The organism is Aquitalea sp. FJL05, from assembly GCF_003852595.1.
GTDB classification, from domain to species: domain Bacteria; phylum Pseudomonadota; class Gammaproteobacteria; order Burkholderiales; family Chromobacteriaceae; genus Aquitalea; species Aquitalea aquatilis.
The window spans coordinates 211,960-269,630 of the sequence record NZ_QAJS01000005.1 but is presented as its reverse complement, the minus strand read 5'-3'; the positions used below and the strand labels follow the sequence as shown (position 1 = coordinate 269,630).

Annotated in this window: 53 protein-coding genes and 1 pseudogene; 21 read left to right on the top strand and 33 right to left on the bottom strand. The window is 60.6% G+C overall.

The genetic code is table 11. From position 1 onward, the window contains the following. Window positions 1-82 precede the first annotated feature (82 nt). The 10 genes from DBR44_RS04680 to DBR44_RS04640 all read left to right on the top strand — a co-directional run bounded on the left by DBR44_RS04680 (window position 83) and on the right by DBR44_RS04640 (window position 9,662). Complete coding sequence (locus tag DBR44_RS04680) at window positions 83-727, top strand: glutathione S-transferase family protein (RefSeq protein ID WP_124642512.1); 645 nt, start codon at window positions 83-85, stop codon at window positions 725-727. A gap of 86 nt (window positions 728-813) precedes the next feature. Further along, entirely contained in the window at window positions 814-1,431 is a 618-nt protein-coding gene (udk, locus tag DBR44_RS04675) for a uridine kinase (RefSeq protein WP_124642510.1), read from the top strand. 481 nt (window positions 1,432-1,912) lie between these two features. After that, a complete protein-coding gene (locus DBR44_RS04670) occupies window positions 1,913-3,187 on the top strand; it encodes an amino acid deaminase (RefSeq protein WP_124642508.1) in 1,275 nt (424 codons plus the stop codon). A 75-nt stretch (window positions 3,188-3,262) separates the two neighbouring features. Continuing rightward, complete coding sequence (locus DBR44_RS04665) at window positions 3,263-4,615, top strand: gluconate:H+ symporter (RefSeq protein ID WP_124642506.1); 1,353 nt, start codon at window positions 3,263-3,265, stop codon at window positions 4,613-4,615. Between the two features lie 31 nt (window positions 4,616-4,646). After that, window positions 4,647-5,510, top strand: a complete 864-nt coding sequence (locus DBR44_RS04660) for a MurR/RpiR family transcriptional regulator (RefSeq protein WP_124642504.1) — start codon at window positions 4,647-4,649, stop codon at window positions 5,508-5,510. A gap of 3 nt (window positions 5,511-5,513) precedes the next feature. Continuing rightward, window positions 5,514-7,013 carry an amidohydrolase family protein gene (locus DBR44_RS04655; protein WP_124642502.1) on the top strand — a complete coding sequence of 500 codons (1,500 nt, stop codon included), beginning with the start codon at window positions 5,514-5,516 and terminating at the stop codon, window positions 7,011-7,013. After that, window positions 7,010-7,396 (top strand): RidA family protein, encoded by a 387-nt coding sequence (locus DBR44_RS04650; RefSeq protein ID WP_199730974.1) that lies wholly within the window; start codon window positions 7,010-7,012, stop codon window positions 7,394-7,396. The genes DBR44_RS04655 and DBR44_RS04650 overlap by 4 nt, the downstream gene beginning before the upstream one ends. A 60-nt stretch (window positions 7,397-7,456) precedes the next feature. Beyond that, window positions 7,457-8,365: a sugar kinase gene (locus tag DBR44_RS04645; RefSeq protein ID WP_199730973.1), complete on the top strand. Its 909-nt coding sequence runs from the start codon at window positions 7,457-7,459 to the stop codon at window positions 8,363-8,365. A gap of 141 nt (window positions 8,366-8,506) precedes the next feature. Continuing rightward, window positions 8,507-8,779, top strand: coding sequence for a hypothetical protein (locus tag DBR44_RS19465; RefSeq protein WP_158613557.1), 273 nt, complete (start codon window positions 8,507-8,509; stop codon window positions 8,777-8,779). Window positions 8,780-8,885: 106 nt separating this feature from the next. Then, window positions 8,886-9,662 (top strand): fimbrial protein, encoded by a 777-nt coding sequence (locus tag DBR44_RS04640; RefSeq protein ID WP_158613556.1) that lies wholly within the window; start codon window positions 8,886-8,888, stop codon window positions 9,660-9,662. Between the two features lie 102 nt (window positions 9,663-9,764). Here the strand turns inward: DBR44_RS04640 and DBR44_RS04635 are convergent, their stop codons facing one another. From DBR44_RS04635 to DBR44_RS04625, 3 genes and pseudogenes are all read right to left on the bottom strand, one after another. Beyond that, window positions 9,765-10,661: an ABC transporter substrate-binding protein gene (locus DBR44_RS04635; protein WP_124642498.1), complete on the bottom strand. Its 897-nt coding sequence runs from the start codon at window positions 10,659-10,661 to the stop codon at window positions 9,765-9,767. A 223-nt stretch (window positions 10,662-10,884) separates the two neighbouring features. Beyond that, the gene (locus DBR44_RS04630) at window positions 10,885-11,115 is read right to left on the bottom strand and encodes a formate dehydrogenase subunit delta (protein ID WP_124642496.1); all 231 of its coding nucleotides are present in this window, start codon (window positions 11,113-11,115) and stop codon (window positions 10,885-10,887) included. After that, a pseudogene (locus tag DBR44_RS04625) lies at window positions 11,112-11,504 on the bottom strand (molybdopterin dinucleotide binding domain-containing protein); the annotation flags it as partial. The pseudogene DBR44_RS04625 and the gene DBR44_RS04630, both read right to left, overlap by 4 nt. Before the next feature lie 168 nt (window positions 11,505-11,672). On the opposite strand from DBR44_RS04625, the gene DBR44_RS04620 reads away from it, so the two are divergent. Continuing rightward, window positions 11,673-12,788 (top strand): fimbrial protein, encoded by a 1,116-nt coding sequence (locus tag DBR44_RS04620; RefSeq protein WP_124642494.1) that lies wholly within the window; start codon window positions 11,673-11,675, stop codon window positions 12,786-12,788. 105 nt (window positions 12,789-12,893) lie between these two features. Here DBR44_RS04620 and DBR44_RS04615 read toward each other — a convergent pair whose 3' ends face one another. From DBR44_RS04615 to DBR44_RS04510, 22 genes are all read right to left on the bottom strand, one after another. After that, the gene (locus DBR44_RS04615; RefSeq protein WP_124642492.1) at window positions 12,894-13,121 is read right to left on the bottom strand and encodes a formate dehydrogenase subunit delta; all 228 of its coding nucleotides are present in this window, start codon (window positions 13,119-13,121) and stop codon (window positions 12,894-12,896) included. Beyond that, window positions 13,118-15,988 (bottom strand): formate dehydrogenase subunit alpha, encoded by a 2,871-nt coding sequence (gene fdhF, locus DBR44_RS04610; RefSeq protein ID WP_124642490.1) that lies wholly within the window; start codon window positions 15,986-15,988, stop codon window positions 13,118-13,120. Before fdhF ends, DBR44_RS04615 begins: the two co-directional genes overlap by 4 nt. Next, a complete protein-coding gene (locus DBR44_RS04605; RefSeq protein WP_124642488.1) occupies window positions 15,985-17,544 on the bottom strand; it encodes an NADH-quinone oxidoreductase subunit NuoF in 1,560 nt (519 codons plus the stop codon). The genes fdhF and DBR44_RS04605 overlap by 4 nt, the downstream gene beginning before the upstream one ends. Then, complete coding sequence (locus tag DBR44_RS04600) at window positions 17,538-18,014, bottom strand: formate dehydrogenase subunit gamma (RefSeq protein WP_124642486.1); 477 nt, start codon at window positions 18,012-18,014, stop codon at window positions 17,538-17,540. The genes DBR44_RS04605 and DBR44_RS04600 overlap by 7 nt, the downstream gene beginning before the upstream one ends. Window positions 18,015-18,160: 146 nt before the next feature. Then, window positions 18,161-19,363, bottom strand: coding sequence for a formaldehyde dehydrogenase, glutathione-independent (gene fdhA / locus DBR44_RS04595; RefSeq protein ID WP_124642484.1), 1,203 nt, complete (start codon window positions 19,361-19,363; stop codon window positions 18,161-18,163). An 837-nt stretch (window positions 19,364-20,200) separates the two neighbouring features. Then, window positions 20,201-20,515, bottom strand: coding sequence for a hypothetical protein (locus DBR44_RS04590; protein WP_199730972.1), 315 nt, complete (start codon window positions 20,513-20,515; stop codon window positions 20,201-20,203). Continuing rightward, entirely contained in the window at window positions 20,500-21,009 is a 510-nt protein-coding gene (locus DBR44_RS19595; RefSeq protein ID WP_199730971.1) for a hypothetical protein, read from the bottom strand. The genes DBR44_RS04590 and DBR44_RS19595 overlap by 16 nt, the downstream gene beginning before the upstream one ends. Further along, complete coding sequence (locus DBR44_RS04580) at window positions 21,009-21,668, bottom strand: hypothetical protein (RefSeq protein ID WP_124642482.1); 660 nt, start codon at window positions 21,666-21,668, stop codon at window positions 21,009-21,011. Before DBR44_RS04580 ends, DBR44_RS19595 begins: the two co-directional genes overlap by 1 nt. Window positions 21,669-22,530: 862 nt before the next feature. Further along, entirely contained in the window at window positions 22,531-22,782 is a 252-nt protein-coding gene (locus DBR44_RS04575) for a hypothetical protein (protein WP_124642480.1), read from the bottom strand. A 275-nt stretch (window positions 22,783-23,057) separates the two neighbouring features. Beyond that, window positions 23,058-23,330, bottom strand: coding sequence for a hypothetical protein (locus DBR44_RS04570; RefSeq protein ID WP_124642478.1), 273 nt, complete (start codon window positions 23,328-23,330; stop codon window positions 23,058-23,060). A 259-nt stretch (window positions 23,331-23,589) separates the two neighbouring features. Then, window positions 23,590-24,528: a choline ABC transporter substrate-binding protein gene (locus DBR44_RS04565; protein WP_124642476.1), complete on the bottom strand. Its 939-nt coding sequence runs from the start codon at window positions 24,526-24,528 to the stop codon at window positions 23,590-23,592. 246 nt (window positions 24,529-24,774) lie between these two features. Beyond that, entirely contained in the window at window positions 24,775-25,761 is a 987-nt protein-coding gene (locus tag DBR44_RS04560) for a GlxA family transcriptional regulator (protein ID WP_124642474.1), read from the bottom strand. A 96-nt stretch (window positions 25,762-25,857) separates the two neighbouring features. Beyond that, window positions 25,858-26,724, bottom strand: a complete 867-nt coding sequence (locus DBR44_RS04555; RefSeq protein ID WP_199730970.1) for a proline/glycine betaine ABC transporter permease — start codon at window positions 26,722-26,724, stop codon at window positions 25,858-25,860. Between the two features lie 82 nt (window positions 26,725-26,806). Further along, the gene (locus DBR44_RS04550; RefSeq protein WP_124642472.1) at window positions 26,807-27,856 is read right to left on the bottom strand and encodes a glycine betaine/L-proline ABC transporter ATP-binding protein; all 1,050 of its coding nucleotides are present in this window, start codon (window positions 27,854-27,856) and stop codon (window positions 26,807-26,809) included. A 455-nt stretch (window positions 27,857-28,311) separates the two neighbouring features. Then, a complete protein-coding gene (locus DBR44_RS04545) occupies window positions 28,312-28,647 on the bottom strand; it encodes a hypothetical protein (protein WP_124642470.1) in 336 nt (111 codons plus the stop codon). 89 nt (window positions 28,648-28,736) lie between these two features. After that, window positions 28,737-29,852, bottom strand: coding sequence for a hybrid-cluster NAD(P)-dependent oxidoreductase (locus DBR44_RS04540; RefSeq protein WP_124642468.1), 1,116 nt, complete (start codon window positions 29,850-29,852; stop codon window positions 28,737-28,739). 154 nt (window positions 29,853-30,006) lie between these two features. After that, on the bottom strand, window positions 30,007-31,281 hold the full coding sequence (locus DBR44_RS04535; protein WP_233578361.1) for an SRPBCC family protein: 1,275 nt from the start codon (window positions 31,279-31,281) through the stop codon (window positions 30,007-30,009). Between the two features lie 72 nt (window positions 31,282-31,353). Beyond that, window positions 31,354-32,100 (bottom strand): electron transfer flavoprotein subunit beta, encoded by a 747-nt coding sequence (locus tag DBR44_RS04530; RefSeq protein WP_124642463.1) that lies wholly within the window; start codon window positions 32,098-32,100, stop codon window positions 31,354-31,356. A 143-nt stretch (window positions 32,101-32,243) separates the two neighbouring features. Next, window positions 32,244-33,344, bottom strand: coding sequence for an FAD-binding protein (locus tag DBR44_RS04525; protein WP_124642461.1), 1,101 nt, complete (start codon window positions 33,342-33,344; stop codon window positions 32,244-32,246). A gap of 62 nt (window positions 33,345-33,406) precedes the next feature. Continuing rightward, a complete protein-coding gene (locus DBR44_RS04520; protein ID WP_124642459.1) occupies window positions 33,407-35,296 on the bottom strand; it encodes a DUF3483 domain-containing protein in 1,890 nt (629 codons plus the stop codon). A gap of 1 nt (window position 35,297) precedes the next feature. Next, the gene (locus DBR44_RS04515; protein WP_124642457.1) at window positions 35,298-37,358 is read right to left on the bottom strand and encodes an NADH:flavin oxidoreductase; all 2,061 of its coding nucleotides are present in this window, start codon (window positions 37,356-37,358) and stop codon (window positions 35,298-35,300) included. Window positions 37,359-37,373: 15 nt separating this feature from the next. After that, complete coding sequence (locus DBR44_RS04510; protein ID WP_124642455.1) at window positions 37,374-37,907, bottom strand: DUF5943 domain-containing protein; 534 nt, start codon at window positions 37,905-37,907, stop codon at window positions 37,374-37,376. Between the two features lie 178 nt (window positions 37,908-38,085). Here DBR44_RS04510 and DBR44_RS04505 point away from each other — a divergent pair, with 178 nt between their 5' ends. Continuing rightward, window positions 38,086-39,225: an alpha/beta fold hydrolase gene (locus tag DBR44_RS04505; protein ID WP_124642453.1), complete on the top strand. Its 1,140-nt coding sequence runs from the start codon at window positions 38,086-38,088 to the stop codon at window positions 39,223-39,225. Window positions 39,226-39,259: 34 nt separating this feature from the next. Here the strand turns inward: DBR44_RS04505 and DBR44_RS04500 are convergent, their stop codons facing one another. From DBR44_RS04500 to DBR44_RS04475, 6 genes are all read right to left on the bottom strand, one after another. After that, window positions 39,260-40,105 (bottom strand): glycine betaine ABC transporter substrate-binding protein, encoded by an 846-nt coding sequence (locus DBR44_RS04500; protein WP_124642450.1) that lies wholly within the window; start codon window positions 40,103-40,105, stop codon window positions 39,260-39,262. A gap of 205 nt (window positions 40,106-40,310) precedes the next feature. After that, window positions 40,311-41,288 (bottom strand): dipeptidase, encoded by a 978-nt coding sequence (locus tag DBR44_RS04495; protein WP_370449624.1) that lies wholly within the window; start codon window positions 41,286-41,288, stop codon window positions 40,311-40,313. Between the two features lie 106 nt (window positions 41,289-41,394). After that, window positions 41,395-42,051: a sarcosine oxidase subunit gamma gene (locus DBR44_RS04490; protein WP_233578360.1), complete on the bottom strand. Its 657-nt coding sequence runs from the start codon at window positions 42,049-42,051 to the stop codon at window positions 41,395-41,397. A 19-nt stretch (window positions 42,052-42,070) separates the two neighbouring features. Then, window positions 42,071-45,088, bottom strand: coding sequence for a sarcosine oxidase subunit alpha family protein (locus DBR44_RS04485; RefSeq protein ID WP_124642444.1), 3,018 nt, complete (start codon window positions 45,086-45,088; stop codon window positions 42,071-42,073). Beyond that, a complete protein-coding gene (locus DBR44_RS04480) occupies window positions 45,085-45,378 on the bottom strand; it encodes a sarcosine oxidase subunit delta (protein WP_103525425.1) in 294 nt (97 codons plus the stop codon). The genes DBR44_RS04485 and DBR44_RS04480 overlap by 4 nt, the downstream gene beginning before the upstream one ends. Window positions 45,379-45,388: 10 nt before the next feature. Further along, a complete protein-coding gene (locus DBR44_RS04475) occupies window positions 45,389-46,642 on the bottom strand; it encodes a sarcosine oxidase subunit beta family protein (protein WP_124642442.1) in 1,254 nt (417 codons plus the stop codon). Between the two features lie 227 nt (window positions 46,643-46,869). Here DBR44_RS04475 and purU point away from each other — a divergent pair, with 227 nt between their 5' ends. From purU to DBR44_RS04455, 4 genes are all read left to right on the top strand, one after another. Beyond that, a complete protein-coding gene (gene purU, locus DBR44_RS04470; RefSeq protein ID WP_124642440.1) occupies window positions 46,870-47,736 on the top strand; it encodes a formyltetrahydrofolate deformylase in 867 nt (288 codons plus the stop codon). Between the two features lie 126 nt (window positions 47,737-47,862). Then, window positions 47,863-48,339, top strand: a complete 477-nt coding sequence (locus tag DBR44_RS04465) for a peptidylprolyl isomerase (RefSeq protein ID WP_124642438.1) — start codon at window positions 47,863-47,865, stop codon at window positions 48,337-48,339. 715 nt (window positions 48,340-49,054) lie between these two features. Beyond that, window positions 49,055-49,369, top strand: a complete 315-nt coding sequence (locus DBR44_RS04460; RefSeq protein WP_124642436.1) for a hypothetical protein — start codon at window positions 49,055-49,057, stop codon at window positions 49,367-49,369. Further along, window positions 49,369-49,866, top strand: a complete 498-nt coding sequence (locus DBR44_RS04455) for a hypothetical protein (RefSeq protein WP_124642434.1) — start codon at window positions 49,369-49,371, stop codon at window positions 49,864-49,866. The genes DBR44_RS04460 and DBR44_RS04455 overlap by 1 nt, the downstream gene beginning before the upstream one ends. Before the next feature lie 128 nt (window positions 49,867-49,994). Here DBR44_RS04455 and DBR44_RS04450 read toward each other — a convergent pair whose 3' ends face one another. After that, on the bottom strand, window positions 49,995-50,327 hold the full coding sequence (locus DBR44_RS04450; protein WP_124642432.1) for a hypothetical protein: 333 nt from the start codon (window positions 50,325-50,327) through the stop codon (window positions 49,995-49,997). A 905-nt stretch (window positions 50,328-51,232) separates the two neighbouring features. Here DBR44_RS04450 and DBR44_RS04445 point away from each other — a divergent pair. From DBR44_RS04445 to DBR44_RS04430, 4 genes are all read left to right on the top strand, one after another. Next, window positions 51,233-51,592 (top strand): hypothetical protein, encoded by a 360-nt coding sequence (locus DBR44_RS04445; RefSeq protein ID WP_124642430.1) that lies wholly within the window; start codon window positions 51,233-51,235, stop codon window positions 51,590-51,592. A gap of 32 nt (window positions 51,593-51,624) precedes the next feature. Next, window positions 51,625-53,133, top strand: a complete 1,509-nt coding sequence (gene betB / locus DBR44_RS04440; RefSeq protein ID WP_233578358.1) for a betaine-aldehyde dehydrogenase — start codon at window positions 51,625-51,627, stop codon at window positions 53,131-53,133. Window positions 53,134-53,334: 201 nt separating this feature from the next. Then, a complete protein-coding gene (gene betA / locus DBR44_RS04435; RefSeq protein WP_124642428.1) occupies window positions 53,335-55,050 on the top strand; it encodes a choline dehydrogenase in 1,716 nt (571 codons plus the stop codon). Between the two features lie 139 nt (window positions 55,051-55,189). Further along, window positions 55,190-55,459, top strand: a complete 270-nt coding sequence (locus DBR44_RS04430; protein ID WP_124642426.1) for a hypothetical protein — start codon at window positions 55,190-55,192, stop codon at window positions 55,457-55,459. Here DBR44_RS04430 and DBR44_RS04425 read toward each other — a convergent pair whose 3' ends face one another. Further along, window positions 55,460-57,418 (bottom strand): methyl-accepting chemotaxis protein, encoded by a 1,959-nt coding sequence (locus DBR44_RS04425; RefSeq protein ID WP_124642423.1) that lies wholly within the window; start codon window positions 57,416-57,418, stop codon window positions 55,460-55,462. It abuts the gene before it with no gap. On the opposite strand from DBR44_RS04425, the gene DBR44_RS19710 reads away from it, so the two are divergent. Continuing rightward, window positions 57,417-57,671: hypothetical protein (locus DBR44_RS19710; protein ID WP_233578356.1), on the top strand; the 255-nt coding region annotated here is incomplete at its 3' end. The two genes, DBR44_RS04425 and DBR44_RS19710, sit on opposite strands and share 2 nt — an antisense overlap.

Below are 57,671 nucleotides of genomic sequence, written 5' to 3'. Positions count from 1 at the left end.
CTGCCCATGACAGCCTGCTATAAGATGATTCATCCCCTACCCTGCCGCCGCCTCATCGCGGTGACATCATGGAGCCTACCCCATGTTTACCCTGATCATCGGCAACAAGAATCTGTCTTCCTGGTCGCTGCGCCCCTGGCTGGTGCTGAAAATGCTGAACGAGCCTTTCGAGGAAAAGCATATCGACCTCACCAGCAGCGACTGCAAGGAACGCCTCCTCGCCTGCAACCCGGCCGGCAAGGTGCCCTTGCTGATCGACCAGCAGCTGCGCATCGGCGACAGCCTGGCCATCTGCGAGTACCTGGCCGAATGCTTCCCCGCTGCCGGCCTGTGGCCGGACGATGCCGCCACCCGTGCCATCGCCCGGGCCGTCGTGGCAGAAATGCACGCCGGCTTTACCGCCCTGCGCAGCGAGTTGCCGATGAATGTCTGTGGCGACTACCCAGCCAGCACGCCAGGTGCCGCCGCCCAGGCCGACATTGCCCGCATCAGCAGCCTGTGGGAAAGCCTGCGTCAGCAACATCAGGGCAGCGGCCCCTTCCTGTTTGGCCAGTTCAGCATTGCCGACGCTTTTTTCGCGCCGGTGGTATGGCGCTTTCACAGCTACCACGTGGCACTCAGCGACCTTGCTGCAGCCTACGCCACCCACATGCGCCAACTCCCCGCCATGCAGGAATGGCTGGCCGCAGCGCAACAGGAAGAACAGGCGTCCGCCTCCAGCAAATAAATACCGCAATCCTGATGGAACAACGCGCCATAACTCATTAAAATGGCGCGTTTTTTTATGCGTTATTGCGTCAAGAGGCTTACAGCATGACTACCCCGTTCATTATCGGCGTTGCCGGCGGCAGCGGCAGCGGCAAGACCACGGTAACCGCCAAGGTGCTGGAAACCATCGGTCCCGACATGGCGGCCGTCATCGTGCAGGACTATTACTACCGGGATCAGGCCCACCTGACCTTCGAACAGCGCCTCGCCACCAATTACGACCACCCGCACGCCTTCGACTGGCCCTTGCTGATCGAGCATATCGAAGAGCTGCTGGCCGGCCGGCCTATCGACATGCCGGTCTACGACTTCACCAACCACACTCGCGCAACAGAAACCATTACGGTAAAGCCCGCCCCGGTCATCGTCATCGAAGGGCTGTTTCCGCTGTACGATGCCGCCCTGCGCGACATGATGTCGCTGAAGATCTTCGTGGATACCGACCCGGACGTGCGCTTCATCCGCCGCCTGCAACGCGATATCCGTGAACGCGGCCGCAGTGCCGACCATGTGATCGAACACTATCTGGCCACCGTGCGCCCCATGCACAACCAGTTCATCGAGCCGACCAAACGCTTTGCCGATGTGATACTGCCCCATGGTGCCAACGACCCGGCGGTGGACATCATCACCACTAAGGTCGCCAGCCTGATCAGCCACTAAGGCGACTCAGCCTCCAGACGGGCTGCCACCACAGCCCGTCGCCATACTTCCCCCTCCGCCTGACTGCAACGCCCAGCCGACACCCCACGGACAAATGCGTCATTTCCGCGGCTACCGCAGACTGACGGCCAAGCACAGCGGGCCTTCCTCCCCTGCCACCACGCTTGCCTGCCGCCTCTTGACAGGAAAATAGCCTCGTCTTTCCGCTGACTTAGCACATCCCGTCACTCCCCCTGCCTCACCCACTGTCCACAAGCAGCTGCCACCCCTGCCGTGAAGGGCGACACGGTACATCCTTTAGGCCAGATGCCAGCAGAACAGACTTGCCGGAAAGTCCGCCCTGATCGTGTCGCAATAATGCCGCACTCAACCTGACCTAAAGACAGGTGTTTCCTGACTTCTGTGAAATAAATTTTCAAAAATGATGAATTTATTTACGTTTTTTGATAATTTTTTTCAAAACAATCATGAGGAGATGGCCATGGCGAAACAGGAAGGCTCAGCGCAGACGCTGAACCGGGCGACCAAGGGACTGGGTAGCAGCCCCGCATCCTGCACCCTGCAGCAGGTAGCGGAACAGGGCTGGAACATCCTGCGCGAGGATGTCAGCCTGCCGGTGGCATTGCTGCGCCAGAGTCGTATCGAACACAATCTGCAATGGATGCAGCAGTTCATGCAGCGCTACGGTGTAGAACTGGCCCCTCATGGCAAAACCACCATGAGCCCGGCGCTGTTCCACATGCAGCTGGCGCATGGGGCCTGGGGCATCACCCTGGCCACTGCTCCGCAAGTGCATGCGGCCTATCTGCACGGTATCCGCCGCTTCCTGCTGGCCAACCAGCTGGTAGGCAAGGCCAATATGGCCATCATCTCCCGCCTGCAACAGCAAGACCCCGACTTCAGCTTCTGCTGCATTGTCGACTCTGCCGCCAATATTGATGCACTGGGCCAGTTCTTTGCCCAGAGCGGGCAGACATTGCGCATCCTGCTGGAATACGGCGTGGAAGGCGGCCGTACCGGTGTGCGTTCGCCCCAGCAGGAAAATGAAGTGCTGGCGGCCATTGCGCGCTGGCCACAATCGCTCAGCCTGATCGGGGTGGAAATCTACGAGGGGGTATTGCAGCAGGAAGAAGACATCCGCGCTTTCCTGCGCAGCGTGGTGGCCCGTACTCGCGAGCACGCCGCGCGCGGGCTGTTCCGCGAAGAGAAAATCCTGCTCAGCGGTGCCGGCTCCGCCTGGTACGACGTGGTGGCCGATGAATTCTCCGGCCTCGAACTGGGCCAGCCATTGCAGGTGCTGCTGCGCCCCGGCTGCTATCTCACCCACGATGTCGGCATCTATCTGCATGCCGAACAGCGCATCCAGAGCAATAACCCGGTGGCCCGCGAAATGGGCCGCAGCCTGCAGCCGGCCCTGCAATTGTGGGCGTATGTGCAATCCATCCCGGAAAGTGGCCGCGCCATCATCGCCCTGGGCAAGCGCGATGCCGCTTTCGATGCCGGCCTGCCGCAGGTGTCACTGCATTTCCGTCCCGGCAGCAGCACGACACCGCAGCCGGCTCCGGCTGACTGGATCGTCAGCACCATGATGGACCAGCACGCCTTCATGCGTACTCCGGCCGATGCCGACCTGCAAGTGGGCGACATGCTGGCCTTCGAAATATCCCATCCCTGCCTCACCTTCGACAAATGGCGTCAGCTGCTGCTGGTGGACGATGCCCTCAATGTCACCGGCGCGGTGGAAACCCTGTTTTAGACCAGAAGCACCACCAAGACCGCCCCTGCAACGTACGGGGGCGGCACCCTCCCCCCTACTACAAGGAGAACCCACATGACCCCAGTTCTGGGCAGCCAGCTGTTGCTGTATGCCGCCATCGCCATTATCGCGCTGGTGGTACTGATCGCCCGTTATCGCATCAACCCCTTTATCGTCCTGACGGTGGTTTCCATCGGCCTGGCCCTGGCCGCACAGATGCCGGCCAAGGACATCATGGCCGCCTATGAAACCGGGGTGGGCAAAACACTGGGCCATATCGCGCTGGTGGTGGCATTGGGCACCATGCTGGGCAAGATGATGGCCGAATCCGGTGGTGCCGAGCGCATTGCCCTGACGCTGATCGACAAGTTCGGCGAGAAGAACGCCCACTGGGCCATGGTGTGCATCGCCTTTGTCTGTGGCCTGCCGCTGTTTTTCGAAGTGGGCTTCGTACTGCTGATTCCGATTGCCTTTACCGTGGCCAAGCGCGCTGGCGTGTCCATGCTGCTGGTCGGCCTGCCCATGGTGGCCGGCCTGTCGGTGGTGCATGGGCTGGTGCCGCCGCATCCGGCTGCCATGCTGGCCGTGAACGAATATGGCGCCCAGGTGGGCAAGACCGTGTTCTACGCCATTATTGTCGGCGTGCCCACCGCCATCATCGCCGGTCCGCTTTTTGCCAAATTCATCGCACCGCGTATTGATCTGCCGGCGGAAAACCCGATTGCCAGCCAGTTTACCGAGCGTGAAACCGGCAAACGCGATTTGCCTAGTTTCGGCATCACCATCGCCACCATCCTGCTGCCGGTATTCCTGATGCTGCTGGGTGGCTGGGCCAATGTGCTGACCGACAAGGGCAGCGCCATGAACGGTCTGCTGCTGTTCATCGGCAACTCGGTGATCGCCCTGTTGATCGCCACCCTGGTCAGCTTCTGGACGCTGGGCCTGGCCCGTGGTTTCAGCCGCGACAATATCCTCAAGTTCACCAATGAGTGCCTGGCCCCCACCGCCGCCATTACCTTGCTGGTAGGCGCTGGCGGCGGTCTTAACCGCATCCTGATCGAAACCGGCGTCACCAAGGAAATCATTGCCCTGTCGGCAGAATTCCAGCTGTCGCCCCTGCTGCTGGGCTGGCTGCTGGCGGTGCTGATGCGGGTGGCCACCGGTTCGGCCACCGTCGCCATGACCACGGCCGCCGGCATTGTCGCGCCCATTGCCCTGGCCAGTGGCTATCCGCACCCGGAATTGCTGGTGCTGGCCACCGGTGCCGGTTCGCTGATTCTGTCGCACGTCAACGATGGCGGTTTCTGGCTGGTCAAGGAATACTTCAACATGACCGTTATCCAGACCCTGAAAACCTGGACTGTTCTGGAAACCCTGATCTCCGTCGTCGCCTTCCTGCTGACCCTGGGCCTGGCCCAACTGCTGTAAGTGCACGACCGCACCGAAAGAAAGCCCTAGCGTGGACATCCTGTATCTGATTCGCAGTCGTCTGGACCAGCTCAGCCCGACCCAGCTGAAAGTCGCCGAAGCCATTCTGGACGACGTCCGTTTTGCCGCCTCTGCCGGCATCGAGCAACTGGCGGCCAAGGCCGGAGTCAGCCCGGCGGCGATGTCGCGCTTTGCCAAGGCAATGGACTGCGATGACATCCGCACCCTGCGCATGCGGCTGGCACAGGCAGCCACGGTAGGGCAGCGCTTTCTGGACGGCAGCCCCGCACCGGCAGAGCCGGCCAGCTTTTTCGGCAACATCGTCGGCGATATCGAAAAGACCCTGCGTCGCCACCTGGCCGGTTTTGACGAGCAGCAGTTCAGCGCGGCCGTCGACCTGATCTGCCAGGCCGATCGCCTGATTGCTTTTGGCATGGGCGGTGGCTCCACCGTGTTCTCCGACGAACTGCAATTCCGCCTGGTCAGGCTGGGCCATGTGCTGACGGCCTATCACGACCCGGTGCTGATGCGCATTACCGCTGCCACGCTGGGGCCGCATGATCTGCTGATCGTGCTGTCTACCACCGGCATCACACCCGAACTGCTGGCAGCAGTGGACATCGCCCGTGGTTACGGTACCCGTCTGCTGGCGCTGACCCGGCCGGACAGCCCGCTGGCGCGCCGGGCCGATGTGGTGCTGCCGGTATTCCTGGACGAAACCGACTTCATCTACAAACCCACGGCAGCCCGTTACGGCATGCTGCTGGCGGTAGACATCCTCGCCACCGAACTGGCGCTGCGCCAGCCGGAGCACAGCCAGGAGCTGCTGCGCCGCGTCAAGCTGGCACTGGACGACTATCGCCATGGCGAAGACCGCCTGCCGCTTGGAGACTGAACCATGCACACCTACGACACCCTGATCCGCCGCGTCACTATTGTCGACGGCAGTGGCGCTGCGGCCTATGTGGCCGATGTCGGCATCCGCCAGCAGCGCATTGCCCTGCTCGGCGATGCAGGCGCGGCAACGGCCGAGCACACCATTGATGGCCAGGGTCTGACGCTGGCCCCCGGCTTTATCGATGTCCACACCCACGACGACACCATGGTGATCCGCCAGCCACAGATGCTGCCCAAGCTCAGCCAGGGTGTCACCACGGTGATTGTCGGCAATTGCGGTATCAGTGCCTCCCCAGTCAGCCTGCAAGGCGAACCGCCAGACCCGATGAACCTGCTGGGGCCAAAAGACGCCTTCCGCTACCCGCGCTTTGCCGACTACCGCACAGCCGTGGAACAGGCCGAACCGGCTGTCAATGTGGCCGCACTAGTGGGGCATACCGCATTGCGCAGCAATCATCTGGACCGGCTGGATCGTACTGCCACGCCCACTGAAATCAGCGCCATGCGCGCGCAACTGGCCGACAGCCTGCGCCATGGTGCGCTGGGCTTGAGCAGCGGACTGGCCTATGCCTCGGCCTTCAGTGCCGACAGCAGCGAAGTGGAACAACTGGCGGCCGAACTGAACAGCTGCGGCGGGATATACACCACGCATCTGCGCAGCGAATTCGAACCGGTGCTGGAAGCCATGGACGAAGCCTGGCGCGTGGGCCGTCATGCCAACAGCCCGGTCATCGTGTCGCACATGAAATGTGCCGGCAAAGGCAACTGGGGTCGTAGCCAACAGTTGCTGGCTTCGCTGGAACAGGCTGCCAGCCGGCAGCAGGTAGGCTGCGACTGCTACCCCTATTCGGCCAGCTCATCCACGCTCGACCTGAAACAGGTCACCGGAGATTTTGAAATCTTCATTACCTGGTCCACCCCGCACCCCGACATGGCCGGCCAGACGCTGCAGGCCATTGCCGAGCAATGGCAGCTGCCCCTGATGGATGCCGCCCGCAAGCTGCAACCTGCCGGCGCGGTGTACCACGGCATGGACCCGGCGGATGTGGAAAACATCCTGCGCCATCCGCTGACCATGGTCGGTTCGGACGGCCTGCCGGAAGACCCGCTGCCCCATCCACGGCTGTGGGGTGCTTTTCCCCGCGTACTGGGCTACTACTGCCGCGAACGCCAGCTGTTCAGCCTGGAAACCGCCGTGCACAAGATGACTGGCCTGTCCGCCAGCCGTTTTGCCCTGGATGAGCGCGGCCTGGTCCGCCCCGGCTACTGGGCCGATCTGGTGCTGTTCGACGCCGCCACCATTCATGACACCGCCAGCTTCCATGCCCCCATCCAGGCCGCAGCCGGCATTGCCGCGGTCTGGGTCAATGGCGTGCTCAGCTGGCAGGACAAGGCGGCCACCGGCGCACGTGCCGGCCGCTTTCTGCCGCGTACCCGCGACATCCGCAGCAGCTTTCCCGCCTTTACCCCTCTGACTTCTGACAAGGAAACCCGCTCATGAGCGATTTGAAACGATTTGGCATTGCCGGTGGTACCGGCGGCCAGCAAATGCCGTTTGCCCGTGCCGTACAGGCTGCCGATGGCTGGCTGTATGTCTCCGGCCAGACGCCGCTGGTCAATGGTGAAGTCATCGAAGGTGGCATCGTCACCCAGTCGCACCAGTGCATTCAAAACGTGATGGCCATTCTGGAAGAAGCCGGCTACGGCCCGGAACACGTGGTGCGCTGCGGCGTATGGCTGGACGACACCCGCGACTTTGCCTCGTTCAACCGCGTCTTCCTGCAATATTTTGGCGATCACCCCCCTGCCCGCGCCTGCGTGCAGTCCAGCATGGTGATCGACTGCAAGGTTGAAGTGGACTGCATCGCCTACAAAAAGCCCTAGCACCCTAACACCCTGGCCCCTCCCACGAGGGGCACTCCCCCCAAGTAGAAAGACCCAACCATGCATATAGCCTGCCTTGGTGAGGGCATGATCGAACTGAGCGGTCAGCCCCTGCAGCGCCGTTTTGGCGGAGACACGCTGAATACCGCCATCTACCTGGCCCGGCTGCTGGCCGCCAGCCCGCACGATGTCCGCTATCTGAGCGGCATGGGCAAGGACAACCTGAGTCGCCAGTTGCTGGCCGACTGGCAGGCAGAAGGCGTGGATGTCAGCCACATTGTCATCCAGCCCGGGAAACTGCCGGGTTTGTACATGGTGGAAACCGATGCCCAGGGCGAGCGCAGCTTTCTCTACTGGCGTAGCGATAGCGCCGCGCGGCATTACTTTGCCTCCGGCATCGATTTTGCCAGCCTGCTCAACCCCGCCCATCTGCATGCGCTATACCTTTCCGGCATCTCACTGGCCCTGTTCAACGAAGCCGAACGGCAACGGCTACTGGACGCGTTGCAGGTATTCAAACAGGCGGGCGGCAAGATTTGGTTTGACAACAACTTCCGTCCGTCGCTGTGGACTGCAGCTCAAGCCCGCGCCGGCCATGAAGCCATCCTGGCACTGGCCGATGTCGGCTTGCTGACGCTGGATGATGAAAGAGCCCTGTACGGCGATGAAGATGCCGAAGCCGTTGCCAGCCGCACACTGGCGCTGGGCTGTGCCGAAGTGGTGATCAAGCGCGGCGGCGAGCCCTGCCTGCTGGCCGGGGCAGGGCTACGCGAAGAAGTGTTCGCCACCGCCGTGCCCCGCGTTGTGGACACCACCGCCGCTGGCGACTCCTTTGCCGCAGGTTATCTGGCCAGCCGTACCCTGGGCTACAGCCCGTCGCAAGCCGCTGCCTATGCCCACCGGCTGTCGGCTGCGGTGATTGCCCATGCTGGGGCCATTATTCCGCCCACTGCAATGCCGCTACGCTAGCCACCCGTTTGCCTCTACCGGCCCGGATCACTTCATGGCGCTTGGCTGAAGTGAGCCGGGCTATTCTTTATGACGGGGAAAACAGATAAAGAAAATTCTTAATAAATTAAGAGAATTATCTGATGATCATGTTTATTGAAAATGAATAGTCTGCTCCCTGACTTCAGTATCAGCCAAGCAAGCCTGATCGACATCCTCGCCCTGCTAATGGAACACCGCCATGCACAAAACAATATTATTTCTTGCAGCCTTGCTGCTGGCCGCTTTCTGGCTTGGACCAATCCAAGCCCGCTGCGCACCATGGACAATCAGCTCCTCACCCGCAAACGGGGCCCTGTTCATGATTACGGATACCAAAAGCGGTATCGCCAGCAACCAACCCAACTTCACCGCCATCAGCGGCTGGTCCAGTAGCCGCCTGGTCTCCCCCCTAGGCATGTGTGATCTATACGGTGCATATTGGATTCAGGACGGGACAACATCCCCGCTGGGGCTGACCGCAAGCGGGATGAGTAGCGCAGTGGGAAACTATAACGAAAGCGGCGTCAACTATCCGGTTTACCCCAGCTCGGTACCGGGCATCGGTTTCATCATCAAACACAGCATCGTCAACCCGGCCAGCGCCACCGTTCCCGGCGGCAGTACCATCAGCTTCACACCGACACCCAGCCAGATGAGTTTCAATAGCTATATTGCCGGCAAGCTGATCAAAACCGGTGATATCGGCAATGTGAATGTCTCTGTCATTAGTCTGTCAGTCGCCTATACCCTAACCTATACCGGTCGTTTCCCTGCGGAGATCAGCACAGCCAGTAGCGGTGGCACAGGCACTGCCAGCGGTAACTACACCATCCAGAACGTCAGTTGCAGCGTCAACACCAGCTCCCTGCAAATCGCACTCGCGGGCGTCGCGCCGACAGACCTGCCCAGCCTCAACAGTACTGCCAAGCCGACGCCATTCAATCTGGGGCTGACTTGTCCAAGCAGCACCAGCATGGCGATTTACATGACGCTGACTGACAACAGCAATCCCGGCAATACCGGTAATCTGCTGAGTCTTAGCCCAGGCTCCAGTGCCAGCGGGGTCAACTTGCAGATTTTGCGCAATAGCGGCACCCCCACCCTGGTCAACTTTGGCCCGGACTCCAGCGTGGCGGGCAACCTCAACCAGTTGCTGATGGCAACCGGGGCCACCGGCAGCCAGTCCTTTCCCTTTCTGGTCCGTTACATCCGCACCGGTACGCTGACCGGCGGCTCCGTCAACGGCCTAGCCACCTTCACCATGAGCTATCAATAACAGGAGCTGCCGCTTGCAGTAAGCTGCATGCCGTAGTTGAAAATCAAAGAGGCCCTTATGGGCCTCTTGTACTGATACGGTTCAACTTGCCGGGGCTAACACTCAGCGCCGCTTCCACCACCAGCTGGTATCCGGCCTGGCATTACCCGGCGGCAACTCGGTATTGTTTATCGGCGTAGTCTGCCAGCCATTTTCGGCCAGCAGCCGCAGGGCATCGGCATGGCTACGCAGGAACAGTTCCTTGAAGCTGCCATCGCGCTCGGCCATTTTCAGGCCCTGCAGCACACGTCTGGCCAATGGCTTGTTTTCCTTGCTCACCCAGAAATAGACAGGAAAAGGGAAATAGACCGCCTTGCTTTTCTCCAGCGTCAGCCCTGGGTAGCGCGGCAGCTGTTCCTTCATTTCGCTGCCCACCTCGTTCAGCCCACGCGGAAAAGCATCGAAACGCCCGGCGGCCAGCATCTCGAACAGGCTTTCATAACCAATGGATGGCTGCACTTCGTAACCGTTGTTTTTCATGATGAGGTAATCAGCCCACTGGCTGTTGAGGCCCAGGCGGACGCCGGCACGGAATTGCTGTGGGGTCATGCCCTTGAAGATGGGCAGATCGTCCTTGCGCACAAAAAACACCCGGTAGCCAATGATGCCCTTGAGGATATCCATGCGTACCGGCTGCAGCAGCTGTTCCCGCTGCGCATTGGGCGCAAAGGCAAGCACGTCCACCTTCCCCGTACTCAGCAGCTGTTCCGCCCGCCATTGCGTTACCTTGTCATTCAGCGGCACCAACTCGTAGTGGTGGTGATCGACTTTTTCCACATGGTCCAGCGCCAGTTTGAGCAAGGCCCAGCGATAGGTATAGATGCTGCCACTGGGGTAATAACGAATGACGTTATCTGCCGCCTGGGCCGGTACGGCACCCAGCAGGCAGATTAGCGCCAGCAGCCGCTTACACCATGGGTGCTGGCAAGAGAGAAGCTTGGAAAGTCTGGATAATGGCATGTGTCCCGTCCTGTGCTGCCTTAGCTTACGCAGACAATATGAAAGTTCATTGATGTCTGCATAAGGGGCAGTCTGTCTCCCCAGCATACTGCAGCACAGGGGAATGACAAGTTTGATAAAGCGACGGAACTATGCGTAAAAGAGCGGGGGCGTAAAAGAGCCTAAGGATGATAAGACGCGGCCAGGACAGGATGCGCAGCCCGATGCCGCGGATCCCCTGCGCTCAGTGCTGCTCTGCGGGAAAGGACATTTTCTGTACCGCCAGGCAGGCCGCCGGGCGCAGCTCTGCGGCTTCCCCCTGCTCCACGGCCTGGGCCAGGCGCTGGCGCATGGCCGGCGCCCAGAAGCGCTGCAGATGGCTGGCTATTTCCGCCGCGGCTTCTTCCTCGCTGCAGTCAGCGCTGAAAAAATCGCTGATCTGATTGGCCATCTTCACCAGTTGTAGCGGGTTCATTGCACGCTCTCCCCACGACCCTGCCGCAGCAGTTCCTGTTGCTGACGGCTGAAGTGGCGGTAGCGCTGCTGCCATTCCGACGGCTGGTTGACCTTGATAATTTCCACGGCCGTGACCTTGTATTCCGGGCAGTTGGTCGCCCAGTCGGAATTATCGGTGGTGATGACATTGGCCCCGGATTCCGGGAAATGGAAGGTGGTGTACACCACCCCGGCGGCCACCCGTTCGCTTACCTTGGCGCGCAGCACGGTCTGGCCGGCACGGCTGGCCACGCCCACCCAGTCGCCATCGACAATGCCACGATTTTCCGCATCTGCCGGGTGAATCTCCAGCCGGTCTTCCTCGTGCCAGGCCACGCTTTCAGCATTAACATCAGCACAGCGATAGCCTACGTGGTAGTGAAAATTCTAATTAGTTCCTAGGGAAATTCCCATATGAAAAATCGTAAATCTATACTATTTTAAGTAATAACTGTTGCTGCTTTTAGACAACACGTAACTTTCCTGATACTCAATCAGAAAAAAATTAATCTAGACTGCGAAATTCTTAGAAATTATATGAAATCACAAAATAGAAAGGCGAAAATGAAATATATTAGACACACTCTTAACACACGAATAATCTACAATATAATATTCGCCATTATATTCATCACCACTTTCGGCATCAGCACTGCGCATGCCGACAATTCGAGCTACCCTAATTGTACCGGTGGCGGCACGCTCAACATAACATTGAATCTACCGGCCACGATCAATATTGCAACGCTACCTGCCAATACCCCCACGATCACACCGGTTACAGACTGGTTCAGTGTGAGCGCACTATCATATACTGGCTGCAAAGCAATATCAGGAAATAACATTAACTATCAGGCCACTCTTGCTGGAGGCGGCAGTACGAATCCAAGCTATAACGACAACGGCATGTCATATGACATCTACCCCTTTGTCAGCGGGATTGGGATAATCATGTCAGTACAAAATATAGAATCAGGAACCGGCCCAGTACCATTACGAAATGGATATACCAGAGTCAACTTACCCATAACAAATAACGGTAATTTTAATACCATATATCGCGCCCGACTCATCCGATACAACTTAACTACAAATAGTGGTGAAATTAATATCCCTCAGACATATCTGATCAATGGAGCAGATTGGATGTATAGTTACAACTCAACAACCGGTGCATTCTCACACGTCCAGAGATTATATACATCACCAACAACAATAAAGATACAGACCACCAGCTGCACTCTGAACACCAGCAATATTAATGTTCAACTCCCCAATATGCTGCCATCCCAATTCCCCAGTACTGGCACAACAAATGGTACTACACCATTCAACATATCGATCAACTGCCCCAGCCCCGTCAATACATATATGACAATAACGGACAACAGTGCACCTACTTCAACATCGGATATTATTTCTGCGACAAATGACTCTAGCGCCCAAGGCCTAGGTATTCAAATCAGGAAAAATGGCCTACCGATTTCACTCGGACCCGACAGCAGCATGGCAGGAAATACAAATCAATTCCTGATAGGGAATAATATGTCAGGTAATCAGATTATTCCGATGACTGCCAATTACATTCGGACATCAGACATTAATGTTGGAACAATCAGGGCCATTGCCACCTTCACCATGTCCTACCAGTGAAAAACAGTGTTGCATCAGGTGATGATATTCAATGTCTTGGGGATGTTCATGACAGCCTCTGCCGTCATGCCCCCTGAGATGTGTCATCTGCCCATTTGTCCATTGCTACTCATCCACTGGAAAGGATAATTTCTGTACCGCCAGGCAGGCCGCCGGACGCAGCTCTCCGGCTTCCCCCTGCTCCACGGCCTGCGCCAGGCGCTGGCGCATGGCTGGCGCCCAGAAGCGCTGCAGATGGCTGGCGATTTCCGCTGCGGCTTCTTCCTCACTGCAATCGGCGCTGAAAAAATCGCTGATCTGATTGGCCATCTTCACCAGTTGTAGCGGGTTCATTGCACGCTCTCCCCACGCCCCTGCCGCAGCAGTTCCTGTTGCTGACGGCTGAAGTGGCGGTAGCGCTGCTGCCATTCCGACGGCTGGTTGACCTTGATGATTTCCACTGCCGTCACCTTGTATTCCGGGCAGTTGGTCGCCCAGTCTGAATTATCCGTCGTGATGACATTGGCCCCGGACTCCGGGAAATGGAAGGTGGTGTACACCACCCCGGCGGCCACCCGCTCGCTTACCTTGGCGCGCAGCACGGTCTGGCCGGCACGGCTGGCCACACCCACCCAGTCGCCATCGACAATGCCACGATTTTCCGCATCTGCCGGGTGAATCTCCAGCCGGTCTTCCTCGTGCCAGGCCACGTTGTCGGTGCGGCGGGTCTGCGCGCCGACATTGTACTGGCTGAGAATGCGCCCGGTGGTGAGCAGCAGCGGGAAGCGGCCGTTGACGCGCTCTTCGGTGGGGACATAGCGGGTAATCATGAAGCGGCCCTTGCCGCGCACGAATTCGCCGATATGCATGGTGACCGTGCCGTCCGGCGCTGCCGCATTGCACGGCCATTGCAGGCTGCCGTGGCGCTCCAGCGCGGTATAGCTGACACCACTGAAGGTGGGCGTCAGGCGGGCGATTTCGTCCATGATTTGCGACGGATGAGTGTAGTCCATGGCATAACCCAGTGACTGGGCCAGCGCCACGGTGACTTCCCAGTCGGCCTTGCCGCCCAGCGAGTCCATCACCTTGCGCACGCGCGAGATGCGGCGTTCGGCATTGGTGAAGGTGCCGTCCTTTTCCAGGAAGGAGCTGCCCGGCAAAAACACATGGGCGAACTTGGCGGTTTCGTTAAGGAAAATATCCTGTACCACCACGCACTCCATGGCGGACAAGGCGGCGGTGACATGCTGGGTGTTGGGGTCGCTCTGCGCGATGTCCTCCCCCTGGCAGTACAGCGCCTTGAAGCTACCATCCAGCGCGGCCTCAAACATATTGGGAATGCGCAGGCCGGGCTCGTTGTGCAGCGACACGCCCCAGGCCTGTTCAAACTGGGCGCGCACCACGTCGTCCGACACATGGCGGTAGCCGGGGAATTCGTGCGGGAAGCTGCCCATATCGCAGGAGCCCTGCACATTGTTCTGGCCACGCAGCGGATTCACCCCCACACCTTCGCGGCCAATATTACCGGTAGCCATGGCCAGATTGGCAATCGCCATCACGGCGGTGCTGCCCTGGCTGTGTTCGGTGACGCCCAGGCCGTAATAGATGGCGGCATTGCCGGCGCTGGCATACAGACGGGCAGCGGCGCGGATGTCGTCTGCCGCCACGCCGCACACGTCGGCCATTGCCTCTGGTGCGTGTTCCGGCTGGGCGACAAAGTGCCGCCAGTGGCCAAAGGCTTCGCTATCGCAGCGGGCGGCGACAAAGTCTTCGTCCAGCAGCCCTTCGGTGATGATGACATGGGCCAGCGCATTGAGCATGGCCACATTGGTGCCGGGGCGCAGCGCCAGATGATGGGCGGCGCGGGCATGGATGGCGTCCACCAGGTCGATGCGGCGCGGGTCGATGACAATCAGCTGCGCGCCCTGACGCAGGCGGCGCTTGAGCTGAGAAGCAAACACCGGGTGAGCGTCGCTGGGGTTGGCCCCGATCACCAGCACCACATCGGCCTGCATCACCGAGTCGAAGCTCTGGGTACCGGCCGATTCACCCAGCGTCTGCTTCAGGCCATAGCCGGTGGGCGAATGGCAGACGCGGGCGCAGGTATCAACATTGTTGTTGCCAAAGGCGGCGCGCACCAGTTTTTGCACCAGATAGGTTTCTTCATTGGTGCAGCGGCTGGAGGTGATGCCACCCACCGCATCGCGGCCATATTTTTGCTGGATGCGGCGGAATTCGCTGGCGGCATGGTTCAGCGCCACTTCCCAGCTGACTTCCTGCCACGGCTCGTCGATGCTGCGGCGTATCATCGGCTTGGTGATGCGGTCCGGGTGGGTGGCATAGCCCCAGGCAAAACGGCCCTTGACGCAGGAATGGCCGTGATTGGCCTGGCCGTTCTTGTCCGGCACCATGCGCAGCAGCTGGTTGCCCTTGAGTTCGGCACGGAAGGAGCAGCCCACGCCGCAATAGGCACAGGTAGTGATGACGCTGCGTTCCGGCTGGCCCCACTGGATGACGCTCTTTTCCATCAGCGTGGCGGTGGGGCAGGCTTGTACGCAGGCCCCGCAGGACACACATTCCGAACCGAGAAAATCCGTCCCACCCGCCGGGCTGACGCGGGATTCAAAACCGCGGCCGGCAATGGTCAGCGCAAAAGTGCCCTGGGTTTCTTCACAGGCGCGCACGCAGCGGTTGCAGACGATGCACTTGGACGGGTCGTAATCAAAATAAGGGTTGGAAACGTCTTTCTGCTCCTGCAGATGGTTGGCCCCGTCCATACCGTAGCGCACTTCACGCAGGCCCACCTGCCCGGCCACGGTTTGCAGTTCGCAATTGCCATTGGCACTGCAGGTGAGGCAATCCAGCGGATGATCTGAGATATACAGCTCCATCACGCCCCGGCGCAGCTTGGCCAGCTTTTCACTCTGGGTGCGCACCACCATGCCGGGCGTGACCGGGGTGGTACAGGAGGCCGGATAGCCGCGATGGCCGTCGATTTCCACCATGCACATGCGACAGGAGCCGAATGGCTCCAGGCTGTCGGTGGCGCACAGCTTGGGAATGGCGGTATCCAGCAGCGCTGCCGCGTGCATCACCGAGCTGCCGGCTGGCACGCTGATGTTCTGACCGTCGATGGTGAGGGTGATGCTGGCCTCGCCGGGGCGTGCCGGCGTACCCATGTCCTTGTTGCAGGATGCACCTGCTCCGCATTGGCAGCTCATCGTGCTTTCTCCTGAGATTCCAGCCCAAAGTCGGCCGGGAAATGACGCATGGCACTTTGTACCGGGAAGGGGGTCATGCCGCCCAGCGCGCACAAGGAGCCGTATTGCATGGTGTCGCACAAATCATCCAGCAGTGCGCGCTGACGCTGGCGCTCGGCCGCATCTGGCGCGGCCAGCAGGCGCTCGATGACTTCCACCCCACGGGTGGAGCCGATACGGCAGGGCGTGCATTTGCCGCAGGACTCCTCGGCGCAGAACTGCATGGCAAAACGCGCCATCTGCCCCAGGTGCAGGCTGTCATCACACAGCACCGCACCACCATGACCCAGCATGGCACCGATGGCGGCCAGTGCTTCGTAATCCAGCGGGGTATCAAACTGCGAAGGTGGAATCCACGCGCCCAGCGGGCCGCCCAGCTGCACCGCTTTTACCTGCTTGCCGCTGGCGGTACCGCCGCCGTAATCAAACACCAGCTCGCGCAAGGTCAAACCAAATGCGCGCTCCACCAGCCCGCCACGCCGTACATTGCCGGCCAATTGGAAAGCCATGGTGCCCAGTGAGCGGCCCATGCCGAAATTGCGATACCAGGCGGCACCGCGTGACAGGATCAGCGGCACCGAGGCCAGCGACAGCACGTTGTGCACCAGCGTGGGCTGGCCGAACAAGCCGTGCAAGGCAGGTAGTGGCGGCTTGGCGCGCACCGTGCCACGACGGCCTTCCACCGATTCCAGCAGCGAGGTTTCCTCGCCGCAGATATAGGCCCCGGCACCTTCGCGCACTTCGATATCAAAATCATGGCCGCCGTGGGCGACATCCTCACCCAGATAGCCATGGGCGCGAGCAATATCTATGGCCTGACGCAGAACGGCAATGGCCGGCGCGTATTCGGAGCGCACATAGATATAGCCACGGCTAGCCCCCACCGCCAGCCCGGCAATGGTCATGCCTTCGATCAGCAGGAAGGGGTCGCCCTCCATCAGCATGCGGTCGGCAAAGCTGCCGGAATCACCCTCGTCGGCATTGCACACCACGTATTTTTGTTCGGCCTGGGCCTGACGCACGGTGCGCCACTTGATGCCGGCCGGGAAAGCCGCACCGCCACGGCCACGCAGGCCGGATTCCAGCACCTCGGCCACGATTTCGTCATGGCTCAGCCGCGCAGCGTGTTGCAGCCCCTGATAGCCGCCATGGGCCAGGTAGTGCTCCAGCGACAGCGGGCTGGTGATGCCGGCACGGGCAAACAGCAGGCGCTGCTGGCTTTTCAGATAGGGCAGCTGTTCCACCAGCCCCACCGACAGCAGATGTTCGCCATTGGCCGCCAAGTCCGCATCCAGCAGGCTGGCCACCTGCTCCGGGCTGACTTCGCGATAGCCGGCGCGGCCTTGCGGGGTGTCTACTTCCAGCAGAGGCTCCAGCCAGAACAGACCGCGCGAGCTGGTGCGGATGATGTTGATGTCGAGCTTGCGCCGCGCCGCTTCAGCGGCGAACTCGGCGGCGACGGCATCTGCGCCCACGGCGCAGGCCACCGAATCCATCGGGATATACAGGGTCAGCATTGCCCCTCCTTGCTACAGGATGCCAGCAGCGCGCTGAGTTTTTCCGGGGTGACGCGCGCATGCAGCTGGCCATCCAGCTGCAAGGCTGGCGCACAGGCACAGGCACCCAGGCAATAGACCGGGCGCAACTCAAGCTGGCCATCGGCAGTGTGGCCGTGGTCGTCCACGCCCAGTTGCGCGCGCAGCTGGGCCGCCAGCGCTTCCGAGCCCATGCTCTGGCAGGCCTCGGCACGGCACAGGCGCAGGCTGTGTGCCGCCGGCGGAGTGGTACGGAAATCGTGATAGAAGCTGATGACGCCTCGCACCTCGGCCTGACTCTGGTTCAGCGTGCGGGCGATGGCCGGCACGGCGTCGTCCGACACATGGCCGATGGCATCCTGTATGGCGTGCAGCAGCGGCAGCAGGGCACCGGGCAGATCCCGGTATTGCTGCAGCAGCTGGCTGAGAATCTCTTGTTCTTGGGTAGTCATGCTGTAGGGTCCTGCGCGTGAGCCTTGCTTGCGAACATGCTGTTTGACTGCCAGACGGCAAGATTGCGCCGTCCGGCAGCACACTGCAATGCCCAATTGGCGTTAAACGCCAGCCGGGCAGCTACTCCTTAATGGTGAGGCCAGGCTCAGGCGGCGCTGAGCAATTGCAGATGCGGATCGATGACGAATTTCTTCGGTGCACCGCCATCAAAAGCCGCGTAGCCCTGCGGGGCCTGATCCAGCGTGATCAGCTCCACACCCACCACTTCGGCGATATTGATGCGATCCCACAGAATGGCCTGCATCAGCGCACGGTTGTACTTCATCACCGGGGTCTGGCCGGTAAAGAAAGTATGCGACTTGGCCCAGCCCAGACCCAGCCGCACCGACAGGCTGCCACGGCGGGCAGCTTCGTCTTTCGCACCCGGATCATCGGTGACATAGAGGCCGGGAATACCGATGCGGCCGGCTTCACGGGTGACTTCCATCAGCGAATTGAGCACGGTGGCCGGGGCCTCGTGCTGCGAACCGGCATGGCCATGGCCACGCGCTTCGAAACCGACAGCATCGATGGCACAGTCAACTTCCGGCACCCCGAGAATGGCGGCAATCTGCTCGGCCAGCGTGGCGTCCTGCGACAGGTCGGCCGTTTCAAAGCCCACCGCCCGCGCATGCACCAGCCGCGCCGGGTTCACATCCCCCACAATCACCACCGCCGCACCCAGCAAACGGGCGGAAGCCGCCGCCGCCAGCCCCACCGGACCGGCTCCGGCCACATACACCGTGCTGCCGGGGCCGACACCCGCCGACACCGCACCGTGATAACCGGTAGGCAGAATGTCGGACAAGCAGGTGAGATCGCGAATCTTGGCCATGGCCTGATCGCGGTCGGGGAATTTCAGCAGATTGAAGTCGGCATACGGCACCATCACGTACTCGGCCTGGCCTCCCACCCAGCCGCCCATGTCGACATAGCCATAAGCACCACCGGCGCGGGACGGGTTTACCGACAGGCACACGCCGGTATTCTGCTCCTTGCAGCAGCGGCAGCGACCGCAAGCCACGTTGAACGGCACCGACACGATGTCGCCCTTGTGCAGGGTTTCCACATCGCTGCCCAGTTCGATCACCTCGCCGGTGATTTCATGGCCCAGCACCAGGCCGGAAGGCGCGGTGGTACGGCCGCGCACCATATGCTGGTCCGAACCGCAGATATTGGTGCTCAGCACTTTCAGAATCACCCCGTGGCCCAGTTTGCGCCCCAGGGGTGATACCAGTTCCGGAAAGGGGATGTGCTGCACTTCCACCTGGCCAGGCCCTACATAAACGACTCCGCGGTTTCCCGTCATTGTTGTCTCCTCACTGCTACCACATCGGAGCGCACCCCGCTCCGGGGGAGGTATTGGCAACAGCGGCCAGCACCCACCCTACGGTAAAGGCGCACACGCGGCAGGACTTGAACAAATACGACAGCTTTGCAATGGATAACGTCTGATTGCTTCCGCCGCCAGTACGGCAAAAAACCTGTGTAATCATGGGGTTTTATGCACAGAACCGGCAGCAGCCGAATGCCGCAATGCACAAGACCCCGACTGATGTCGGGACACGCCTGAACGCGGGACTTGCTAAGGTCAAATTGCTCAGACAGGCAGGTGCTTCATACCTCACCTCGGCCATCGCAATACGTTTATCTCGCAGTAACGACCAAACCATTTAAACATCTGGCATCCGCTCACGCGGATGATGATTGACATGCCGCTTCCGCGCGGCAGACGGGAAAGGGATCTTTGCTTGGCCAAAGATCCCTTTCATCCCTAAAAGCCACCCAGCAAGCATGGCCTGCGGCTGCCCGCCAGGACCCGTCCGGTGCGAGGCGCGCCTGAATGTAACGCGGCGCGCATTTTGGCACCAGTTCGCGCTAGTTTTGGCACCGCAGCCTAACACCAAGCCGCACCGGATTTGCACTTTAATTGTCACTAGCCCCGCCTTAATGCGGGGCTTTGACTTTGGGGCTAGAACAGGCTCCCCAGCTCCTCCGGTTCCCAGTTCGTAATCACCAGCTCCCAACTGGTTTCCGGTCCGCCATGAGTGTTGGCAGTGCTGTACTTGATGTCTACCCCCTCCATTCAGAAGCCAGCAAAGGTTGCTCTAACACCCTCCAGGCCGCTGCCTCTCCACTGCTCTATCTATGGCTTCGGTAACGGCCCTCCCTCGTCCGGCTCAATGCTGCGATCGCAGTGCCCCGGATCGACCCTATCCAGCAGTCGGCATAGCAGGCAGTAGCGCCAGATGCCGCGCTTGGCTCCTTTGCCCGCCCGTGAGCTAATGGTCTCGTCCTCACTACCTCCAATAGCGGCATTCAGCGTCTGGTCAGCCCCGACAAACACTCGCACCGCACGACGGTTACCGGCGAGCAGTTGCAGTAGCGACATGGCCAAAGCCAGAGCCACCGCCAGCAGCGAGGCAAGCCATAGACCAAGCAGGATCAAGCGGTGGGCCATTGCACTGCCTCCATCTGCGCCACTGCATCCTTGGCGCTCAAATCGATAGCCAACAGTGCATCCTCCATCGCCTGGCGCTGACCGATGATTTGGCCACTGGCGCGCGCGTAAGCATTTGCCTTGGCGTGCACCCGCATGGCCAGATCCCCCACGCTCAGGCCGCGCGCGGTGGCGATAGCCGACAGTAGCGGCGTGGGTGCATCGGGATTAGCCGCCAGCGCGTCGGCTTCCTTAGTCTGCTGACTCCAGCTTTGCACCTCTCCTTCAGGGTAGTTGGCAGACAAGGTGGCCAAAAGTTTGGCCGCATGGGCGTTGATTTCACCAAGGTGGCTAGTGTGCAGGTTGATCAAACGCTGGCCTATGCGACCGGGTAATGCGGCATTCAACTCGTCATCGGTCGCGTAATGGTCGAAAACCACCTCGCCGTCCTGAGCCTGATAATCCAGATCAACAGCTCGCATGGATTGGCCGTCGTTGCTGTAGCAGTAACTCATTAGATGCTGTCCTCCCAACCGAGGCATTGGATGTACCCACCGGAGCCATATGATGCCCAGTAGATATTCAAGGATTCGAGAGCAAACTCGACCGTCACTCGCACAGCTGTATACGGACCGCCCGCTACGTTGTTATCAAGAGGTGGCGCGGTTTGTGAGCCAGATGCACCATATGCGACGTTTGGACCGCATATAACCGGCTGGTTACCAGTGACGCTACCGCCAGAGACCTGAATACGAGATGCAGTAGTCGGCACAAAGTTAGCTGTGGCGATGCCTACATAGGTTGGAGTTGAGACGCTACCGGCAGTACCGCTCGCCATCAGCGGTAATGCAGCTACGTTAGTGCCCAAGGCAACGACATATTGTGAGCGTCGATCAATCTGCAGCGTGTACATCAGGATCTTGTTCGCATCCGTGCGTACCGAACCTGTCCGTGCAAACATCGTGTACCCAGCCGGCAGTGTTGGGGCAGAAAGAGACAACGAGTAGAGCTTGGCCGTAGTAGCAATCGTCGGGTTGTAGATGACAAACTCGTAGTACCAGGTACTCGCCGCCAGCACACCAGTATCGAGTCCGTTGGCACCGACCGTGCCGATGTTGCCGGTCACGCTGACATTGAGCAGCGTCTTGTAGCTGGCCCCGTCCGTCACCGTCACCGCATCTGCTGATGTCGTGCGGTTGTTGAGGGTATAGGCCGTAAGCGCAACCCCTGCAGCTGACGCTGTCGCGTTGGCCGAGAGTGTCAGCGTGGTTCCATTGATCGCCGTGATATACGTACCGGCCGGAATGCCCGCGCCTGTGATATAGGTGCCATTCGCAATCAGCCCAGCGGTGGTACTGGCGGCGGTGAGTTGATTACTTCCGCTAGTTGTAGTGCCGATCAGGCTAATGGGTGCGACGGATGCGGACTTCAGGGCTTTGCGTGCTGCCGGTACCGGGAGCGAAGCTGCGGGTTCTGAGCGCCAACGAAGCCTACGATCCGTTTGAGATAGACATGAACAGCCCTGACGTTGATTTTTCAGTAATCGGTCGTGTTGTCTGGTTTGGGCGTCAGATCTAATGGCTGTTAATTCTTACTAAGCTCATCGCGTTTACTGCTACTTCGGTGCCAAAACGCTGCTAATTTTTTGCCATTTACTCGCAATCGCTGCCAAAAATTTTGCAAGCCGTTTTGGCTGCTATCTTGGCTGAAAAGCCCACAGCATAAGGCTTTCCGCCGGTCGCACCTCTCCGCTCCCTGGTGACAAACTAACTACCACCCCACACTGAACTCGCGATTTGCTAACGTCAAATCGCTCAAACAAAGCAGGCGCTTAACACCTCGCCCCAGCCACCCGTCGGCATGCTTGACGGGGAAAAGGGTGGCACCGGTACGATGGAAAATTTGGGGTAGCGTAAGATACTTCGAGTACTACCAAGGTAGGAAAAGGTTCGGTAGACCGCGATCCCTCAGGGTTACCAAATCGGTTCCAACCCACCGGCATTTGAGCCGATCCCTATAACAGTAAGTACCATCTGTTATTCCCCACAGAAATATGACACTATTGATATAATCAAAAAAACAACACAAAGCCATATTAAATTATCTCTAATATTTTTAATTTTTTTCAATTCTGGATTTGCATTTATTAAATTATCAGTATAGCCAAAATCAAATATTGACCTCCCTTCTTTCTTCAACCCATATCTATATTTTGCATGATAATAGTGTGCCACAACAAGGAAGAGCACCATGAGTACTCTTGATACATTGTAGATCAATGAAGCCATTCAGCTACCTCTGCCATTTATTGATAATATTGTTTTGGGTTGATTAGGGAAACAACCAACCAAAATTCATGACACCTCTTAACTATGATAACTTGCAGAGTGTGCAGGAAAATTTCAATCAGTATTTTTTATACTACTAATGCGGTTTCGAAAATAAATCTATCCTTAGAAATTAACTTATGGTTTGTTGTGCGTAGCGCATGCGGCCTGATTTTTACTGGGCAGTGATTAACTAATCAGAAGGACGCTAATGACATGGATACATTATGATTTTACTATCGCTTCCTTAAACTCTCCTGTCCATATTCCATCAGTGAACTCAGGAAATACTCCGCCACACGCCGCTTACCGGTTTTCACTTCCACTGAAACCTCCATCCCTGGCGAGAGACGACGGCCATTGCCTGGCTTGGGATAGTAGGGTTCGAGAGCAGCTTCGAGCTTGTTCCAGGGCATGACCTTGTCCATTTCGGTCAGGAAGATTTCCCGGCGGGTCTGCTTTTTTTTGGTGGACTGTTCGAGATCAGTGAAGCTCAGCTGCTTGCTCATCGCCATTCCTCGGTGCGGTGGGATGATGAATTTTAACGGTAAGGCAGGGACTTGTTCAGACCTTACCTAGCTGAACCCCTTCACAGCGCCCCATCCTGGGCGCTTTTCTTTTCTGGCCGATTGGTTTTGATTTATATTGCGAATCCGCTCACGCGGATGATGGTTTGCACTTTCCTTCTGGCAAGCGCGATGTTGTGCCAACAATTTAAAAGCCCCGACCTCAGTCGGGGCCTTGCACTGGCGGATGGACTGATGAAAATCAGTGACCCAGTGCCTTGCTCACCGCAGCCAGGCCAGGCTTGCCATCCAGCGTGGTGACACCAGCCAGCCAGGTTTTCAGGATGTCCGGGTTCTTTTTCAGGTAGTCACGCGCCGCAACTTCCGGCTTGACCTTGTCCATGATCGGGCCCATCACACGGTTTTCGATGGTGGTGGTGAAATGCAGGTTATGCAGCAGTTTGCCCACATTCGGACAGCGGGTTTCGTAATCCGGGCTGATGGCGGTGAATACCTTGGCCTCGCCCAGATTGGGGCCGAACACCTCGTCGCCACCGGTCAGGTAGGCCATCTTGTACTTCACGTTCATCGGATGCGGCTCCCAGCCCAGGAACACCACCCACTTTTTCTGGCGGATGGAACGCTCCACCTCGGCCAGCATGCCGGCTTCGCTGGACTCCACCATTTTGAAGCCAGCCAGGCTGAACTGGTTTTTCTTGATCATGCCGTCGATCAGCAGGTTGCCGTCGTTACCCGGCTCGATGCCGTAGATCTTGCCACCCAGCTTGTCCTTGAACTTGGCAATGTCCTTGAAATCCTTCAGACCGCCAGCCGCCACGTAGTCCGGCACCGCCAGGGTGTATTTGGCCCCCACCAGATTGGGGGTATCCAGCACCTTGATCTGGCCGGCCTTGACGAAGGGCTCGATCACCGGGGTCATGGACGGGTTCCAGTAGCCCAGGAACACGTCGATCTGCTTGCTCTTGATACCGGAAAAGGTAATCGGCACCGAGGCAATGGTGGTGGTGGGCTTGTAGCCCAGCCCTTCCAGTACCACGCTGGCCATGCCGGTGGTGGCGGCGATATCGGTCCAGCCCACGTCGGCAAAGCGTACTTTCTGGCATTGCGCCGGATCATTGGCCAGCGCGCTGCCAGCGATGGCCAGCAGGGCTGTGCCCAGCATCATGTTACGAATATTCATTACACCACTCCCGTATAAGTATTTTGATAAACCCAGCGACAGGATTGCCTCGGCGTACAGCATGGACATGCGGCCACGCAGCTTGGGCATGGAACCGACACCTGCCAAGAGTGCCACGCAGGCGCAGCGGGACTTGCGCCAGCACGACCGCCACTTGCATGAATACGCCGTAGAAAAAAAGCCAGCCCTGCAAGGAGTAACAGAGCTGGCTGCGACCACAAGCTGCCGGTTTTGCCGCCCGGCGGCTCAGGCGATGACGGCGGAGTCCACCAGATACTGCTGGCGCTCACGGCTGGGCGGGTAGCCGAACAGACCGCGATAGGATTTGGAAAAGTGCGAGGAGGACAAAAAGCCACAGGCCACGGTGACTTCCATCACGCTCATATTGGTTTGCAGCAACAGTTCTCGCGCGCGGCGCAGGCGCAAATCCAGGTAGTACTGCGCCGGTGTGGTATTGAGATAGCGCTTGAACAGGCGCTCCAGGTGGCGCAAGGACACGCCCAGTTCGTCGGCCAGGTTTTCCAGCGAACGCGGATTTTCGATATTGCTTTCCATCGACAGCGCGGCGTCCACCAGCGTTTCATGGCCGGTGCCAATGCGCGCCAACAGCGGAATATGCTGGCGGTCGCCATTGTCGCGCAGGCGGTCGACGATGAACTGCTCGGACACATCCGCCGCCAGGCTCTTGCCGCCCTTGTGGCGGATCAGGTGACACATGAAATCCAGCGGCGCAGTGCCGCCACTACAGGTAAAGCGATCGCGGTCCAGCACGAACAGATCGGAAGTGAACTTGGTCTTGGGGAATTCCTCGCTGATGGACAGCAGGTTTTCCCAGTGGATGGCACAGCGGTAGCCATTGAGCACCCCGGCCTTGGCCAGGGCGAAGGTGCCGGTACAGATGGCCCCCAGCGGCACACCCTGTGCCGCAAAACGGCGGATGACGGAAACAACCTTGTCGTCCACCGCTTCGCGCACCTGCCAGCCGCCACAGACAATCAGCATGTCGTACTGCTGCGGGGCTTCGGGGGCGGTGATGGGGGAGAGTTCCAGGCCATTGCTGGCGGCTACCGGCTGACCATCGGCCGACAGCAGGCTCCAGCGATACAACTTCTTGCGTGACAGATAATTGGCCATGCGCAGCGGCTCCACAGCATTGGAGAAGGCGATCATGGAAAACCTGTCGAGCAAGAGGAAACCAATATGCGACAACGATGCGATTTGTTGCGGACCCATGGTGACCTCGGCATGTGATGTGTGATGAATGGTTTTTGTGTTGTCATTCCCAGGCCGGACAGGGTCTGCCCGCCGGCCTGTTTGCTGCCACAGGGTCTAGCTGCCCTGCTCGGCGGCGCGCGTGGTGGGCGTGTGGCCGAAACTCTCGGTAATGCGGTCCAGAATGATGGCCAGCAGCACCACCGCCAGCCCGCTTTCAAAACCCAGGCCCACGTCCAGCCGCTGAATACTGGCCAGCACATCGTTACCCAGGCCGCCCGCCCCCACCATGGAGGCAATGATCACCATCGACAGCGCCATCATGATGGTCTGGTTGACCCCGGCCATGATGGAAGGCAGGGCAATGGGCAGCTGCACCTTGAACAACAGCTGCCAGGAAGTACAGCCAAAGGCATGACCGGCTTCCACCTGCTCCTTGTTCACCATGCGGATACCCAGGCTGGTCAGGCGCACGGCGGGCGGCACGGCAAACACCACCGTGGCCAGAATGCCGGGCACGCGTCCCAGGCCAAAGAACATGGCGGCCGGAATCAGGTAAACAAAGGCCGGCATGGTCTGCATGAAGTCCAGCACCGGGCGTACCAGCATGCCCACCAGCTTGTTGCGTGCACACCAGATGCCTACCGGCACCCCCAGCATCAGGCTGACACAGGTGGCGGACAGCGTCAGTGCCAGCGTGGCGATGGTCTGGCCCCAGAAGCCGGTGGCCCAGATCAGCCCCAGCGCGGCACAGACGAACAGGGCGAACTTCCAGCCCAGCCGCCAGAAACCGACCCCGGCAAAAATCGCCCCCATCGCCACCGGCGGAATGCCCAGCAACAGGAATTCCACCATGGTGGCAAACCAGTCGATGGTGTTGCCGATGGCGTCGAAGGCACCGGCGTTGTGGTCCAGCATGAAATGAATGATCTGGTTGACCCAGTCGCCAATCGGCAACATGTCTTGTGTACTGATCTCAGCCATGGCGGCTTGCTCCTCTGGTGCTGCGTACTCGCGGCCCCGGCGCTTGGCACCGTGCCGACGGGCTCTGCCTGTTGTCGGGGGTTCAATGCGTGGCGGTGCTTTGCAGGCGGTGCTGGGAAATCTTGCTCAGTACGCTGCTGGGCGTGATCAGCCCCAGGCACTGGCCCTGATCGTCGCGTACCTGCAAGGGTTCGCTCTGCCCCAGCAACTGCTGCAGTACATCGGGCAGGCTGCAGGACGGCGGCACATGCAGACCAGGCCGGCCGGAGTGCGGCGGATTGGCTACTTCGATCAGGTCCTTGGCTTGCAGATAGCGCGAGGTGTCCACGCTCTTGAAGAAGTTGCGCACATAGTCGTCCGCCGGGTTTTCGATGATTTGCTGCGGCGTGCCCACCTGCACCAGCCGTCCGCCTTCCATGATGGCGATGCGGGTGCCGATGCGCAGGGCTTCTTCCAGATCGTGCGACACAAAGAAGATAGTGCGGCGCTGTTCGCGCTGCAGGTCGAGCAGAATGTCCTGCATTTCCGAGCGCTTGAGCGGGTCCAGCGCCGAGAAAGCCTCATCCATCAGCATCAGCGACGGATTGACCGCCAGTGCCCGCACCAGGCCAACCCGCTGCTGCATGCCGCCGGACAACTCGTGCGGATACTTGTGGGCAAACGGTGCCAGGCCCACTTGCTCCAGCACCTCCATGCCACGCGCTTCGCGGGTTTTGCGGTCTACGCCGGAAATCTCCAGGCCGAAAGCCGCGTTATCCAGTACCGAGCGGTGCGGCATCAGGGCAAAGCTCTGAAACACCATGCTCATGTCGCGCCGGCGCAGCTCCACCATCTGCTTGGGCGTGAGCTTGGTGATGTCCTGCCCGTCCAGAATGATCTGGCCGTCGGTCGGGTCCATCAGGCGGTTGATCAGACGGATCAAGGTAGATTTGCCGGAGCCGGACAGGCCCATCAGCACGAATATCTCGCCCTCTTCCACTGCAAACGACACGTCGTTGACCCCCACGACGCTGCCGGTTTTCTTGAAAATCTCATCCTTGTGCTCGCCGGACTTCAGCATGCGCATGACGTCCGCGGACTTCCCTCCGAATACCTTGTAGAGGTTCTTCACCACTATCTTGGCCGACTGCATTGTCTCTTCTCCTTCGTAGCGATCGCACGCTGGCCCTGCCCTGCCGCCTGCTCCATTCACCGCTGTCCGGGGTAGTGGAATCTTGTGCGACAGGAAGTCATCCATCGTGTCCGGCACGGCAGCGCTGCTGCCGGCCAGTACTGTGGTCTACCCGGATGCGTCGTGCCTTGCTCCGGGCCATCTCATACATGCGTGCCAGGCTGGCCTGGCAGACCGGTGTGCGCTGCAGCGCCCTTATTGCACGCTGCGTCCGGCGCCCCCGGCCTGTCGTCTATTCCCCATGGCCGTCACCCGTGCGGCAGGCGCTGCCGAGAGCGGGCGAAACGCGGCGAGCAGATGCCTGGCACCAGCCAGCAAGGCATCACTGCCGCAGCAGACGATTTCGAAGAATATTTAATGTAAATCAAGGCTCACCTTAGGGAGTTAGTGCTATTCAAAATAACCGCATTCCGACATCAAGCTGTCTTGAAACGACATGAGGTCGAAAAATGACAATTCTTTATCCCCGCTAGCAAAATCAGGCCCTTAGCCGCCCCCGGATGAGCATCAAGCACTACGGATAGCTGTCGTAAAAAAACAGCAACATTGCTTTTCCCGCCACCCATCAGCCAGTGATTTTCACTGCCGCAATGCAGCAAACACCCCGAATTGGCGAACTGACCCGCTAAAAGGTGATTAGCGCTGCTGACAAAACCGCGCAAAGCACCCAGGCCAAGACGCGCCGACGCAGACAGTGCAAGTGCTGCGGCAAGCAGGCACAAGGCAGCAGCAGCATGCTGCCAATGGGTCATAGCAAGAAAAATGCCTGCTATCGGAATGACAGACAGGCATCAAGGGAGCCACACGGCGAACCTGCCGGGGGAGCAGGCCCAGGGGAAATTCAGCGATCCACCACCAGATCGGTCAGCGGCTTGCTGCAGCAAGGCAGGAAAAAGCCCTGATCGACCTCGCGCTGGCGAATGCCGCCTTCGTGCTGCATGTCCACCTTGCCTTCCAGCAGTCTGGTCTTGCAGGTGCCACACACGCCACGGGTGCAGGACGCCGGCAGGCGCATGCCCTTGGCCAGCGCGGCGGCCAGCACGGTCTGTCCTGGTGCCACCGACAAATCGTCACCCATCTTGGCAAAGTGCACATTGAAGCCGCCGCCTTCGCAACTGGCTGATATTTCGTCTACCACGGTGTCCGGCGGCGCGGCACTCAGCTCGGCAAAATTGAAGCTTTCCTCGTGGTAGTGCTGCATGTCGAAGCCGCAGTCCTGCAGCATCTGCCGCACCGACGCCATATACGGTGCAGGGCCGCAGCAGAATACCTGCCGCGCCATCAGGTCAGGCACCATGTGCAGCAGCCGTGCGGCATCCAGCCGGCCGGTAAAGCCCGGCCATTCCGGCTCGCCCTGGCGGTTTTCACAGACAATCGCCTGGCTGAAGGTGGGGTGGCTGCTCGCAAGCTGGGCCAGCTCCTTGCGGAAGATGATGTCGCGTGGCGAGCGGGCACTGTGCACGAACACGATATCCGCGCCGCTGGCCAGATCGGTCAGGGTACGGGTCATGGCCATCAGCGGGGTAATGCCGCTGCCGGCCGACAGAAACAGATAGGGTGAACTGGCATGGCGCACATAGCTGAACTCGCCAGACGGCCCCAGCACATTCAGCTGCATGCCCGGCCGCAGGTTGTCATGCAGCCAGCCAGACACCACGCCGCCGGGAATGCGCTTGACGGTGATGCTGACCCGGTCCGGCCGGGTGGGCGCGGAAGACAGGGTATAGCAGCGGTTGATGTTTTCGCCGTCGATCTCCAGCTCCAGCGTGATGAACTGACCCGGCTGGTAATGAAAGCGGCGCGGCGGATCGGCACGGAACACGAAGGTTTTGACATCGTGAGTTTCTTCCCGCACCTGCACGCACTGCAGCGTGCTGTCTTCGTCGGGATTCCACAGCGGCAGATCGGCCGGCTGCGGATGGTAGTCCGGGCTGCTGGGTATGCTTGCGCTGGTCATGGCGATTCCTTTGCAGACTGGCTGATCGCCCGTTGGCGGGCTGTTGCTATGGTGAATACGGCAGGCCAGGCAGGCCTGCCGCGCTACTGCCTCAATCAGGGTTCATCGCCTGCTGCACCCGCAATCTGCAGCAGCAGAGCTGCAGAGTGTGGGCTTAAGCCTGCTCCAGCCCGGCTTCCAGGCGGCCGACATACCAGCTGGTGAATTTCTCCACCAACTCTTCGGTATAGGGCGAGTACGGGCCAGGACGGTAAGCCGAGCTATTGACGCCCACTTGTGACTCTTCCACCAGATGGCGGTCCTGGCCGTTGGTGGCGTTCCACACGCGGGTCAGGTTGACCACGTCGTAATCCACGCCTTCCACCGCATCCTTGTGCACCAGCCACTTGGTACGTACCAGGGTGGTGTCCGGGCTCAGCGGCAGCACGGTAAAGGTGACGATGTGGTCGGCCATGAAATGGTGCCAGGAGTTGGGTTGGGTCCAGAACGACAGGCCACCGGCATCGGCATCCTGGATATCCCCCAGCAGCTTTTTACAGGCCGAGCCGGTGTCCATGGTCTGCGACTGACCTTTGCGGTCCAGCGGCATGCGCATGGTGCGGAAGCCGGAGACATCGGACAGCTTTTCGATTTCGGCCGACGGCAGGCCACAGGACTCCCAGCGGGCGTGGCTGTCCTGGACGATGTTTTCGTAATTGGCCAGGCCCGCTGCCAGCTCGGCCTTGGGCGCAAAGCCGTAGCTGTAGGCATATAGCGAGATGGTCAGCTCGGGATGGTTGCCAGTGCAGTGGTAGCACTCGCGGTTGTTCTCCATCGTCAGCTTCCAGTTGCCGGCCTCGATGATGTCAATCTGCGCGGCAACCTTGGTGTTTTCGATCTGGTGCGGGGCGATATAAGGGCCCATCTGCTCCAGCATCTGGTCGATGTCGGCCGGCGGCTCGTCGGCCAGACAGACAAATAACAGCCCTTCCAGATTTTTCAGATGCACCGGCTTCAGGCTGTGGTGCGACAGGTCGAAACCTTCCGGCATGTGGTCGGCAAAAATCAGCTTGCCGGCCAGGTTGTAAGTCCACTGGTGATAGGGGCAGACCAGATTGCCCACCGAGCCTTTTTCATCGGCACACAGACGTGAACCGCGATGGCGGCAGACATTGTGGAAAGCCTTGATCTGCATGTCGTCGTCACGCAGGATCAGGATGGGTTCCTTGCCGATTTCCACGGTGACATAGTCGCCCGGCTCGGGGATTTCCGCCGCCACCGCCACGTAGATCCAGTGGCGCTGGAAGATGTATTTGAGGTCGGCCTCGAACACTTCCTGCGAATTGTAAAACGGCGCTTCCAGGCTGTGGCCCGGCTGGCGGCGGGCGACCAGCTCGCGCAGTTTGTGCACCGGCTGGAAGGTAATGGCGCTCTGTTGCATTTCACTCATCTCCAAACAAGTCTTGGTTTGCATCCTGCGAGCCGGTGGGTGGGGTGCTGGTCGGATGCTGCGTGGTTGTTGTCAGAAATCGACGAGCTGATGTTGCCTGAGGTAATCCAGCACAACTTGCGCTTTCTCGACAGAATCACCCTGTTTTACGACTATCCCGGCAGACTTGCCCTCGCCCCCGGCAATGGCTCCCTGCATGCGGGCATGGCCACTGAGCTTGCTGGCGGCCACCAGCGCCCGCGCGCGGCGGGCCGGCTCCAGCACCACCGGGGCCAAAGCCACGCCCGTGGCGGCTTTGCGGCGAATCTTGCCCTGCTGCAGCCTGGCATAACTCCAGCCCGGCGCAGTGGCGGCGCGCGGGTTGACGCTGGCGACCAAGGGCAGGCTGGCCTGCAAGGTGCGCCGCACCCCCTTGGGCAGGGCCTGCACGGCCTGCCATTGCGCGTCGGATTTCGACAAGGCCAGTACATCCGGCAGCAAGGCCCGGCCCAGTTGCTCGGCCAACTGATAGGGCAGCAGGCCGGAGCCATCGCCGCCGCCTGCACGGGCACCACACAGCACGATGGCGTAATCCTGCAAGGCCTCGGCCAAGGCGGTCAGTACCTCGCGGTCCGCCGCCAGTGCCAGGGTGTGGATATGCGTGGCACCCCGCGCCAGATAGTCGGCCAGCGCGGCATCGTCGGCAGCGCCGGCGTACCAGACATCAACTTGATCAGAAATGCGCTGCGCCAGTGCCAGTGCAGCCAGATCCGCCTCGCCGGCACAGGGGCGACCGCTGACCGGGTGTACGGCGGGGGCAACCAGGACGGCTATTTTCATTGCTGTTTCTCCTTAAAGCCGAAATCTGCTGCGCTTCAGTGATACCGCGTTAAAAACGCCTGCGGAATGCTCATTTACGCTCATGTAAACTCCGCTTCCTCATGCGTTTTCGCCTTGTCTCACTCTAGCTCGCTAGATTTGCCTCAGACTAAATTACGCTCGCGCCGCACCAGTGCATCGAATGCCGTGATGAAGGACTGGCAGTCGTCGATGATGCTGAGGTCGGCACGCTTGATCATGGGCGCGGCGGCATCCAGGTTCACTGCGATCACATGGCGGCAGGACTTGATGCCCTGCAGATGCTGCACCGCGCCGGAAATGCCCAGTGCGATATAGGCGCTGGCCTGCACCGTCTTGCCGGTCGCCCCCACCTGCTTGTCGCGACTGAAGCGGCCATCGTCCACGGCCACCCGCGAGGCGGCCACCGCCGCCCCCATGGCTTCGGCCAGCGCCAGGAAAGCCGGCACATCGCGCACACCATTGCCGGCGGAGATAATCAGGTCGGCCTCTTCCAGCGCCAGCGCAGAGGCCGGGCTGGCAGCGCTGCCCAGGTCCTGCACCGGTTCGCTGATGGCAGGCAAGGCAGCGGTTTCCAGCCGCCCGCCCTTGCCGACAAACGGCAGTTTGGCCTCGGCCACACCACGCGCCAGCAGCAATACCTGGCCGCGTTCACGCAGGCTGAAGCCGGCACCGGGCTGGCGGCGGCGCACGCCATCGGTGGCGATTTCCACCACATCAGTCACCACCGACAGCCGCGCCCGGCAGGCAAAACGGCGGCCTAGGTCGGCATCTTCGCCACGGTCGGCAAATAGCACGGTGTGCGGGGCTTCTTGCTGCATGAGCAGCTGCAACTGCGCCAGTTTCTGTTCCGGCGCGTAGCCGGGGTCGGCCACGGTCAGTGCCCGGTCCAGCGCCAGTTCGGCCAGCCCTTCCGGTGCGGCGTCTTCCATGCCATACAGCAAGGCCAGCACTTCGCCGTCCTTGCCCGCCAGGATGGCGGCAGCAGCAATCGCCTCGCGGGCGGCATCGTCCAGCTGGCCGCGTTCGGCATGCGCCACCACCAGCAGGCGCTGGCTGAATGGCCCGCCGCTACGCAATGGTTTGTGGGCCGGGCCATGGGCCAGCAGCGCGGCATCGCGGCTGCCGCTGTCGTCGCCCAGCACGATGCGCTTGAGGCCGCTGGGCCCCAGCACCCACGGGCGGCGCGGGTCCACGCGCGGGATGGCCTGGGTAGAAAAATCCATCACATTCTCCTTGTAAGGATGGTCGAACCGGGCGGTGCAGCAGCACCCTGCCCCGGCTCGCCTCAGGCCAGTCGCTCGGCCACCAGCTCGGCCAGTTCAATCACCTCCGCCCGCTCGCCTACCACACCTTCCAGCATGGCCGTGCAATTGGGACAGGCCACCGCCACCCGGCCAGTGCCGGTTTCGCGGATGTCGTCCATGCGCATGTCGGGAATGCGGCGCTGGCCGGGGATGTCGGTAAAGGCCGCACCACCGCCCCAGCCGCAGCAGCGGGCATCGCGGCCGGAACGTGGCATCTCCACCACCTTGATGCCGATGCCCTTCAGCACATTGCGCGGTGCGTTGTAGCCATCGTTGTAACGGCCCAGATAGCAGGGATCGTGGAAAGTCAGTGGCGGCAACGGTGTGGCATCGGCTTTCAGCGGAATGGCGCGGCGGGCCAGCAAGTGCTCCAGCAGCTTGCTGTGGTGCCATACCTCGAACTGGCCGCCCAGCGCCGGATATTCATTGGCCAGGCAATGGAATACGTGTGGGTCCGGGGTGACGATGTGCTCAAAGCGGTATTGCCGCAGCGTGGCGATATTGGCCTGCGCCAGGCGCTGGAAGCCGGCTTCGTCACCCAGACGCCGTGCCACGTCGCCGCAGTCGCGCTCGGCTTCGCCCAGTACGGCTACGTTCACCCCGGCGGCTTTCAGTACTTTCACCAGGGCGCGCAGCGCACGCTGGTAGCGCATGTCGAAGGCCCCCTCACCGGCCAAGAGCAGCCAGTCGCTGTGTTCGCCGGGCTGCAATACCGGCAGGTCCAGATCAATCGCCCAGTGGTAACGCACCGCCAGCGGGTAGCCGCCCACGGTGTCGGTATTGCGCAGATTGGCCAGCGCCTCGCTGCCCTTCCCCGGCACTTCGCCACGGCTAAGAGTGACGTGACGGCGCAGGTTGACCACGGTGTCCACGTGCTCGATCAGCATCGGGCAGTTTTCCACGCAGGCGCGGCAGGTGGTGCAGGACCACAGTGTCTCCGCCGCCAGCACGCTGCCGACGATGTCCTCACCCGGCTTCACCAGCACCGCCGCCTCGCGCCCCGGATGGGGGTTGCCGGCATAGGCCGGGTCGGTGCCACGGCTTTGCGCCGCCACCATGTCCTGGATCAGCTTTTTCGGGTTGAGCGGCTGACCGGCGGCATAGGCCGGACAGGCGGCCTCGCACTTGCCGCACTGCACACAGGCGTCGAAGGACAGCAGGCGGTTCCAGGCGAAGTCCTCCACCTTGGCCACGCCCAGCTCGCCTGCGGCAAGATTCAGCGGCTTGAGGTCGGAGGATTTACCGGCAAAACGTTCGGCACGCGGGTGAAAGGCGAGATGCAGCAGACCGGCCACCGCATGCTTCATCGGCCAACCCAGGCCGATGCCCAGCGCCAGCTCGGCCCCGCCCAGCACCAGCATCAGCAGGGCCACCACCGCTATCAGCTGACCGGCCATGCCCAGCTGCGGGCCGGCAAACAGCAGACCGGCAGCCAGCAAGCTACCCAGAGCAAACAGGCGCAGGCGGGCGGGCAGCACTTGCCAACGGCCTTGCGACAGGCGCGGCGGGGCTTGCAGGCGACGGGCCTGCATCATGCGCGCGCCCAGCAGCATCACCGCCGCCATCAGCACCAGCAGCACATCCAGCCAGCCCTGGTACAGCATCAGGCCGTAGTTGAGTGCCGACAGCAGCAGGATGGCCACGCCGCCACCGGCAGCGGCCACGTGGGCGCGCGCCACGGCGGGCTCACGCGCCACCACATGGTGGATATCGACAAAATAGCGCTTGGGCATGGCCAGGAGGCCAAGCCAGGACACGCTGGCGCTGCGCCCCTGCTGCCACAGGCTGGCGCGTCTGGCCAGGCCCCCCAGCAGCAGGAGTGCACCCAGCCAGAACAGTCCGGTCAGGGCATGGGCAAGGGAGAAGCTCATGTCAGAAATCCTTCACCAGACGCAGGGCGTCGTAGATGGCACCGTGGATGTTGTGCATGGAAATGCAGTCGCCCACCCGGAACAACAGGAACTCGCCCGCCGCCAGCGGCTCTGCCAGACAGGGCTGCGGCTGCGAGGCAAACAGGGTGTGGACATCGGTCTGGCCCTGGTTCTTCGACTGCTCTTTCATGTCCCAGTACAGGCTGTCATTGGGCAGGATGCCGTTTTCGATCACCACCTGATCCACCGCCCGTTCTTCCAGCGCCTCGGTGTATTCATTGCGCAGCACGGCGATTTTCTTGTCGCCCTCGGCATACACCTTGTCCAGCCAGAAATTGGGGGTGGGGATGATGCCCTGCGCGTACAGCCGGCGGTAGAAAATCGGGAAAGTGGTACCGCCGGTGTCGTCGCCCACTTTTACGTCCGGGGTGACGATTTCCACCGTGCTGCCACGGCTGGACAGGAAGTCGGCCACGCCAAAACCAGCCTGGGTGCTGACCGCGTCATACACCAGCACGTTCTTGCCCGGCTCTACCTTGCCGGACAGGATGTCCCAGCTGCTGACCGCCACGCCTTCGTCCACGCCCCACTCCGGCACCTGGCTGGTATAGGGAATACCGCCGGTGGCCAGTACCACGATGTCGGGTTTCTCCGCCAGGATCATCGCCTGATCGGCGGCCACACCCAAACGGCGGTCCACGCCCAGACGCTGGGTTTCCATGTCCAGCCAGCGCACGATGCCGGCCATCTGTTCGCGCTGCGGTGCCTTGGCGGCCAGCACGATCTGTCCGCCTACTTGCGGTTGCTTCTCGAACAGCACCACCTCGTGACCACGCTCGCGCGCCACGCGGGCGGCTTCCAGCCCGGCCGGTCCAGCACCGACCACCACCACCTTGCGCAGCTTGTCCGCCTTGGTGATGTCGTGCGGCATGGTGGCTTCGCGGCTGGTGGCGGCATTCTGGATGCACAGCACGTCCTGGCCGTGATACTGGCGGTCGATGCAGTAGTTGGCCCCCACGCACTGGCGGATCTGGTCTTCCTTGCCATCGCGGATCTTGATCACCAGATGCGGGTCAGCCATATGGGCGCGGGTCATGCCCACCATGTCCACCATGCCGCTGGCCAGAATGCGCTCGGCCTGTACCGGGTCGCGAATGCTTTGCGCGTGCATCACCGGCACCTTGGATACCGACTTGATGCCGGCAGCCAGATGCACGAAGGGCTCCGGCGGCAAGGCCATCGGCGGCATGCAGTTGGCCAGGGTGTTGTGGGTATCGGCACCGGAACCCACCACCGACAGGTAGTCGATCAGCCCGGTTTCCGACATCGCCGCCGCAATGTCTTTCAACATGTCGTGGCTGAGGCCGTCTTCGTGGAATTCGTCACCGCACATGCGCAAGCCAACACAGAAATCCGGCCCTACTTCGGCGCGCACGGCATTCAGCACTTCCACGCCAAAGCGCAGGCGGTTTTCAAAGCTGCCGCCCCATTCGTCGGTACGGAAGTTGGTGCGCGGGCTCCAGAACTGGTCGATCAGATGCTGGTGGGCGGCGGAGATTTCGATGCCATCCATGCCGGCCGCCTTCACCCGGCGCGCAGCCTGGGCGAAATCGGCGATGATGCGGCGGATTTCATGTGTCTCGATGGTCTTGGCATTACCGCGATGCACCGGTTCGCGAATGCCGGACGGGCTGACCAGATGCGGCCAGTGTTCGCCGTAATAGCTGGAACGGCGGCCCATGTGGGTGGCCTGGATCATGATCTTGGCACCGTGGCGGTGCATGGCCTCGCTCAGCCGCGCCAACGGGTCGATGACGGCATCGGTGGCCAGGTTCACCGATTTCCACCAGCTTTGCGGGCTGTCGATGGACACCGGGCTGGAGCCGCCACAAATGGCGAGCCCCAGGCCGCCCTTGGCCTTTTCTTCGTAATAGCGGATATAGCGGTCGCCGGGCAGACCGCCCGGCTCGGCATACACCTCGGCATGCGCGGTGCTCACCACGCGGTTGCGCAGCGTCAGTTTATTCAGGGTAATGGGCGCAAACAGGTGCGGATAGCGCATGGGGCGACTCCCGGCTTACAAGGGGTGAACGGTAAAGATGCAGTAATCGGCACCCAGGCCGGCACACTGGCTTTCGCGGCTGACCGTGCGGTAGTCATGGCCCAGGTTTTCGCCCACCCAGTCCATGGCACCGGCAAACCAGCCGGCAAACAGGTAGCAGGCCATGTGTTCGCTCTGCGGCGCACCGGCCACGCCCTGCGCCAGCACGAAACAGGAGTGGTCCAGGCGAATGCTGGCATTGCCGGTGGCGGCATCCGCTTCGATAAAGCTGAACAAGCCCCAGCCGCGCTGCGACAGGCGCGACAGGTAGTGTTCGAACACCGCCATGCCGGTCAGGCCATGGGTTTGCGCCTCGCTGCCACACCAGAAATGGGCAGAACGGTAGCCGGCTTCATACAGCGAATCGGCATAGACCCGGCGGCCCAGCGCGGCCTCGATGGCCAGGTGGTTGTTGATGAAGAAATGACGCGGCACATACAGCATGGGCAGGCCATTGGTGCTCCACACGCCGGAATCCGGATCGACATCGATGGGAAGTTGAGGTTGCATGCCACTCTCCTGAGCAAGATGGGCGACTTTGTCCGCCATTGCCCAGCATGGTGCAGCAGGCCCAGCACCGGCGGTGCAGCGGGCACGACAGGTATTTGCCCCATACCGACCAGCCGGTCGCTCCCGGACAAGCCACGACCGTAGCCACCGCCTGCAAGTGCCAGGCCAGCCCTGCCAAATGGCTGGTGCCGCCATCCTGAGCGGTCTGGCGACTGCACTGAGCCGGCGTCAGCGCCGCACGCCCACTGAACTGGCGCGCTGGCAGCGCCGGCCCAAGCCCTGCAAATTCGGCCAGTCCAAGCTGGTTATCAATCCGTGCATATTCAACGGTCATGAACCAGCCCGGCCTGGCCGGCTCTTTGCCCACCCCTACTACCTGGTCCAGCCCATGCATACCATTACCGACGACGGCACCCGCTTGTTCATCAGCAGGATAGGCGACCGTGACGGCCCGCCGCTCATCCTGTCGCACGGCACTTTTTCCAATCAGCGCAGTTGTACCCCGCTGGCCCGTCATCTGGCAGCACGCGGCTGGCAGTGCTGGCTGTTTGACTGGCGCGGCCACGGCAGCAGCGCCATGCCACGTCACCCCTACAATTTTGAAACGATTGCCGGGCAAGACGTTGTCGCCATCCTGCGGGCAGTAGAGGAAGAATGCGGCGCGCAACGGCCATTCTGGCTGGGGCATTCCGGCGGCGGGCTGATTGCCAGCCTGTGGCTGGCGCGCCAGGGGGCAGACTGCAAGCGGCTGGCCGGGCTGCTCTTGCTGGCGACACAGTGCAGCAGCACGAAGCGGCCATGGTGGCCGCAATGGCAGATACGGCTGATGTCCATGCTGCTGCCCTTGCGGCAACAGATATCACCGCGCTGGGCCACGGTGGCCAGCGAGGCAGAAAGCAGCCTGTTGTTGCGGCAATGGTGCCGCTGGAATCTGCGGGGTGAAATACGCAGTGCTGATGGCTTCGACTATCTGGCCGCACTGGGACAACAAAGCCTGCCGGTGCTGGCGCTGGCTGGGGGTGGGGATCGCTTCATTTCGCCTGCTGACGGTTGCCGGCAGTTGCTGGAAAGCTTTGCCAGCCAGGATCAGCGCTTTGTGCTGTGCGACCTCGCGCACGGCTTTCTGGAAGACTACAGCCACGACCGGCTGTTGCTCTCCAAGAATGCCAAAACCGAAATCTGGCCCTTGCTGGCCAACTGGCTGGAACAGCGCGCAGCGCTGTCCCGTGCGCCAGAGCAGCTGGCACCGCATGGCCATGGCGGTGAACATTTCACCCAGCCTGGCAGCCAGTTGCTCACCAATTTCGACAGCGGCTAGCCGGCAGCGCCGGCTGTCCGCCATCAACGCAGTATCAATGCGTCCACTCGTTTACCTTGGCCGGATTGGCCTTGACCCAGCCATCGGCGGCGGCTGCCGGCTTGGCACCGTTTTCCACATCCAGCATCACCTTGCCGATCTCCTCCGGCTTCCAGCGGAATTTCTTCAGGAAGGCCACCACTTCCGGGGCCTTGGTGCCCAGGCCGGGGTGGATCACGCTGTCGACATGCTCGGCGTCGCCATAGACTTTCTGCGGGTCATCCAGGAAGCGCAGCTTCCATTTGGCAAACATCCAGTGCGGAATCCAGCCGGTGACGGCAATCGACTTCTTGCTATTGATGGAGCGGGCCAGTTCGGCGGCCATGCCAGTACCGGAGCTGGGCAGCAGGGTGTAGTCCAGCTGGTATTTCTTGATGGCTTCTTCGGTTTTCTTCATCACGCCGGCACCGGCATCGATGCCGACAATACGGCCCTGAAATGCCGCCTTGTTGGCATTGAGGTCGGCAATGGAATGGGCGGCGACATAATCCGGCACGATCAGGCCGATCTTGGCCCCCGGATAGTTCACTGCCACATCCACCACCTTATCCTTGAACTGGGTGTAATAGGCCTCGTGCGTGGTGGGCAGCCAGGCGGACAGGGTGGCGTCCAGATCACCCCGTGCCACGCCCTGCCACATGATGCCGGCGGCCACCGGCACGATTTCCACCGGGTAACCCAGCTTGTTGCGGATGATGTTGGCAGCCACATTGGTGGTGGCCACGCTATCGGACCAGCCTTCCACGTAACCGATCTTGATGGTGGGCTTGTCGGCCGCCTGACTACAGACGGGCAATACCAGGCTGGTCAGCAGCAGGGCAAGAAAATGGCGTTTCAGCATTGCGTTCTCCACAGATAGAAAGGATGAATCAAGGATGAACTGCACAGGGCTGCCGCAGCCGATGGCCGCATGGCGGGCTCCTGTTGTTGCGACTGCATGCCCGGTATGTTTGCGACCAGGGTTCTTGTGATGGCGTGCTGATGCGGTGCGGCAAGGGGAGGCCGGCGGACGAAAAAAAGCGGGGCCTTGCGACCCCGCTCAAGCTCTAACGCCCCCAGACATCCGCAAATACCCGCAGCCAGTTTTCACCCAGCACCTTGCGGATCTTGCCTTCGGACCAGCCGGCTTTTTCCATGGCGGCGGTCAGATTGGGCGTTTCGCCTATGGTGCGGATGCCTTCCGGATTAAGAATGGTGCCAAAGTTGGTCAGACGGCGATGACGGCCCTTGTCGTGGGTGATCCAGTCGAAGAAGCCCTTGTCGTAGCCCTGGGTGAAGTCGGTGCCGTAGCCCACGCAGTCTTCACCCACCAGATTGATGATGTAATCCATGGCTTCGACATAGTCGTCCACCGTGGCCTCGATGCCGCGCTTGAGGAAGGGCGGGAACATGGTGACGCCGATGAAGCCGCCGTGATCGGCAATGAAGCGCAGTTCTTCATCGCTCTTGTTGCGCGGGTGCTCTTTCAGGCCGGACGGCAGGCAATGCGAGTAGCACACCGGTTTTTTCGATTCCAGAATGGCCTCGCGCGAGGTGTTGCCGCCGACATGCGACAGGTCGACCATGATGCCCACCCGGTTCATCTCGGCAATCACTTCGCGGCCAAAGCCGGACAGCCCGCCATCGCGCTCGTAGCAGCCGGTGCCCACCAGGTTTTGCGTGTTGTAGCACAGCTGCACCACGCGCACGCCCATGTCGGCAAAGGCTTCGATATAACCCAGGTTGTCCTCAAAGGCGTGGGCATTCTGGAAACCCAGGATGATGCCGGTCTTGCCCTCGGCCTTGGCACGACGCACATCGTCGGTGGTCCGCACCAGGGTAAGGATGTCGCTGTAATCGCGAATCTGCTTTTTCATCTCGGCGATATTGCCCACCGTGTCCTGGAAACCTTCCCAGACCGACACGGTACAGTTGGCCGCCGACAGGCCGCCACGGCGCATGTCGTCGAACACCTCGCGGCTCCATTTGGCAATGATCAGCCCGTCAATCACCAGCGCGTCCTGATGTAGCGTTGTCATACACATACTCCCCAACAGCAATGGTTGAACCAGTTGCGGTGCCGGACCACCCGGCGCGCCGCCAGTAAAGGGTGACCAGCAGCCGTCGGCAAGGACGACCGCTGGCCTGGGCTCAGGCCAGAATCAGGCTGGGCCGGGGCGTGGCCAACTGGGCAAACAGCGGATGCTCGCCCCGGGCTTCCAGCTGACACACGGCAAAGCCGTAAGGCTGGGCGGCGCGGCGCAGCAAGCGCCACACGTAGTCGGCAAAGCTGCGGCGGAACAGCACAAACACGCCGTCGTCATCCAGCCGCAGTATCTGCACGGTGGCCTTGCCCAGCACGGTGCTGACCATATGCCCCAGCGGGATGGATTCGAAGTCATACACCCCCAGGTGGCGCAGCACGGTGATGTGCTCGCCCCCCCCCAGCCAGGCCAGGGTCAGGCCGCCGCTGGAGTCCACCGTCTGGGCAAACAGCTGTTGCGCGGCAAAGCCGGCATCCAGCTGCGCAGTCCAGTCGGCCAGGCGCTGACGGTGGCTGACCAGCAGCCATTCGTCCGGCGAGGTCCACAGCAGCACGCCTTGCGGGCCCTGGCTGATGGCACCGGCCCGCAAGGGCAGCGCCAGGCCGGTGACTTGCTGCACCAGTTGGGCAAAGCCGGCCTCGGCGGTATCGCCACGCAGCACGGCATAGCCCAGGTGCGGCAGTTCGTTACACCAGATGCGGCCATCGGCACGGCGCGGTTGCGCCTCGGCAGCCAGCTTGAAGTGTTGGAGCGGCGACTCCATGAATGGTTGGAAACCTTGCTCAGGCATGTTGACGCACCCCTTCCTTGTCCACGAACACCGACGACACCACCTGCGCCGGCACACTCTTGCCATGCGCCCAGACGAACACGGTGTCGCCCTCGCGCTTGCTGCCATCCTTCAGTACGGCCATGGCAATGGAGCGGCCGAGGAAGGCACTGTGATAACTGGAAGTGACATGGCCCTGCATGGCTGCCGGCACCGTGTCATCGGTATTGCTGAGAATCTGTGCGCCTTCGGCCAGCACCACTTGCGGGTCCAGCGGCAGCAGGCCCACCAGCTGCTTGCGGCCATCACCGGCGGTGTGCGAGCGCAGCAGCGAACGCTTGCCGAGGAAGCTGAACGGCTTTTTCATGCCCACCGCCCAGCTCATGGCCAGATCGTTCGGGCTCATCGAACCGTCGGTGTCCTGACCGACGATGATGAAGCCCTTCTCCGCCCGCAGTACGTGCATGGTTTCGGTGCCGTAGGGGGTGATGTCGAACTCGGCACCCGCCTTCATCACCTCTTCCCACATGTAGCGGCCATAGTTGGCATCGACGTTGATTTCATAAGCCAGCTCACCGGAGAAGCTGATGCGGAACACCCGTGCCGGCAGGCCGGCCACGGTGCCAGTGCGGCCATCCATGAACTTGAAAGCGTCCTTGGCGAAGTCGATGTCGCTACACAGCTTTTGCAGCACCTGGCGGCTGTTCGGCCCCACCACGGCCACGGTGGCCCAGTGGTCGGTGGTGGTGGTGAAGCGCACTTTCAGCTCCGGCCATTCGGTCTGGTGCCAGCGCTCCAGCCAGCTGTAGACACGTGCCGCGCCGCCAGTGGTGGTGGTCATGTGGAAGTGGTCGTCGGCCAGGCAGGCAGTCACGCCGTCGTCCATCACCATGCCGTTTTCGTCCAGCATCAGGCCGTAGCGGCACTTGCCGGGATCGAGCTTGCTCCAGGCATTGCTGTAGATACGGTTGAGGAATTCACGTGCGTCCGGGCCCTTGACGTCGATCTTGCCCAGGGTGGAGGCATCCATCACGCCGACACTATTACGGGTGGCCAGGCATTCGCGGTTCACTGCGGCGTGCAGGTCCTCGCCCGGCTTGGGGAAGTACCAGGGGCGCAGCCACTGGCCCACCACTTCGTACTCGGCCTTGCGCGCATCATGGCTGGCATGCATGGCGGTATAGCGGCGCACATCGAAGGTTTCGCCCACATGCGGGCCGGCCAGTGCGCCAAAGGTCACCGGGGTGTAGGACGGCCGATAGGTGGTGGTGCCCACTTCGGCGATGGGTTTGCCCAGCGCTTCGGCGGCAATGGCAAAGCCGTTGATATTGGACAGCTTGCCCTGATCCGTACCAAAGCCCAGCGCGGTATAGCGCTTGACGTGTTCGATGGAGCGGTAGTTTTCACGAATGGCCGTGTGGATGTCGGCAGCCGCCACATCATTCTGGTAATCGACAAAAGCCTTGGCACCGTGGCCTTCCGGCTTACCATCCGGCAGGCGGAAGATGGCACGCGGCGCGGCCACTTCTTCATTGGCCACCGCCGGGGCATTGCCGCTGCTGCCACGGCCCTTGCCCAGCAATAGTGCAGCCACGGCGGCGTGGGTCTGGCCCAGTGCCTCGGACAATTCCCAGCGGCCGGTAATGGCACCGACGCAGGCGATATTGTCGCGACCTTCATCCGGGCAGACAAAAGACAGCTGCTGCTGATTCCACACCGGTCGGCCACCGTTGTGGCAGAACAGATGCACGGTGGAGGTGAGGCCGCCGGAGGACAGCACGGTATCCACATTCAGGCGCGGGCCGGAGCCAATCACCTGATTGTTGCGGCCATCCAGCTTCACCAGCTGCGCGCCGCTGACGCTCTTGTCGCCCAGCACCTTGGCAATGCCATGGCCCAGCAGCAGCTCGACACAAGCACTCTTCAGTGCCTGCTGCCGCCATGCTGCTGCGCCGCTGTGACGGGCATCGGCCAGCGTCACCTTGACGCCGGACAGCGCCAGGTCCAGCGCGGCTTCGTAGGCGGCATCGTTCTGGGTTTGCACCAGCACTTCGCGCCCCACCGCCACACCGTAGCGATTCAGATAGCTATGACCTGCCGCTACCGTCATCACGCCGGGTACATCGTTGTAACCAAACACCAGCGGGCGTTCGATGGCGCCACTGGCCAGAATCACCTGATGGGCGCGGATCTTGTGCAGACGCTGGCGCGGCAGCGCGGCATTGCGCTCGGTCAGCGGCAGGTGGTCTTGCAACAGCTCCACCGCCTGCACCAGATTCAGATCATGCAGGGCAAAGGCGGTGGTGCGCGGCAGCACGCTGACATTGGGCAGGCTGGCCAGCTCGGCCAGACGCTGGCCCACCCAGTCCATGCCGGACAGGCCATCGATGCGGCTGCGGCGTTCGGTGAGCAGCCAGCCGCCCATTTCCGCCTGCTCGTCCACCAGCAGGGTTTTCAGCCCGGCACGGCCCGCCAGCGTGGCGGCCCACAGACCGGCAGCACCGCCGCCCACCACCAGCACATCAATATGATGGTGCAGGTGGTCGTAGCTTTCCGGATCGGGCAAGACCGGGGCATGGCCGTAACCTGCCGCCTTGCGGATGTATTTTTCGTAGATGGGCCAGGCTTTCACCGGCTCCATGAAGGTCTTGTAGTAGAAGCCCGGCGGCATGAAGCGGCCAAACTTGCCCAGCAGGCCCTTGAGATCGAAATCCAGCGAGGGGTAGCCGGTGGTGCTGCCCGCCAGCAGGCCCTGGTATAGCTCAACCTGGGTAGCCTTGAGGTCGGGCACGGTGTGCGCGCCGGTTTCCAGCTGGATCAGCGCATTGGGTTCTTCGGCACCAAAGCCGACAATGCCGCGCGGCCGGCCGTATTTGAAGCTGCGGCCGATCAGGCGCACGCCATTGGCCAGCAGCGCCGAGGCCAGGGTATCGCCGGAAAATGCCCGGTACTGCACATTGTCAAACTGGAAGCTGACCGGTTTCTGGCGATTGATACGCTCGCCCGGGCGGTGGATGCGGTAGCCGCTCATGCTTGCTCCTTCAGATACAGTGCCTTGCCGTCGGCCAGTGTCCAGGAACCGGCAATTTCATACGTGACGGTATGACGCTTGACTGCGAACACCTTGCGACAGCCGGCGACATGCTGCCATTGCTCCCAGTGCCAGCCACGCGGGTTCTTGCGGTGGAATACATAGTCACCCCAGGTGGCATCGTCGGCCTCTTCCGGCACAGCCGGGCGGGCGATATAGGCTTCGCCGGCATAGCTGAACTCTTCTTCTTCCCGCGCCTCTTGGCAGTACGGGCAGGTAATCACCAACATAAGCCTCTCCCTAGTGAGCCACGGCAGCTGCGCCGTGCTCGTCGATCAGATGTCCGGTGGCAAAACGGTCCAGCGAGAAGGCCCGGTTCAGCGGGTGCGGATCGTCATGGGCGATGGTGTGGGCAAACACATTGCCCGAACCCGGCGTGGCCTTGAAGCCGCCGGTACCCCAGCCACAGTTGAAATACAGGCCCTGGATGCGGGTCTTGCTGATGATGGGACAAGCATCCGGCGACACGTCCACAATGCCGCCCCACTGGCGGTTCATGCGCACGCGTGAGAAGGACGGGAACATCTCGATGATGGCGGCGGCGGTGTGCTCGATCACATGCGGGCTGCCGCGCTGGCCATAGCCCAGATAGCTGTCGATACCGGCACCGATCACCAGCTCGCCCTTGTCGGACTGGCTGACATAGCCGTGCACCGCATTGGACATCACTACGGTGTCGATGCAGGGCTTCATCGATTCCGACACAAAAGCCTGTAGCGGGTGGCTTTCCAGCGGCAGGCGCAGCCCGGCCATCTTGGCCAGCACCGAGGAATTACCCGCAGCCACACAGCCGACGCGGTCGGCCATGATGTCGCCACGGCTGGTATTTACGCCCTTGATGCGCCCACCTTCGATGATCAGGCCGGTGACTTCGCACTGCTCGATGATGTCCACGCCCAGTTCGGACGCGCCACGGGCAAAGCCCCAGGCCACGGCGTCATGGCGCGCGACACCGCCACGCGGCTGGAAGCTGGCCCCCATGATGGGGTAGCGCGCACGGTTGCTGATGTCGATCAGCGGCACCATGTCCTTGATTTCCTGCGGCGTCATCACCACCGCATCCACGCCATTGAGCAGGTTGGCATTGGCGCGGCGTTCGATGTCGCGCATGTCCTGCAGGGTGTGGCCGACGTTCATCACGCCGCGCTGGCTGAACATCACGTTGAAGTTGAGATCCTGCGACAGGCCTTCCCACAACTTCAGGCCGTGTTCATACAAGTGCGCCGCCTCGTCCCACAGATAATTGGAACGGATGATGGTGGTGTTGCGCGCGGTATTGCCGCCGCCCAGATAGCCTTTTTCCAGCACGGCCACATTCTTGATGCCATGCTCCTTGGCCAGATAGTAGGCCGTGGCCAGGCCATGGCCACCACCGCCGACGATGATCACGTCGTAATTTTTCTTCGGCTGCGGGCTCTTCCAGGCCGGCTGCCAGCTTTCTTGATGCTTGAGCCCGTTCTTGATCAGGCTCCACAGGGAGTATCGGTTTGCCATCTGCGGCTCCAGCGGGGTGGATGTATTCGGACAAGGCTCATTCTCCCGGCGCAGCCCACGCCCCGTTTGGCTGAAAAGGACAAGCACTTGCCCACAGCCGACACCGCACACCATGTCTGAAATCGACGCAAATCCGGCGCTTGCAAGCCAGCACAGCGGCAAGACAGGCCTTAGGGTTAGCGCACACACCGCAGGCAACACGCCTGTACTACAAGGGAAGACCAGCCATGATTGCCACCACCCCGTCTTATGTCTTGAGCTTTACCTGCCACAGCGCCTCCGGCCAGGTGGCCCGCTTCTCCGCCCTGCTGGAGACACAGGGCTGTTATATCGACGAGCTGGCGGTATTCGACGACCCCAGCAGCCAGCGCTTTTTCGTGCGCTGCGTATTCCACCCGCAAGCGGAAAGTTTCGACCAGTCGCGGCTGGCGGCGGGCATGGCCGAAATGAACCAGCACTATCAGGATTTGCGCTGGCAGCTGCACGACCGCCGCGAACGGGCGCGGGTGATGATCATGGTGTCCAAGCTGGACCACTGCCTGAACGACCTGCTGTACCGGCAGAAAATGGGCGACCTGGAAATGACCGTTACCGCCATTGTGTCCAACCACCGCGAGCTGGCCCCGATTGCCGAGGCCTACGGCCTGCCCTTTCACCACCTGCCGGTCAGCCCGGCCAACAAGGCCGAGCAGGAAGCAGCCGTGCTGGCACTGATCAAGGAAACCGGCTCCGAGCTGGTGATTCTGGCGCGCTACATGCAAGTGCTATCCAGCGAAACCAGCGCCCTGCTGGCGGGGCGCGCCATCAACATCCACCACTCCTTCCTGCCCGGTTTCAAGGGTGCGCGGCCCTATTGGCAGGCCCACGAACGCGGGGTCAAGCTGATTGGCGCCACCGCGCATTACATTACCGACGATCTGGACGAAGGCCCCATCATCGAGCAGGTGGTAGACCGGGTAGACCATGCCTGCACCGCGGAAGACCTGCAGGCCACCGGCCGCGACATGGAATGCCAGGCACTAGCCCGCGCCGTGCGCTACCACCTGGAACGGCGCGTGTTCCTGAATGACAACCGCACGGTGGTGTTGCGCTAGGTGCAGCCGTGGCAAGACATGAGCCGGTGGCGCAGGCAGGGCTGCACCGGCATGCCTGCCGGCAAGTTGACACCCAGGCGCTGAACTGCCAACCTTCCCGGCCCAATTTATGAGCCATTGCCCACCATGAAAATCACCGAAAACAGCGCCGTCACCCTGCGCATGAAAGTGACCGACAGCCAAGGCCAGGTTTACGACGATGGCAAGCACCCCGTCTCCTACCTGCACGGCGATTACGACAATCTGTTCGCCAAGCTGGAAGCCGCACTGGAAGGCCAGGAAGCCGGCTTTCAAACCGCACTGGAGCTAGCCACCGAAGACACCTTCGGCGAGCGCGACGAAGCCCTGGTCACCACCATGCCCAAGGCCGACTTCCCGCCCGGCATCAAGGTAGGCGGCCAGATCCAGCGCGTCGGCCCGGATGGCGAGCCGCGCTACTACTTTGTCACCAAGATCAAAGGCCCCACCGTGTTGCTGGACGGCAACCACCCGCTGTGCGGCAAGACCCTGCGCTTTGCCATCACCGTGCTGAATGTACGGGCGGCCACTGCCGAGGAAATTGCTCACCAGCATGTACATGGCGAGCACGGGCATCAGCACTGATTTTTCCCTTGCCTGACTGTCAAAGCCCTCCCGCTACGGGAGGGCTTTGTTTATGCCACGCCGCGGCAGACAGGATAGTGCGCTGACTGAACACGATGCCGCATAGTCGGCCACCATGCGGCAATCCGTCGACTTCCCACCACACCGCCCCCCTCCTTGCCATACGCCGCAGCGGCAAGGCGCATCATCATCCGCGAGCGCGGACTCCCTCCAGCGCCAATCCTTCGAACACCGCATAAAAATCAAAGACAAAGACAACTCTCGGGACTTGCCCCGCCGTCGAGGAGGTTTCCCTTGCTGCGCGGGTATGAGCGGAGAGATAGCTGGACGACGTGCAAGGACACGGACAACACATCCACCGCGGCTTGCGCTGACGGGAATGGGTTTCGCCAGGGCGATGCTTGCGGTAGCGAATAGTGATGAGGCGGGGTGCCGGACTCAGGCCAAGGAATTATGTCAACGTGTTAGCATGACTGCTGTCGGCCAGAAGCGGTCATTCCACTTGCGGCTTACTTGGTGTAATCTTCTATTCAGCATATAATTTTATTTGTTTTTATTCCATCCGTAAAATGTAAACTCTGCCTTGTAAATACAGGTTTCTGTCTGATTTTGGCGTCCTGCTTCTGGGCACTTAACGACAGTTGACGTTTTAAAATTTCATGGTACTAGTGGTGCCTGCTTTACGTTATGTAAACATCAATAAAGGAGTGTCGCCGTGGCATCAATGGGCACAAAAGAAAGAGCGCAGCAATACTTTGAGCGATTGGTAAAATCGCCAAACCCAAAAGCTGAACTTGAAAAAATATACTCTGATCTTAATAAGTTGGTATTTTCAAGTTCTAGAAATCCAATAGATCGCAACACCAAGATAAAGATACTAGATGAGCTTGAGAGGCTTGTTAGGCGCACGCCCGGTTTAGAAAGTATCAATGAGTCTTTAACATATGACTCAATTAGAAAAAGCACCACGGCATCAGACAATAGCGACATACTCGATGTTATTAGTGCCATGAAAAAGCGAGTTGGGTAATGCAAATTAGCACTAGTGATGTAATAGCGACTCTGAGCCTGCTTGTCTCTATTGGGGCTGTGATTTTTGCGAAATCCTCTAGCCAGAAAACCAACCAGATTGCGCAAGAAAACCTGAATCTGCAGCATGGCATTGTTGAGTTGGAAATAAGTCAGTCTATAGAAAATGCCAAAACAAAAATTAATGATATATCAATGACAATGGCTCCTTTTGTCTCAAAGGAAAAGCTCAATAAAATATCCGAAGAGGAATCTGAATTGCTTGGACTTTATCGAAAAAGTCTCAATGCTGCTACACAGACCTTAATTAACTATTATGACTCTGCCTGTTCAAAATATGCCGACGGAAAAGTTGACAAGGTGCGATTCAAAAAGACTTATAAAGTCGAAATCCGCCAATTGGTTGAAAGTGATGATTTGAAAGAATATTTTGACCCGCTCACATCTTCATATAAGCCAGTTTTGAACGTATATTCTGAGTGGGAGCATTTGGAGTGAGTCCTTAAAGGCTTGCTTCTGTTATATAGCCTCACGCCCTTTGCGTTAATGTCCGCAAAGGGTCGAAACCAGCCACTCACCAAGACGTTATACATTGGGTGGCGCATCCAGTTTATTTATTCACCGGCCTAAAATCCACTCATAATTGCCAGTATGAATGGAATGAACTCATAAACAGGTAAGGCAAGAGGTACGCCAAAAATGAAGAAAAATCTATAACTTGAATGACTTACGATCGCTGACAACAAAGACACAACAATCGTGCTACGCCACAAAACAGAAAAGAAATGATATTTGTCATTATTGATAAAATATCCAGCCACCTGCTGGCAGTCATTACTCTTGGGTGCGCAATAAAGTTGAGCTTTACCACAATAATAGGCTGCAAAGATAGAAAACCCAACTTGAGCTGCTGCCAAACATAGCAACAATTTCAATGATTGATCTTCTGTCAGCCGCATCTTAACCACCTTTAGTAGTGGTTATGCGAGTAGTGGGTCGCATAACAATTAGTATTGCCGTTAGACATTTCACACCTCATTTTCATATTTTACAAGTAATTCCCACGCTAACGTCCGTATGGCAATCTGCTGGATCCCCACGCAGGTACTGAACGGTCTTTTGTGGTTTTGGGAAGGGGTTAAAGATTACAAAGCCACAAAGGGCAAGTGGCAGCTCTGGGTCGAAACCAGAAATTCCATTTCCCATATTGGCTTTGCCATACGAAGTCACCACATCCCACGGCCTTTCCTGCCGAACCGATGCCACCCATGGGCCCCGTCAAGCATACTGACGGGTGACCGGGGCGAGGTCTTAAGCGCCTGCCCTGTCTGAGCGATTTGACGTTAGCAAATCGCGAGTTCAGGCGCGCCTCGCACCGGTCGGGTCCCGGAGGGCAGCCACAGGCCATGCTTGCCGGGGTGGCCTTGGAGGTGAAGGAGGGATTGGCCAGGCAATCCCTCCTTCCCGTTTGCCGCGCGGAAGCGGCATGTAAATCATCATCCGCGCAGCGATTCACACCCGATGCACACCAGCTTAAAACCAACTGCAAAATCAACTTCGCGGGTCTCGCCCCGCCCGCGAGGCCCTTTCTTTTGCTTCGTCACTTCGTCAAAAGCAAGGACCCAAAGAAAAGGCGACCCGCAGCGCGTCGAATTCCCGCCACAGCCATGCCGCCCAGGGCGCGGCCGGAACTTGCGGCGCGCTAACGTCGCGCCGCTGCGGACAGCCGACCGCTTAACACCCTGTGCGGCACGTCTGGGGCGGCTCGCGCAGACGGGACCGGTTACTGTCCGTAAAGGTTTTAATAAGAAAAATCAGAGAAATTAGCGGGAAATATTGGATAAACCAGATGACACCAGTGACCATGAAAGAAACCACCGCACCGATGCCACCCATGGGCCCCATCAAGCATGCCGACAGGTGGCCGGGGCGAGGTCTTAAGCGCCTGCCCTGTTTGAGCGATTTGACGTTAGCAAATCGCGAGTTCAGGCGCGCCTCGCTCCGGTCGGTATCTGGCGGGCAGCCGCAGGCCATGCTTGCCGGGGTGGCCTGGGAGGTGAAGGAGGGATTGGCCAGGCAATCCCTCCTTCCCGGCCGCCGCGCGGAAGCGGCACCCAAAACCATCACCCGCGCAGCGGATCTCTACCCACCAGCATCAAGCAACCAGCAGCAGGCCACCACCCTCCCCCATGTCGCCACAATCCGCCCCCGTGTCGGCTTTTGACACGCAGCCAGCACTGCTTGATGGCTAAATCAATGCCATCATCGGCAATCGCCTACCCAGAACACAAGGAAGACACCGTGCAAGATGGCATCCTGAAAAGCTATATCGGCGGCCGCTACCTGGATAATCCAGCGCTGCCGCTCGCCGACAACTTCAACCCGGCCACCGGCACCCTGCTGTGCCAGGTACAGCAGGCTGGCGCGGCCGAGGCCGAACAGGCGGTCAAGAGCGCCGAAGCCGGCTTTGCCGTGTGGAGCGAAATGACCGGGGCCGAGCGTGGCCGCATCATGAACAAGGCCGTGGGCATTTTGCGTGCGCGCAACCGTGAGCTGGCCGAGCTGGAAGTACGCGATAACGGCAAGCCGATTCAGGAGGCCGAAGCCGTCGATGTGCTGTCCGGTGCGGACTGCATCGAATACTTCGCCGGCATGGCTGCTGGTATTCACGGTGAGCATTTCCAGCTCAAGGGGGCATTTGCCTACACCCGGCGCGAGCCGCTGGGCGTGTGCCTGGGCATTGGTGCGTGGAACTATCCCATCCAGATCGCCTGCTGGAAATCCGCCCCGGCGCTTGCCTGTGGCAATGCCATGATCTACAAGCCGTCGGGCATGACGCCGATGAGCGCTGCCTTGCTGGCGGAAATCTACAGCGAAGCCGGCGTGCCGGATGGCGTGTTCAACGTGATCCAGGGCAGCTCGGCGGTAGCGCGGCAGCTGATTGCCGACGAGCGGGTGGCCAAGGTGTCGATCACCGGCTCGGTGGATACCGGCAAGGCCATCATGAAAGACGCGGCCAGCACGCTCAAGCGCGTCACCATGGAGCTGGGTGGCAAGTCGCCGCTGATCATCTTTGACGATGCCGACATCGAACAGGCAGTGTCCGCCGCCATGCTGGCCAACTTCTACACCCAGGGCGAAATCTGCACCAACGGCACTCGCGTGTTCGTGGCGCGCAGCATCCACGCCGCCTTCATGCAGCGGCTGAAGGAGCGCACCGCGCTGTTGAAGATTGGCGACCCGATGCACCCGGACACCCAAGTCGGCGCGCAGGTATCGCCCAGCCATGCACAAAGCGTGCTCAAGTACATCGACATCGGCCAGTCTGAAGGCGCGGTGCTGGCCGCCGGTGGCCAGCGCGTGATCGTGCCGGGTTGTGAAGCCGGCTGGTTCATCGCCCCGACGATTTTCGACCAGTGCCGCGACGATATGCGTATTGTCAGCGAGGAAATCTTTGGCCCGGTGATGTCGGTACTGGTATTCGACGACGAGGCCGAAGTCATCCAGCGGGCCAATGCCACCCGGCTGGGGCTGGCGGCGGGGGTGTTCACCCGCGACCTGGCGCGCGCCCACCGCGTGGTGGCCAAGCTGCAGGCCGGGGTGTGCTGGATCAACAACTACAACATCACGCCGATTGAAATGCCCTTCGGTGGCTACAAGGAATCGGGCCTGGGCTATGAAAACAGCCTCACCGCCATCGACTGCTACACCCAGCGCAAGAGCGTGTATGTGGAGCTGACCGGGGTGGCCAGTCCTTACGCCTGAGCGCTGCCAACAGAACCCCTGTTGCAGCGTTGCGCCGCCTTGCCGTACTGCTTGTACTGTCTGCGTCGGCGCGCCTTGCACCAGGGGCTCTGCCTTATTTTGTCAGCCGCGCCAAGCGGCTCACCCTGTCATCCACACGATAACGGCAGACCTCACGGCCTGCCCTTGTCTTGTCTGAACCATCCGTCGCAAGGAGCACCCATGTCGCAACAGTTCGATTACATCATCGTCGGGGCCGGTTCTGCCGGTTGTGTGCTGGCTGCCCGCCTCACCGAAGATGCCGATGTCAGCGTGCTGCTGCTGGAAGCCGGCGGCCCGGACTGGCGGCTGGACTGGCGCACCCAGATGCCGGCGGCGCTGGCCTATCCGCTGCAGGGCACCACCTATAACTGGGCCTACACCACATTGCCGGAACCGCATATGGGCAATCGCATCATGACCCAGGGCCGGGGCATGGGGCTGGGCGGCTCGTCCTTGATCAACGGCATGGTGTACATCCGTGGCAATGCGCTGGACTTCGACGGCTGGGCGGAAAACAGCGGGCTGGAAAACTGGAGCTATCTGGACTGCCTGCCCTATTTTCGCAAGGCAGAAAGCTACGACAAGGGGGCGAACGATTTCCATGGTGATGACGGCCCGCTGCATGTCACCACCCCGCGCGCGGACAACAATCCGCTGTACCACGCCTTTATCGCGGCTGGCGAGCAGGCCGGCTACCCGCGCACCGATGACCTCAACGGCTACCGTCAGGAAGGTTTCGGGCCGATGGACCGTACCACCACCCCCTCCGGTCGCCGCTGCAGCACCTCGCTGGCCTATCTGGATCAGGCGCGCACGCGCGCCAATCTCACGGTGAAAACCCGTGCGCTGGCCGACCAGATCCAGTTTGCCGGCAACCGCGCGGTGGGCGTGAGTTATCTGCAGGGCGGCAGCCTGCAACAGGCCGAAGCACGGCGCGAAGTCATCGTCTGCAACGGCGCGATTGCCAGCCCGCAGCTGTTGCAGCGCTCCGGTGTGGGCCATGCCGATCAGCTCAAGCAGCACGGCATCAGCAGCGTGGTACACCTGCCCGGCGTGGGCGAAAACCTGCAAGACCATCTGGAAATGTATCTGCAATACCACTGCACCAAGCCGGTTTCCATTTACCCGGCGCTGCAGTGGTGGAACAAGCCGCCCATCGGCCTGGAGTGGTATCTGAACGGTACCGGCCTGGGCGCAACCAACCATTTCGAAGCCGGTGGCTTCATCCGCAGCAGTACCGAGTTTGCCTGGCCCAACCTGCAATACCATTTCATTCCGCTGGCGATGAATTACGACGGCAGCAATCCGGTGAAGGCACACGGCTTCCAGTGCCATGTCGGCTCCATGCGCTCGCCCAGCACCGGTTTCGTGCGGCTGGCCAGCCGCGACCCGCGCGTCAAACCGCTGCTGCAGTTCAACTACATGGCGCATGCGGTGGACTGGCAGGAATTCCGCGCCGGTGTGCGGCTGACACGCGAGATCATCGCCCAGCAGGCCTTTGATGAATTCCGTGGCGAAGAAATCAAACCCGGCATGAAGATACAAAGCGATGCCGAAATCGACGCCTTCATCCGTGAACATGCCGAAACCGCACTGCACCCCTCCTGCACCTGCAAGATGGGCTATGACGACATGGCAGTGGTGGACCGGGACGGGCTGGTGCACGGCGTGGACGGCTTGCGCGTGGTGGATGCCTCCATCATGCCGCGTGTCACCACCGGCAATCTCAATGCACCGGTGATCATGATGGCGGAAAAGCTGGCCGATGCCATTCGTGGCCGCAGGCCTTTGCTGCGCTCGCAAGCCGCCTATTTCACTGCGGGCAAACAGCCGGTGCGGCTGATGGGGACGGCGGATTTCCCCTGGCCCAGCACAGCCGCCACACCGGCGCACTGAGCCAGGGTCGCAGGCAGGGCAAGCGCGTGGTTTGCCCAGACCATCCCACACGCTACAGTCGCTGCAGCTTGACTGTGGCGCTGCGCTTTCTACAATGCCTTGCAGCAGCTGCGCCGCAGCCGCATGCATGGAGAAGAAAATGCACACCGTGAAGCCGCGTAATCCCTACGCCTGCTCACCCTTGCTGAAAAAGGGGGGAGCCCACCGCAACAGCCGTTCCGGCCTGCGCCAGAACGCCCGTCAGGCCATGCTGGCCGAACTGGATGAGCTGGACTGGACCAAACAACACACCGCCCTGCAAACGGCAGAATCCCGCCGGGAAGACGATGAACCCGGCAGTTTTTCTTGCCACCTCCCCATGAAAAAGGCCGCTTTCCAGCGGCCTTTGCCTTGTTGCACTGCCGCCTGATTACACGGTAAAGCGTCCCGCCAGCGCACTAAGCTGTTCCGACAAACTTTGCAACTGCCCCACCGTCTCAGCCGTCCCCTTCATCGCCCGGCTGTTTTCTTCCGACATCTGCGCCACCTGCTCCACATTTTTTGCCAGCACCTGACTGGTATTGCTCTGTTCGCTCAAGGCCATCTGGATATCGGCCACCACCAGTTGCACCTGGTCGACCTGCTGCTGGATGGTGATGATGGCCGAGCCGGCATCGCTGGCATGTTGCTGGCCGCTTTGCACGGTTTGCATGCCGGCATGCATGCTGCCGGCGGCATGCCGTGCCGTACCCTGAATCTGCTGCACGATGCCGGCAATTTCCCTGGTGGACTGCGCGGTACGCTCGGCCAGCTTGCGCACTTCATCAGCCACCACGGCAAAGCCACGCCCTTGCTCACCGGCACGCGCCGCCTCGATGGCCGCATTGAGCGCCAGCAGATTGGTCTGATCGGCCACGTCGCGAATCACATCGACAATGCTGACAATGGACTCGGACTGCTTGCTCAGGCTCTGGATGGTGTCGGACACGGTGGAGATTTCGCGCACGATGCTATCCATGCTGCGCCCCGCGCCCTGGATCACCGAGGCACCGGAGCCAGACTCCTGCACCGCGCTACGCGACAGCTCATGCGCCTCAACCGAACGCTCGGCACTCACCGCCAGGCTGGTGCTCAACTCCTCCACTGCCGCGGCCATGCTGGAAGCCGCTTCGGACTGACGGTCGCTGCTATGGGCGACCTGACTGGCACCATCCGCCACGTGGCGAGCCGCGCCATCCAGTTGCAAGGAAGTCTGCACCAATTGCTGCACCGTCTCGCGCAGCTGGTTGCGCATTTGCCGGATGGCGGCCAGCAAGCTGGAATCGTCCTTGCCTTGCAGGTCGATACGCGTATCCAGCCGACCGGTGGCAATCTGCTCCACCACACTCTGCACATAAAACGGCTCGCCCCCCAGTTGGGCGGTAATTGACAGATACAGTGCGATAAACAGATAAGTAGACAGCAAGAAGGCAAAAGCGGCGCAAGCCAGATAAACATCGCGCTGCCATTGTATGCGCTGGATACGGGCGTCCAGCAGGCTGCCCAGTTGCTGCAAGGCGGCCTGCTGAAAGTGATTGGCGGCATCCAGCGAGGCCGCCTGCAAGGCAGTGCCGGCCTGGGCCTGGCCGGCAATCGCCTTGTCCAGTGCGGCGGCATTGAGGGCCGACTGGGCCGCCAGCTTCTCATCTGCACCGGCAAAGCCGGTTTTGACCCCGGCGTTATAGGCCACGGCCTTGGACAGGTCGTGTTGCAGGTTTTGCAGGCTGTCGCGAATCAGAGGTGACAGGCCGACCGCCTGATCCCGCGCAGTAGCCGTCAGCGGCTGCCCCCTGGCTGCCAGTAACAGGGCGTTAGCCTGGGTGCTGCGGTTCAGCCAGTTGGGCCATTGCACCGTTACCGCATCCATCAGATAAAAAGTATCGATATCCGGGTCCAGTGTCAGATTGGACTGATCGCTGGCCATGCTGATCAGCTCCAGCAAGCTGCCCGCTGCCGCCTGGTAATTGGCCAGTTCCGGCGCACCTTTCAGTTTTTGCCACGCGCCCTCCAGCGCAGCCCAGCTCTTATCCAGTCCCAGTTGGCCATTGAGCGCCTGATGCGTCTGCTGCAGCGTGCTCCATTGTGTCTCCAGTCCGGCAGAAAGCGCGGCCTTGTCGCCAGCAGCGGCCCGCTGTGCCTGTTCCTGCTGCAAAGCCAGCAGCAGGTTCATCGCCGGCTTCAGGTACTGCACGCCGATCACTTCCTTGCTGGAGAAATCGACATTGTCCTGATTGCTGCGGTACAGGCCATAGGTGAGATAAACCAGTGCGATGGCAAAGACAGCCCCGATCACGGCAAAGCGCGTGGGGTAACTCAAACGCTGCATCCAGCGCGCGACAAGACGGAACATGGACAACTCCTCTGGAATATTGGCCTTGCCCTGTGTCTTTTATCTGCTGGGCAAGCCCTTCATTTATAGGCAGAAAATTTCTGCCCCACCCTGTCTAGGGCCTGTTAACACGATGTTTTCTGCGGCGCAGGTCCTGAAAGCTTGTCAATGCAAGGCGGAGGGTGCAGCGCTTGGTGGCCCCAAGCGCAAATCCGACAACGCAGCAGTGGCAAGCTGGTCGGGCCTGCCCTGCGGGGCGGATGTTGAGCGGCGC

Excerpts from the sequence above, each read along its gene's own strand:
- DBR44_RS04680 (WP_124642512.1), top strand. The coding sequence starts at position 83 with ATGTTTACCCTGATCATCGGCAACAAGAATCTGTCTTCCTGGTCGCTG.
- udk (WP_124642510.1), top strand. The coding sequence starts at position 814 with ATGACTACCCCGTTCATTATCGGCGTTGCCGGCGGCAGCGGCAGCGGC.
- DBR44_RS04670 (WP_124642508.1), top strand. The coding sequence starts at position 1,913 with ATGGCGAAACAGGAAGGCTCAGCGCAGACGCTGAACCGGGCGACCAAG.
- DBR44_RS04665 (WP_124642506.1), top strand. The coding sequence starts at position 3,263 with ATGACCCCAGTTCTGGGCAGCCAGCTGTTGCTGTATGCCGCCATCGCC.
- DBR44_RS04655 (WP_124642502.1), top strand. The coding sequence starts at position 5,514 with ATGCACACCTACGACACCCTGATCCGCCGCGTCACTATTGTCGACGGC.
- DBR44_RS04650 (WP_199730974.1), top strand. The coding sequence starts at position 7,010 with ATGAGCGATTTGAAACGATTTGGCATTGCCGGTGGTACCGGCGGCCAG.
- DBR44_RS04645 (WP_199730973.1), top strand. The coding sequence starts at position 7,457 with ATGCATATAGCCTGCCTTGGTGAGGGCATGATCGAACTGAGCGGTCAG.
- DBR44_RS19465 (WP_158613557.1), top strand. The coding sequence starts at position 8,507 with ATGAATAGTCTGCTCCCTGACTTCAGTATCAGCCAAGCAAGCCTGATC.
- DBR44_RS04635 (WP_124642498.1), bottom strand. The coding sequence starts at position 10,661 with ATGCCATTATCCAGACTTTCCAAGCTTCTCTCTTGCCAGCACCCATGG.
- DBR44_RS04630 (WP_124642496.1), bottom strand. The coding sequence starts at position 11,115 with ATGAACCCGCTACAACTGGTGAAGATGGCCAATCAGATCAGCGATTTT.
- DBR44_RS04620 (WP_124642494.1), top strand. The coding sequence starts at position 11,673 with ATGAAATCACAAAATAGAAAGGCGAAAATGAAATATATTAGACACACT.
- DBR44_RS04615 (WP_124642492.1), bottom strand. The coding sequence starts at position 13,121 with ATGAACCCGCTACAACTGGTGAAGATGGCCAATCAGATCAGCGATTTT.
- fdhF (WP_124642490.1), bottom strand. The coding sequence starts at position 15,988 with ATGAGCTGCCAATGCGGAGCAGGTGCATCCTGCAACAAGGACATGGGT.
- DBR44_RS04605 (WP_124642488.1), bottom strand. The coding sequence starts at position 17,544 with ATGCTGACCCTGTATATCCCGATGGATTCGGTGGCCTGCGCCGTGGGC.
- DBR44_RS04600 (WP_124642486.1), bottom strand. The coding sequence starts at position 18,014 with ATGACTACCCAAGAACAAGAGATTCTCAGCCAGCTGCTGCAGCAATAC.
- fdhA (WP_124642484.1), bottom strand. The coding sequence starts at position 19,363 with ATGACGGGAAACCGCGGAGTCGTTTATGTAGGGCCTGGCCAGGTGGAA.
- DBR44_RS04590 (WP_199730972.1), bottom strand. The coding sequence starts at position 20,515 with ATGGCCCACCGCTTGATCCTGCTTGGTCTATGGCTTGCCTCGCTGCTG.
- DBR44_RS19595 (WP_199730971.1), bottom strand. The coding sequence starts at position 21,009 with ATGAGTTACTGCTACAGCAACGACGGCCAATCCATGCGAGCTGTTGAT.
- DBR44_RS04575 (WP_124642480.1), bottom strand. The coding sequence starts at position 22,782 with ATGGCTTCATTGATCTACAATGTATCAAGAGTACTCATGGTGCTCTTC.
- DBR44_RS04570 (WP_124642478.1), bottom strand. The coding sequence starts at position 23,330 with ATGAGCAAGCAGCTGAGCTTCACTGATCTCGAACAGTCCACCAAAAAA.
- DBR44_RS04565 (WP_124642476.1), bottom strand. The coding sequence starts at position 24,528 with ATGAATATTCGTAACATGATGCTGGGCACAGCCCTGCTGGCCATCGCT.
- DBR44_RS04560 (WP_124642474.1), bottom strand. The coding sequence starts at position 25,761 with ATGGGTCCGCAACAAATCGCATCGTTGTCGCATATTGGTTTCCTCTTG.
- DBR44_RS04555 (WP_199730970.1), bottom strand. The coding sequence starts at position 26,724 with ATGGCTGAGATCAGTACACAAGACATGTTGCCGATTGGCGACTGGGTC.
- DBR44_RS04550 (WP_124642472.1), bottom strand. The coding sequence starts at position 27,856 with ATGCAGTCGGCCAAGATAGTGGTGAAGAACCTCTACAAGGTATTCGGA.
- DBR44_RS04545 (WP_124642470.1), bottom strand. The coding sequence starts at position 28,647 with ATGACCCATTGGCAGCATGCTGCTGCTGCCTTGTGCCTGCTTGCCGCA.
- DBR44_RS04540 (WP_124642468.1), bottom strand. The coding sequence starts at position 29,852 with ATGACCAGCGCAAGCATACCCAGCAGCCCGGACTACCATCCGCAGCCG.
- DBR44_RS04535 (WP_233578361.1), bottom strand. The coding sequence starts at position 31,281 with ATGAGTGAAATGCAACAGAGCGCCATTACCTTCCAGCCGGTGCACAAA.
- DBR44_RS04530 (WP_124642463.1), bottom strand. The coding sequence starts at position 32,100 with ATGAAAATAGCCGTCCTGGTTGCCCCCGCCGTACACCCGGTCAGCGGT.
- DBR44_RS04525 (WP_124642461.1), bottom strand. The coding sequence starts at position 33,344 with ATGGATTTTTCTACCCAGGCCATCCCGCGCGTGGACCCGCGCCGCCCG.
- DBR44_RS04520 (WP_124642459.1), bottom strand. The coding sequence starts at position 35,296 with ATGAGCTTCTCCCTTGCCCATGCCCTGACCGGACTGTTCTGGCTGGGT.
- DBR44_RS04515 (WP_124642457.1), bottom strand. The coding sequence starts at position 37,358 with ATGCGCTATCCGCACCTGTTTGCGCCCATTACCCTGAATAAACTGACG.
- DBR44_RS04510 (WP_124642455.1), bottom strand. The coding sequence starts at position 37,907 with ATGCAACCTCAACTTCCCATCGATGTCGATCCGGATTCCGGCGTGTGG.
- DBR44_RS04505 (WP_124642453.1), top strand. The coding sequence starts at position 38,086 with ATGGCTGGTGCCGCCATCCTGAGCGGTCTGGCGACTGCACTGAGCCGG.
- DBR44_RS04500 (WP_124642450.1), bottom strand. The coding sequence starts at position 40,105 with ATGCTGAAACGCCATTTTCTTGCCCTGCTGCTGACCAGCCTGGTATTG.
- DBR44_RS04495 (WP_370449624.1), bottom strand. The coding sequence starts at position 41,288 with ATGTGTATGACAACGCTACATCAGGACGCGCTGGTGATTGACGGGCTG.
- DBR44_RS04490 (WP_233578360.1), bottom strand. The coding sequence starts at position 42,051 with ATGGAGTCGCCGCTCCAACACTTCAAGCTGGCTGCCGAGGCGCAACCG.
- DBR44_RS04485 (WP_124642444.1), bottom strand. The coding sequence starts at position 45,088 with ATGAGCGGCTACCGCATCCACCGCCCGGGCGAGCGTATCAATCGCCAG.
- DBR44_RS04480 (WP_103525425.1), bottom strand. The coding sequence starts at position 45,378 with ATGTTGGTGATTACCTGCCCGTACTGCCAAGAGGCGCGGGAAGAAGAA.
- DBR44_RS04475 (WP_124642442.1), bottom strand. The coding sequence starts at position 46,642 with ATGGCAAACCGATACTCCCTGTGGAGCCTGATCAAGAACGGGCTCAAG.
- purU (WP_124642440.1), top strand. The coding sequence starts at position 46,870 with ATGATTGCCACCACCCCGTCTTATGTCTTGAGCTTTACCTGCCACAGC.
- DBR44_RS04465 (WP_124642438.1), top strand. The coding sequence starts at position 47,863 with ATGAAAATCACCGAAAACAGCGCCGTCACCCTGCGCATGAAAGTGACC.
- DBR44_RS04455 (WP_124642434.1), top strand. The coding sequence starts at position 49,369 with ATGCAAATTAGCACTAGTGATGTAATAGCGACTCTGAGCCTGCTTGTC.
- DBR44_RS04450 (WP_124642432.1), bottom strand. The coding sequence starts at position 50,327 with ATGCGGCTGACAGAAGATCAATCATTGAAATTGTTGCTATGTTTGGCA.
- DBR44_RS04445 (WP_124642430.1), top strand. The coding sequence starts at position 51,233 with ATGAAAGAAACCACCGCACCGATGCCACCCATGGGCCCCATCAAGCAT.
- betB (WP_233578358.1), top strand. The coding sequence starts at position 51,625 with ATGCCATCATCGGCAATCGCCTACCCAGAACACAAGGAAGACACCGTG.
- betA (WP_124642428.1), top strand. The coding sequence starts at position 53,335 with ATGTCGCAACAGTTCGATTACATCATCGTCGGGGCCGGTTCTGCCGGT.
- DBR44_RS04430 (WP_124642426.1), top strand. The coding sequence starts at position 55,190 with ATGCACACCGTGAAGCCGCGTAATCCCTACGCCTGCTCACCCTTGCTG.
- DBR44_RS04425 (WP_124642423.1), bottom strand. The coding sequence starts at position 57,418 with ATGTTCCGTCTTGTCGCGCGCTGGATGCAGCGTTTGAGTTACCCCACG.